The sequence below is a fragment of the Collinsella aerofaciens genome (genome assembly GCF_018785245.1).
Lineage (GTDB): Bacteria > Actinomycetota > Coriobacteriia > Coriobacteriales > Coriobacteriaceae > Collinsella > Collinsella aerofaciens_AD.
This window is the reverse complement of sequence record NZ_WQPL01000005.1, coordinates 1-57,671: the sequence shown is the minus strand read 5'-3', so window position 1 is coordinate 57,671 and position 57,671 is coordinate 1. Positions and strand designations below refer to the sequence as shown.

General features: G+C 59.8%; 45 protein-coding genes and 1 tRNA gene (1 of these 46 running past the window's edge). 9 read left to right on the top strand and 37 right to left on the bottom strand.

Translation table 11 applies throughout. From position 1 onward, the window contains the following. The 4 genes from GPK39_RS01180 to GPK39_RS01165 all read right to left on the bottom strand — a co-directional run. Positions 1-542, bottom strand: partial view of an MFS transporter gene (locus GPK39_RS01180; RefSeq protein WP_215673464.1) — the 5' portion only. Its footprint begins 739 nt before the window's first position; only the first 542 of its 1,281 coding nucleotides appear in the window; the start codon lies at positions 540-542; its stop codon lies beyond the left edge, outside the window. A 267-nt stretch (positions 543-809) separates the two neighbouring features. Next, on the bottom strand, positions 810-2,114 hold the full coding sequence (mobB, locus tag GPK39_RS09795) for a molybdopterin-guanine dinucleotide biosynthesis protein B (RefSeq protein ID WP_215673463.1): 1,305 nt from the start codon (positions 2,112-2,114) through the stop codon (positions 810-812). A gap of 4 nt (positions 2,115-2,118) precedes the next feature. Further along, positions 2,119-3,174 (bottom strand): GTP 3',8-cyclase MoaA, encoded by a 1,056-nt coding sequence (gene moaA, locus GPK39_RS01170; protein ID WP_338404367.1) that lies wholly within the window; start codon positions 3,172-3,174, stop codon positions 2,119-2,121. Between the two features lie 233 nt (positions 3,175-3,407). Then, positions 3,408-4,445: a hypothetical protein gene (locus GPK39_RS01165; RefSeq protein WP_215673462.1), complete on the bottom strand. Its 1,038-nt coding sequence runs from the start codon at positions 4,443-4,445 to the stop codon at positions 3,408-3,410. A 336-nt stretch (positions 4,446-4,781) separates the two neighbouring features. On the opposite strand from GPK39_RS01165, the gene GPK39_RS01160 reads away from it, so the two are divergent. Together GPK39_RS01160 and GPK39_RS01155 are read left to right on the top strand one after the other, a co-directional pair. After that, positions 4,782-6,128, top strand: coding sequence for an MATE family efflux transporter (locus GPK39_RS01160; protein WP_215673461.1), 1,347 nt, complete (start codon positions 4,782-4,784; stop codon positions 6,126-6,128). 54 nt (positions 6,129-6,182) lie between these two features. Then, positions 6,183-7,031, top strand: coding sequence for a MerR family transcriptional regulator (locus GPK39_RS01155; protein ID WP_215673460.1), 849 nt, complete (start codon positions 6,183-6,185; stop codon positions 7,029-7,031). A gap of 64 nt (positions 7,032-7,095) precedes the next feature. On the opposite strand, the gene ligA is transcribed toward GPK39_RS01155, so the two are convergent. The 6 genes from ligA to GPK39_RS01125 all read right to left on the bottom strand — a co-directional run bounded on the left by ligA (position 7,096) and on the right by GPK39_RS01125 (position 15,477). Next, positions 7,096-9,324 carry an NAD-dependent DNA ligase LigA gene (gene ligA / locus GPK39_RS01150; RefSeq protein ID WP_215673459.1) on the bottom strand — a complete coding sequence of 743 codons (2,229 nt, stop codon included), beginning with the start codon at positions 9,322-9,324 and terminating at the stop codon, positions 7,096-7,098. A gap of 448 nt (positions 9,325-9,772) precedes the next feature. Then, a complete protein-coding gene (locus GPK39_RS01145) occupies positions 9,773-11,245 on the bottom strand; it encodes a S1C family serine protease (RefSeq protein ID WP_215673458.1) in 1,473 nt (490 codons plus the stop codon). A gap of 206 nt (positions 11,246-11,451) precedes the next feature. Beyond that, positions 11,452-12,114: a response regulator transcription factor gene (locus GPK39_RS01140; RefSeq protein WP_118256204.1), complete on the bottom strand. Its 663-nt coding sequence runs from the start codon at positions 12,112-12,114 to the stop codon at positions 11,452-11,454. Positions 12,115-12,164: 50 nt separating this feature from the next. Further along, positions 12,165-13,502, bottom strand: a complete 1,338-nt coding sequence (locus GPK39_RS01135) for a glutamine synthetase family protein (RefSeq protein WP_215673457.1) — start codon at positions 13,500-13,502, stop codon at positions 12,165-12,167. A gap of 134 nt (positions 13,503-13,636) precedes the next feature. After that, positions 13,637-14,659 carry a LacI family DNA-binding transcriptional regulator gene (locus GPK39_RS01130; protein ID WP_215673456.1) on the bottom strand — a complete coding sequence of 341 codons (1,023 nt, stop codon included), beginning with the start codon at positions 14,657-14,659 and terminating at the stop codon, positions 13,637-13,639. Positions 14,660-14,784: 125 nt separating this feature from the next. Continuing rightward, positions 14,785-15,477, bottom strand: a complete 693-nt coding sequence (locus tag GPK39_RS01125; RefSeq protein ID WP_215673455.1) for a GntR family transcriptional regulator — start codon at positions 15,475-15,477, stop codon at positions 14,785-14,787. A 568-nt stretch (positions 15,478-16,045) separates the two neighbouring features. Here GPK39_RS01125 and GPK39_RS01120 point away from each other — a divergent pair. Then, positions 16,046-17,137 (top strand): ATP-binding protein, encoded by a 1,092-nt coding sequence (locus GPK39_RS01120; protein ID WP_215673454.1) that lies wholly within the window; start codon positions 16,046-16,048, stop codon positions 17,135-17,137. Between the two features lie 298 nt (positions 17,138-17,435). After that, the gene (locus GPK39_RS01115; RefSeq protein WP_215673453.1) at positions 17,436-17,636 is read left to right on the top strand and encodes an FCD domain-containing protein; all 201 of its coding nucleotides are present in this window, start codon (positions 17,436-17,438) and stop codon (positions 17,634-17,636) included. Between the two features lie 99 nt (positions 17,637-17,735). Here the strand turns inward: GPK39_RS01115 and GPK39_RS01110 are convergent, their stop codons facing one another. The 7 genes from GPK39_RS01110 to aspS form a co-directional block, all read right to left on the bottom strand. Then, positions 17,736-19,685, bottom strand: a complete 1,950-nt coding sequence (locus GPK39_RS01110) for an NAD(P)/FAD-dependent oxidoreductase (protein ID WP_215673452.1) — start codon at positions 19,683-19,685, stop codon at positions 17,736-17,738. A gap of 102 nt (positions 19,686-19,787) precedes the next feature. Next, positions 19,788-19,988 carry a hypothetical protein gene (locus GPK39_RS01105; protein ID WP_117634210.1) on the bottom strand — a complete coding sequence of 67 codons (201 nt, stop codon included), beginning with the start codon at positions 19,986-19,988 and terminating at the stop codon, positions 19,788-19,790. 180 nt (positions 19,989-20,168) lie between these two features. Next, positions 20,169-22,496: a ferrous iron transporter B gene (feoB, locus tag GPK39_RS01100; protein WP_215673451.1), complete on the bottom strand. Its 2,328-nt coding sequence runs from the start codon at positions 22,494-22,496 to the stop codon at positions 20,169-20,171. Positions 22,497-22,619: 123 nt separating this feature from the next. Further along, entirely contained in the window at positions 22,620-22,841 is a 222-nt protein-coding gene (locus GPK39_RS01095) for a FeoA family protein (protein ID WP_006234774.1), read from the bottom strand. Positions 22,842-22,880: 39 nt separating this feature from the next. Further along, positions 22,881-23,123 (bottom strand): FeoA family protein, encoded by a 243-nt coding sequence (locus GPK39_RS01090; protein ID WP_022094360.1) that lies wholly within the window; start codon positions 23,121-23,123, stop codon positions 22,881-22,883. 233 nt (positions 23,124-23,356) lie between these two features. Then, entirely contained in the window at positions 23,357-23,605 is a 249-nt protein-coding gene (locus GPK39_RS01085) for an HPr family phosphocarrier protein (protein WP_040358817.1), read from the bottom strand. Between the two features lie 305 nt (positions 23,606-23,910). Continuing rightward, complete coding sequence (aspS, locus tag GPK39_RS01080; RefSeq protein ID WP_215673450.1) at positions 23,911-25,698, bottom strand: aspartate--tRNA ligase; 1,788 nt, start codon at positions 25,696-25,698, stop codon at positions 23,911-23,913. A gap of 256 nt (positions 25,699-25,954) precedes the next feature. Here aspS and serB point away from each other — a divergent pair, with 256 nt between their 5' ends. The 4 genes from serB (at position 25,955) to GPK39_RS01060 (ending at position 28,953) form a co-directional block, all read left to right on the top strand. Further along, positions 25,955-26,590, top strand: a complete 636-nt coding sequence (serB, locus tag GPK39_RS01075; protein WP_215673449.1) for a phosphoserine phosphatase SerB — start codon at positions 25,955-25,957, stop codon at positions 26,588-26,590. Positions 26,591-26,706: 116 nt separating this feature from the next. Next, entirely contained in the window at positions 26,707-27,489 is a 783-nt protein-coding gene (gene larB / locus GPK39_RS01070; RefSeq protein WP_215673448.1) for a nickel pincer cofactor biosynthesis protein LarB, read from the top strand. Positions 27,490-27,499: 10 nt separating this feature from the next. Beyond that, positions 27,500-28,411, top strand: a complete 912-nt coding sequence (gene larC / locus GPK39_RS01065; RefSeq protein ID WP_215673447.1) for a nickel pincer cofactor biosynthesis protein LarC — start codon at positions 27,500-27,502, stop codon at positions 28,409-28,411. 2 nt (positions 28,412-28,413) lie between these two features. Next, on the top strand, positions 28,414-28,953 hold the full coding sequence (locus GPK39_RS01060; protein ID WP_215673446.1) for a TetR/AcrR family transcriptional regulator: 540 nt from the start codon (positions 28,414-28,416) through the stop codon (positions 28,951-28,953). A 267-nt stretch (positions 28,954-29,220) separates the two neighbouring features. On the opposite strand, the gene larD is transcribed toward GPK39_RS01060, so the two are convergent. The 19 genes from larD to GPK39_RS00965 all read right to left on the bottom strand — a co-directional run bounded on the left by larD (position 29,221) and on the right by GPK39_RS00965 (position 55,567). Next, complete coding sequence (gene larD / locus GPK39_RS01055) at positions 29,221-29,952, bottom strand: D/L-lactic acid transporter LarD (protein ID WP_215673445.1); 732 nt, start codon at positions 29,950-29,952, stop codon at positions 29,221-29,223. Between the two features lie 49 nt (positions 29,953-30,001). Next, positions 30,002-31,279: a nickel-dependent lactate racemase gene (larA, locus tag GPK39_RS01050; protein WP_215673444.1), complete on the bottom strand. Its 1,278-nt coding sequence runs from the start codon at positions 31,277-31,279 to the stop codon at positions 30,002-30,004. Positions 31,280-32,159: 880 nt separating this feature from the next. Further along, positions 32,160-34,973 (bottom strand): phosphoenolpyruvate carboxylase, encoded by a 2,814-nt coding sequence (locus GPK39_RS01045; RefSeq protein WP_423237412.1) that lies wholly within the window; start codon positions 34,971-34,973, stop codon positions 32,160-32,162. Between the two features lie 258 nt (positions 34,974-35,231). After that, positions 35,232-36,545 carry a histidine--tRNA ligase gene (gene hisS, locus GPK39_RS01040; protein ID WP_055285961.1) on the bottom strand — a complete coding sequence of 438 codons (1,314 nt, stop codon included), beginning with the start codon at positions 36,543-36,545 and terminating at the stop codon, positions 35,232-35,234. A gap of 354 nt (positions 36,546-36,899) precedes the next feature. Further along, positions 36,900-37,157: a hypothetical protein gene (locus GPK39_RS01035; protein ID WP_215673442.1), complete on the bottom strand. Its 258-nt coding sequence runs from the start codon at positions 37,155-37,157 to the stop codon at positions 36,900-36,902. Between the two features lie 40 nt (positions 37,158-37,197). Then, a complete protein-coding gene (locus GPK39_RS01030) occupies positions 37,198-38,493 on the bottom strand; it encodes a M20 family metallopeptidase (RefSeq protein ID WP_215673441.1) in 1,296 nt (431 codons plus the stop codon). A gap of 116 nt (positions 38,494-38,609) precedes the next feature. Next, positions 38,610-39,593, bottom strand: coding sequence for a DMT family transporter (locus GPK39_RS01025; protein WP_215673440.1), 984 nt, complete (start codon positions 39,591-39,593; stop codon positions 38,610-38,612). 339 nt (positions 39,594-39,932) lie between these two features. Then, a complete protein-coding gene (locus tag GPK39_RS01020) occupies positions 39,933-42,122 on the bottom strand; it encodes a YhgE/Pip domain-containing protein (protein ID WP_215673439.1) in 2,190 nt (729 codons plus the stop codon). After that, a complete protein-coding gene (locus GPK39_RS01015; RefSeq protein ID WP_215673438.1) occupies positions 42,123-44,939 on the bottom strand; it encodes a YhgE/Pip domain-containing protein in 2,817 nt (938 codons plus the stop codon). It lies immediately after the preceding gene. A 440-nt stretch (positions 44,940-45,379) separates the two neighbouring features. Continuing rightward, positions 45,380-47,404 (bottom strand): molecular chaperone HtpG, encoded by a 2,025-nt coding sequence (gene htpG, locus GPK39_RS01010; RefSeq protein ID WP_215673437.1) that lies wholly within the window; start codon positions 47,402-47,404, stop codon positions 45,380-45,382. Positions 47,405-47,606: 202 nt separating this feature from the next. Further along, on the bottom strand, positions 47,607-48,107 hold the full coding sequence (locus tag GPK39_RS01005) for a GNAT family N-acetyltransferase (protein WP_215673436.1): 501 nt from the start codon (positions 48,105-48,107) through the stop codon (positions 47,607-47,609). A 39-nt stretch (positions 48,108-48,146) separates the two neighbouring features. Then, positions 48,147-48,797 carry a tyrosine-protein phosphatase gene (locus tag GPK39_RS01000; RefSeq protein WP_022094060.1) on the bottom strand — a complete coding sequence of 217 codons (651 nt, stop codon included), beginning with the start codon at positions 48,795-48,797 and terminating at the stop codon, positions 48,147-48,149. A 17-nt stretch (positions 48,798-48,814) separates the two neighbouring features. Beyond that, positions 48,815-49,552 carry a CpsD/CapB family tyrosine-protein kinase gene (locus GPK39_RS00995; RefSeq protein WP_035136836.1) on the bottom strand — a complete coding sequence of 246 codons (738 nt, stop codon included), beginning with the start codon at positions 49,550-49,552 and terminating at the stop codon, positions 48,815-48,817. Positions 49,553-49,554: 2 nt separating this feature from the next. Continuing rightward, positions 49,555-50,211, bottom strand: coding sequence for a YveK family protein (locus tag GPK39_RS00990; protein ID WP_215673435.1), 657 nt, complete (start codon positions 50,209-50,211; stop codon positions 49,555-49,557). A 195-nt stretch (positions 50,212-50,406) separates the two neighbouring features. Next, complete coding sequence (locus GPK39_RS00985) at positions 50,407-51,831, bottom strand: sensor histidine kinase (RefSeq protein WP_022094057.1); 1,425 nt, start codon at positions 51,829-51,831, stop codon at positions 50,407-50,409. 3 nt (positions 51,832-51,834) lie between these two features. Continuing rightward, on the bottom strand, positions 51,835-52,563 hold the full coding sequence (locus GPK39_RS00980; protein WP_089572665.1) for a response regulator transcription factor: 729 nt from the start codon (positions 52,561-52,563) through the stop codon (positions 51,835-51,837). A gap of 64 nt (positions 52,564-52,627) precedes the next feature. Then, a complete protein-coding gene (gene pstB / locus GPK39_RS00975) occupies positions 52,628-53,503 on the bottom strand; it encodes a phosphate ABC transporter ATP-binding protein PstB (protein ID WP_192934402.1) in 876 nt (291 codons plus the stop codon). Positions 53,504-53,606: 103 nt separating this feature from the next. Beyond that, positions 53,607-54,845 carry a sensor histidine kinase gene (locus GPK39_RS00970; RefSeq protein ID WP_215673434.1) on the bottom strand — a complete coding sequence of 413 codons (1,239 nt, stop codon included), beginning with the start codon at positions 54,843-54,845 and terminating at the stop codon, positions 53,607-53,609. 26 nt (positions 54,846-54,871) lie between these two features. Continuing rightward, positions 54,872-55,567: a response regulator transcription factor gene (locus GPK39_RS00965; protein WP_006234805.1), complete on the bottom strand. Its 696-nt coding sequence runs from the start codon at positions 55,565-55,567 to the stop codon at positions 54,872-54,874. 197 nt (positions 55,568-55,764) lie between these two features. Between GPK39_RS00965 and GPK39_RS00960 the strand changes: the two genes are divergently transcribed. Further along, entirely contained in the window at positions 55,765-57,105 is a 1,341-nt protein-coding gene (locus GPK39_RS00960; protein ID WP_215673433.1) for a D-alanyl-D-alanine carboxypeptidase family protein, read from the top strand. A 322-nt stretch (positions 57,106-57,427) separates the two neighbouring features. Here GPK39_RS00960 and GPK39_RS00955 read toward each other — a convergent pair. Beyond that, positions 57,428-57,518: transfer RNA gene (locus tag GPK39_RS00955), tRNA-Ser, on the bottom strand. Positions 57,519-57,671: the final 153 nt, after the last annotated feature.

Below are 57,671 nucleotides of genomic sequence, written 5' to 3'. Positions count from 1 at the left end.
AGCATCATGAGCACAAACACCGCGCGCGACGACGCAGCAGCCGCGACAAAGCCGCCCAGCGTGGGGCCAACGATGATACTCACGTTTGAAAACATGGCGATGGCAGAGTTGATGTCTTTGAGCTCGACGGGGTCGTTGGTGAGGTAGGCCGGATAGGACGTGGCAATGGGCTGGGCGAACCCCATCACAAAGCCCAGGAGCACCGCGCCGAGCAGGACGATGCCGGTCGCGCTGCCAAAAACGAGGATCGCCGCGCTGGTTGCCAGCGTGCCCACGATGCTCAGCAAGAAATGCCGGCACGGACCCCAGGCGTCGAGCGCCGCACCGCCCGCAAAGGATCCCAAGATCACGAATACGTTCATAAACAGGACGGCCAGCGATGTCGCCACGACCGAAGCATCGTCTGCATAGGTGAGCGTTCCGATGACGCCGATGAAGTAGCTGGTCTGAAAACCGGTGTAGATGAGAAAGCGCATCGCCACCAGGCGCTTGGCCTGCACGGACAGCGATGATTGAGGCTTTGAGAAAAGAGGGGCGAGCATGGAGACTCCTTGTTTCATACGAATGCGGACGGCGGGCATTCGCCACCGTCTGTCAAATCAATCTATTCGCACGAAACATTAAGGACGCATCAAGAGCCCCTTCTCTCCGTTTTTCGCCCGTCATGAACTACTTGGTAGATTGTAAGGCATGTCCCACACATCTACTTAAACAAAAACCACCACAAAGGTGCCTGGCCCCTTTGTGGTGGAAGTGACGTTTGCCCAGATAAAACCTACCAAAATAAACCTGTCCCTATTTGGTAGGTTTTAGGCCAGATGGTCTTGGATGAGATCGCAGATGGCTCGGGCGTCGTTGATGTTGATGGCTCGGGTCGCGAAGCCGGCGTCGAAGGCCTGACGCGCCAGGGCTTCGTTGCAGGCAAGGGCCAGCGTGTGACCGTCGACCAGGTCGAGCGAGCTCTTGCCGCGCAGACGGTCGACACCGGAGCGCGCGACCACGATGTTGTCGAAGCCCTCGGTCTTGTAGCCCTCGATGATCACCACGTCGACATCGTTGTAGCGCGACAGTAGCTCGCGCGCGGGCATCTCGTCCTCCTCGCGCGTGTCGGCGTACTCTGCCCAGCGCGTGGCGCAGATGAGGCCCACGTGCTTGGATCCGGCTTGATGATGGCGCCAGGTGTCCTTAGCGGGCACATCGATATCAAAGCCGTGATGCCCATGATGCTTGAGCGAACCCACACGCAGGCCGCGGCGGGTGAGCTCGGCAATGACCTTCTCGACGAGCGTGGTCTTGCCCGAGTTTTGGTAGCCGATAAACGCGATCGCAGGGACAGCCGGGGCCGGAGCCGCAGGCGCGACGGCGACGGGCGCGCTTGCGAGCGTGGCACCGTCAGCGGCCACGGCCTCAACGGCAGCGGCCTGACGCTCTGCACGATCCCACACGCCCGAGCGGCCACCCTCCTTGTGCAGCAGGCGCACGTCGACGATCTCCATGCCGCGATCGACCGCCTTGCACATGTCATAAATCGTTAGGCACGCGGCACTCGCGCCGGTCAGGGCCTCCATCTCGATACCCGTCTTGCCCGTCACGCCGGCCGTAACCAGCACGTGAAAGCCAACCTGCCCGTCCGCGCGCGCCGGCGCCCAGCCCTCGGGCACGTCCTCGGTCGGCGTCCCCGCCGGAGCGATGGGCGCAATGTCGCACTTACTCTTGGTAATGAGCAACGGATGACACATGGGAATGATGTCGCTCGTGCGTTTGATGGCCATAATGCCCGCCACGCGCGCGCAGGCGAGCACATCGCCCTTTTTGGCGCGGTCCTGCAGCACCATGGCCTGCGTCTCGGGATGCATGAGGATGGTGCCCTCGGCGATGGCGATGCGATGGGTCTCGGCCTTGTCAGACACATCGACCATGCGCACCTCGCCCTTGGCGTCCACGTGCGTCAGCTCGTCGCGACAGGCGTCGCGGGCGGGCTCGGTGGCAGCGCTGGCAGTCGGCTGCGCGGACGCGTCGGCGTTGCCAGCATTCGCCGCAGCCGTGACTTTGTGGGCAGACATCGCGGCCCTGCGAGCGGCCTTGGTGGCATCGGCGTACCTGCTCTTGGCCATATGATCATCCTCCGATTTGGGACATAAATCGTTGCGTGCCCTCAATTATCGCGTGTTCCTGCGGTTTGTGGGCCACGGCATCGCGCCAAATCGAAAGTACCTGCATATCATCACCACGGCGCAGCGCCTCACGCACCGAATACTCTGCATCACTAAACAGGCACGGACGCACGTTGCCATCGGCCGTCAGGCGCAGACGGTTGCAATTCGCACAAAAATGGTTGGACATGGCGCTAATAAAGCCAACCGTTCCCGCCGCGCCCGGAAAGTGCCAATAGCGCGCGGGGCCCGCACCAGCAGGAGCGTCGTTGATGCCGAGCGGCTCGAGCTCGCCCATTCCCGCCGCGGCGGCCCCGGCATTGATGCGCGCCCGCAGCTCGTCGCTCGGCACGGTGTCGCTCGCGTCCCACAGCTCGGGATTGAGTGCGGGCGCATGCGGGTCCACGGCGCAATGCGAGCTCGTGCACTCGTCGCCGATGGGCATATATTCGATAAAGCGCAGGTGGATGGGGCGGTCGACGGTCAGCCGTGCGAGGGCCGTCACATCCTGGTTGAGCCGACGCACAACAACGCAGTTGACCTTTACGGGCTCAAAGCCCCAAGCCAGCGCCGCGTCGATGCCAGCCATGGTCTGTTCGAGCCGGCCCAGGCGCGTGATCTTTCCAAAGAGCGCGGGGTCGAGCGTGTCGAGCGAGATGTTAACGCGGTTAAGACCGGCATCTTTGAGCTGCGGTGCCAGCTTGGGCAGCAGGGCGCCATTGGTGGTAAGCGAGATGTCCTCGATCTGCGGGATCGCGCGGATGTCACGAATAAGCGGGATGATACGGCGGCTGACCAGCGGCTCGCCACCCGTCAGGCGTACGCGGCGAATGCCCTCCCCCGCCACCAGGCGCACAAAGCGGGCGATTTCCTCGGCACTGAGCAGCTCGTCGTGCGCGCGGGGCGCCACGCCATCGGCCGGCATGCAGTAAATGCAGCGGAAATTGCACTTGTCGGTAACGGCAATGCGCAGGTAGTTGATATCGCGGCCAAAGCCGTCATGTTGCATGTGCCCGTCCACGCAGCCCTCCCCTCACGCGGCGTTTTATTCTTCGGAAAACATAATACCCCACGAGAGAATCATGCCGACACCCGTACGACAGGACAGGTCACTTCGAACAAGACCGGCCTCCCGAGCCCATCCTCAGCGCAAACCATCACAACATTCGATGCATTTCCCGTTTTTGGCAAAAAACGTCGAATGTTGTGATGGTTTGTCTGCCCACGGCACCCCGTAGAAGGGCCGGAACGCCCCTAAAGGCCGCCGTCCCAGTGCCGAATCACAAATTCTCGCAGGTCGTTCTGACGTTTCTGGAACGCTTCGCTTCGGTCGCACTTAAGGCCCATAGCGAGCGCGATGGCGTTCATCGCCCGATGCAATTGCAACTGATGGGCAAACTGAGTCCCGGTGAGGACGATCATCCTAAAGCCCAGCGCGCTCAGCACGGTCATACGCTCCGCATCCGACGCGCTGCGCTGTTTATCAAGATGGTCCGAGCCGTTGTATTCAATCCCCGTACCGCTCGCAGGCGCATATACGTCGATCTCGAAATACCCGGCCTTTACGAGATACTTGAACTCGTTGGGAACATCGACCCGATGGTTGAGCTCGATCTTGGCGTATCCCAGCCCGCCCTGGGAACGTTTTGCTACGACCATGATTGCGGTGGCCGTCTCCATGGGCGACCGCGCGCCATCGTGCACGCGCTTGAGCACGGCGGCCGCGCGTATAGCCCCCTGACGAGATCGGTTCTCATTGCAATAGGCGATCAAGTCGGCAACGGTATACCTCTGCCCCATCTCGATATAATCGCCTGTCGACAGATGATTCAAATGGTATCGGGCACAGATTTCGTAGCCATATTCCAGCTGCTCGGGCTCGCTCATCCACGAACCCGCTTGGACAAAGCACATGGCCTCATCAACCACCAGAAGGCCCTCTGCCACCTCGATAAGATGGCCTGGAGGTACCGGCGCCCCAAACACGTGGCACCTAAATCCAGCCGGCGTCGAGCGCTCAAAATCGAAGTTGACGAGCGTGTCGATATGATCGAGCTCTTCTCGTGGAATACCGAGCGAAACCAGATAGTCGGTAACGATCCCAACTGCCGTTGAAGCCCTCAGCCCCTTGGCATCGAGTCCCAATTTGGGCAGGTTCGCGGTCGGTTCCGCCTCGTTAGCAAGCGAGTCCTCATCGTATAGGCTGCTTGCTCGCGAGAGCGGCTCGGACGGGCGCGCCACGTTGTGGTACAGCCAGGCAGTCTTATGGGACAGGACGATCGGCAGGTCCATGAGCCCTCCAATGGAGTCGGATAACCAACCTTATTCCCCTGCCCACGGGTCCGCACACCTTCGTGCGCAAGAAAGCGATTCCACCCGATCGAGTGGCAGAAAAACCATCACAACATTCGATGCTTTTCCCGTTTTTGGCAAAAAACGTCGAATGTTGTGATGGTTTGAGGCGAGGTGAGGGGCGCTAAGCCTACGCGGCGCATGCCCGTATTCAAATGGAAATGAATACAGGCTCACTTATTTCGCCCCACTGCCAACACAATCCTTGACTCTACAATCGTTGTAGGGTTTTCACTACACTGGTACGGAAACAAACCCAGCCAGAAAGCCCCGCCCATGGAACACGACCTCACACGCGGCAATGTCCTTAAGACCATCGCGGTCTTTGCCCTGCCCTATATGCTCTCGTACTTTTTGCAGATGCTCTACGGTATGGCCGACCTGTACATGATGGGGCAGTTTAGCGGCGCTGCCGGCATCACCGCCGTAGGCAATGGCGCGCAGACGCTCTATATCATTACCGTGACGCTCGTGGGCCTGGCCATGGGAACGACGGTCATCGTCGGCCACGCCGTGGGCTCGCGTCGGTTTGACCGCGCCGAGACCGCCATCGGTAACACCATCACGCTCTTTATGGGCGTCTCGGTGGTGCTGGCCGCTGTCCTGCTCGCGCTGTGCCCGCAAATCGTGGCACTCATTGGCACGCCGGCCGAGGCGGTCGAAGGCACCTCCGCCTACCTGCGTATCTGCTTTATGGGCATTCCCTTTATCGCCGCATATAACATTCTCTCGGCCATCTTTCGCGGGCTGGGCGATTCGCGCTCGCCCATGTACGTGATTGGCGTGGCATGCATCATCAACATCGCGCTCGACTTTCTGTTTATCGGCCACATGGGGCTCGGCCCCGTGGGTGCGGCACTCGGCACAGTAACCGCCCAGACGGCAAGCGTTGTCCTCGCGCTCGTGTGGCTCAAGAGCCGCCGCACGAACATCCACGTTAAGCGCAGCGACCTGCGCCCCCAGCCCGAGGTGCTCGGCAGCATTCTTAAGATCGGCGTGCCTGTGGCCGTGCAGGACGGCTGCATCCAGGTGGCGTTTATGTTTATCACCGTCATCGCCAACCATCGAGGGCTCGTCGACGCCGCCGCCGTGGGCCTGGTCGAGAAGATGATCAGCTTTTTGTTCATTGTGCCGAGTTCCATGGGCGCCACCGTCAGCGCGCTCACGGCGCAAAACGCCGGAGCAGGCAAGGGCGACCGTGCACGTCAGGCGCTCAAGGACGCCATGACGATCTCGGTGTTGTACGGCTGCCTGATCACGGTGCTGATGTGGCTGGTGGCGCCGGCGTTTATCGGCTTTTTTGCCAAGGACCCCGCGGTGGTCGCCGCCGGTACCGGCTATATGCACAGCTATATTTTCGATGCAATCTTTGCCGGCATCCACATTTGCTTTAGCGGCTTTTTCGCTGCGTACGGCAAGAGCTACATCGGCTTTGCGCACAACGTGCTGGCCGTGGCGCTCATTCGCGTGCCGGGCGCGTGGCTGCTGTCAAACGCCTATTCCGACACGCTGTTTCCCATGGGCATCGCTTCGCCGTGCGGATCGATTTTGTCGGCAGTCATCTGTGTTGTCGCGTTTACCGTGCTCAACCGGCGCGGGGCTTTTGACAAGTTGGCAGCGTAGCGGGGCGACGCGAGTCTGGCGCCCCTCCCCGACCCTATTGAAAGGAGCGGTCCTGTGACCGACTCGCCAACTGAACATACTGAGGGCCTGCTCCGCATTGGCGAAGTTGCGCGCTTGTTTAACCTGAGCGTGGGGACGCTACGTCATTACGAGCAGATGGGCTTGCTGGACCCGGCGCACATCGATCCGGCAAGTGGATATCGCTACTACGGATCGCGGCAGCTCTCCACCCTCAACACCATCAGCCACCTGCGTGTTCTCGACTTGCCGTTGGCGCAGATCCGTGAGTTTGTGACCACGCGCGATGTGGACCTTATGCAGCGGCAGCTGGCTCAGCAGCAGGAGCTCATCGAGCGCAAGCGCCGAGAGCTGGAGCGCGTGTCGCGCAAGATCGATAACCGGCTTGCCCTGCTGCACGATGCCCTGAACACCGAGCTCGACACCATTTGCACAATCGATGCGCCCGAGCTCCGCTGCGCCGTGTTGCGTGAACGCGTCAACCCCACCGACGCCTATGCATTGGAGTGGCAAATTCGTCAACTGCAGAAGGGCCAGCACGAGACCTTTGTCTTCCTGGGCAACTTGGGCGTCGGGATTGGCGCCGAGCGCCTGGCCGCCGGCGACTTTGATGGCTACGACGAGGTCTTTTTGCTGCTCGATGACACCGATGAGTACATGGGCGACGTCGAGACGCGACCCGCCGCGCGCTGCCTGACCATAAGCTTCCGCGGCACGCACGGGCAAGCAGGCCCGCGCTATGAGCAGCTACTCGGCTATATGCGCGAGCAAGGCCTGACACCCGCCGGTCCCTCACGCGAGATTGCCCTTATCGATGACATCATCAGCGACGACCCAGCGACCTACGTGACGCAGATCACGGTGCCGGTTGCCCCGTCCAAATAAGAACCGCCCGGAAGGCAGTTCAATCATGCTTTCCGGGCGGATCTTCAATTTGGTTATCGATGCGCTAAGCCTCCGGCACCTCACCGGTAGCCAAGATTTGCTCGAGTGCGTCCTCATCCAGCACGGGCACACCCAGCTGCTCAGCCTTGGTGAGCTTGGAGCCCGCTTTGGGGCCAGCGACCAGATAGCTCGTCTTCTTTGAAACACTGCCCGAGACCTTGGCACCAAGCACCTTGAGCGCCGCGCCCGCCTCGTCGCGGGTGCGGTTGACAAGCGTGCCGGTGAGCACGAAGGTCAAACCCGCGAGCGGCTGTGCGTCGGCGAGCTCGCCTGCCACGCCGGCATCGGCTGCGGCCTGCGCGTGTGCGGCACCCAGGTCGACCTCGAGCGACAGACCCGCCTGGCGCAGGCGCTCCAGGACGGCAAGGTTTTCGGGAACGGCCAGGAACTGCTTGACGCTCGCCGCAATCTTGGGACCGATGCCCTCGCACTCGGCGATGTCCTCTTCGCTCGCCAAGATGAGCTTATCAATCGACAGGAATCGCTCGGCGATAACCTCGCCCACGCTCTTGCCCACGTGGCGGATGCCCAGGGCAAACAGCACGCGACCGAGCGGCTGGCTCTTGGACTTGTTGAGCTCGGCGATGATTTTCTCAGCCGTCTTGAGGCCTACCGGAATGGGGTCGCCCTTCTTGACGCCCTTTTTGCTGTTGGAACTGGCATAGGTGCGCCCCGTGTCCAGGCCTGCGATGTCATCGACCGTGAGCTGGTAGAAGTCTGCGACATCGTGGATCAGGCCGGCGGCGATCATCTTGTCGACGATCTCGTCGCCCAGGCCGTCGACGTCCATGCAGCCGCGGCTCACCCAGTGCAGCAGACGTTCCTTGAGCTGTGCGGGACAGTCGATGGACACGCAGCGGTAGGCGACCTCGCCATCCTCGTGGACCACAGGGCTGCCGCACACGGGGCAGACCTCGGGCATGTACCAGTCGACCGAATCGGCCGGGCGCTTATCGAGCACCGGGCCCACAACCTCGGGAATCACGTCGCCCGCCTTGTGCACGATGATAGTGTCGCCCTCGCGCACGTTTTTGCGGCGGATCTCGTCGATGTTGTGCAGCGTGGCGCGCGCGATGGTGGAGCCGGCGACCGTCACCGGGTCGAACTCGGCGACCGGCGTGAGCACACCGGTGCGGCCCACCTGGATGCGAATTTCGCGCAGAATGGTCTGCTTTTCCTCGGGCGGGAACTTAAAGGCAATGGCCCAGCGCGGTGCGCGGGCGGTAAAGCCCAAGTCAAGCTGCTGTTGGAAGCTGTCGACCTTTACGACCACGCCGTCGATGTCGTAGTCCAGGTCGCCGCGATGTTCGAGCGCCTGGGCGCAGAACTCGTGGACCTCGGCCGGTGTGGCGCAACGAGCCACGTTGGGGTTGACGCTAAAGCCGGCGCTACGCAGCCAGTCGAGGAACTCGCGCTGGCTGTGGACGTGCAGCGGATCGGTATCGGCGATGGCATAGATAAAGGTGGCCAGGTCGCGGCGCGCCGTGACTTTGGGGTCTTTTTGGCGCAGGGATCCTGCAGCGGCGTTGCGCGGGTTGGCGAAGGGGTCGCGTCCCTCGGCATCGGCCTCCTCGTTCAGGCGCACAAAGCTGCCCTTGGGCATATAGACCTCGCCGCGTACTTCGATGGTACGCTCACGGTCGGCACCCATGTGGGCGAGCGCCGGCTCGGACAGGTGCATGGGCACATCCTTGATGGTGCGCACGTTGAGCGACACATCCTCACCCGTGGTGCCATCGCCGCGTGTGGCTGCGCGTACGAAGGTGCCGTTTTGGTAGGTAAGGGCCACGCCCAGGCCGTCGATCTTGAGCTCGCAGGTATAGGTGACGCTACCGGCGCCGAGCGCATCCTCGGTACGCTGGAGCCATGCGTCGAGCTCGTCCAGGTCCATGGCATCGTCCATGGAATACATGCGTGCCATGTGCGTGACCGGCGTAAACTGCTCGCTCACGTAGCCGCCCACGCGCTGGGTATAGCTGTCGGGCGTCACCAGGTCGGGGTAGGTCGCCTCGATTTCCTGCAGCTCAACGAGCATTTTGTCAAAGGCGGCGTCCGTGATCTCGGGCGCGTCGAGCATGTAGTAGCGATAGGCGTGGTAGTCGAGCTCGTGGCGCAGCTCGGCCGCGCGCGCTGCCGCCTGGGCACGGGCGTCGGTCGGTACGGCGGCATCCGCGCTCGCGGGCGTTTCGGTATCGATGTCCACGCCGTCACCAAACAGGCTCGATTGCTCCATAGCGGCACTCCTTCGCTCGATTTCAAACGGATACAAGAGTACCACCGGTCGCGATGGAGCCAAATCGCCCTTTCCAACCGCACCGAATCGGCAGCCGCCAGACTGGGGTGGACAGTTAGTTCAGATACGTATAAATCCTAGAGCTGGATCGGGCACAAACACCTCTGTTTCGACTAATTTTGGGTTCCTCGAGACCATGTAAACGTCCCACTCTCCCTTCCAAACACCCATCCGAGCCCCATCCCAATCAAAAATTGCTCAAAACGCATCCCAAGCTGCCCCAGATTTATACGTATCTGAACTAACTGTCCAGACCATTACGAACCAGGCCTCATGCCAGCCACAAGTGATCCGTTTTCCTCCGTCCCCAACGGATCAATAAGAAAAGAGGGGCTGTCCCGCGTTGATGGGACAGCCCCTCTGGTTTCGATATATGCGATACGGCTCGTTAGAAACCCTGACCGTAGCCTTGACCCTGGCCCTGGCCCTGGCCCTGCTGGCCCAACAGCTCCTCCAGATACTGGCGCAGCTGCTCATCGGTAATACCGCCGTTGCCGGTGTCGGTCGCGCTGTCGTCCTGCTGCTGGTTCTGCAGCTCCTCATCGGAGCCCAGCTCGACGGTGACCTTCTTCTCTTCCTTGCCGCGCACGAGCGTGATCTCGACCTTCTCGCCCACCTCGTGGCTGCGCAGTGCGATGATCAGGCCATCGGCGCTCGTGATCTCGTCATCGCCCAGCTTGGTGATGACGTCGCCCTCCTGAATGCCGGCCTTGGCAGCAGGACCGTCCTCGACGACGCTCGCCACATACGCGCCGCTATCGGTGCTCAGCTTGTTGGTGCGGGCGTTGAGCGCGTTGACGCTCGAAAGCGTAGCGCCCATGTACGGATGCACCGGCGTCTTGCCGTCGATAATCTGGTCGGCAATGTTCTTGGCGTAGTTAACCGGAATGGCAAAGCCCACGCCCGAGCTGGAGCCCGAATAGCTCTCGATGAGCGAGTTAATACCCACAAGCTCGCCATTGTCGTTGACGAGCGCGCCGCCGGAGTTGCCCGGGTTGATGGCGGCATCGGTCTGGATCATGTTGGCATAGATGGTGTTGCCACTGGTAGAGCTCATGGCCGTGGAGCGATACAGCGCCGACACAATGCCCGTGGAAACAGACTGCTCGTTGCCGAACGGCGAGCCGATCGCCATGACCCACTCACCCACGTTGAGCTTGGAGGAGTCACCGATCTCGATCGGCGTGAGCTTGGAGGCATCGGCATCCTTGAGCTTGATGACGGCCAGGTCGCTCGAGGCGTCGTTGCCCACGAACTCGGCCTCGTAGGTGGTGCCGTCGTCCATGGTCACCACGTACTGGTCATAGCCGTCGACCACGTGGTTGTTGGTAAGGATGTGGCCCTCGGTATCGAGCACCACGCCCGAGCCGACGCTGCCCGAGCTGTCCGACTCGTCGGCAGACTGCGAAAGCGAGCCATTCTGGCTGCCGCTCGAAGTGGCGGTAATGGAAACCACAGAGGGCAATGCCTTGGCAGAAACGGCCTCGGCCAGCGTGGTGTCCTCGGAGTCGATCGTAATCTTTTGCGTCGACGAGCCAGATGCGCTCGCCGTCACGGCATTCTTGCCGCCACCGATATCGAGCGTGCCGCTCATAATGAGCGCAATGACCAGCAAGGCTCCGCAGGCGCAGCCGGCAAGCGCTGTAATAAAGATCGGCAGCTTTTTGGTCTTGGTCTTGACCACCGTGTGCTTGTTCACGACCTGCGCACCGCCCAGCGGCTTGCCGGTCTGCGTGTCGTAGGCCTGCACGTAGGGAATGTTGCTGCCGGCAGGCGTCGACTCCACCTGCACACGCGGCTGCTGCTGGGTCTCGCCGGCGTTGCCAGCGTCCTGGGGACGCTGGGAATCGTTCTCGCTCATAGCTGCGATCCTTTCGTCTAATAACCAAAGGCCCGCCAAACATGTGGCGGGCCATCATTGTTCACGTTGAGTTGTACCCCAATATGCGGGCGAACGTGTATGAGAACGCAATCTTTTAGGAAGGCTTAAGTTCTGCTGCAGACCCAAAAGGACCCGGCCTGCGTCAAAACCACCACGAAGGTGCCTGTCCCCTTTGTGGTGGAAATCTAGTCCTTAAACAGATAGCCCACGCCGCGGACGGTGGTGATGTGTGCCGCGATCTGCGGGCCCACCTTGGAGCGAATGCGTCGAATGTGCACGTCGACGGTGCGCGTGCCGCCGCAGTACTCAAAGCCCCACACGCGGTGCAGCAGCACTTCGCGGCTGTAGGCGCGGTTGGGATGCGTCGCCAAAAAGCTCAGCAGCGAGTACTCCATCAGCGTCAGGTCGATGGGCTCGTTATCGAGCGTCACCTGGTAGGTTGCCAAGTTGATCTCGAGGTTATCGATATTGAGCACATCGTCGGCGGCGACGGTCTCCTCCTCGCCCATCAGGCGCTGCGCACGAGCCTTGAGCTCGTTGGGCGTCGCCGTGGGGCATACAAAGTCGGCATGCGCGTGGTTCGGCAGACGCAAGGTACCGAGCGCCTCGTCGTCGACGATCACCAGCATGGGAACGCCGCCGCGGTCGTCGAGCCATTTGGCAATCTGATCGATGCGGTCGCTGCGGATGCCATCGGAATCGAGAATCAGCAGGTCAAAGTCGTGCGCCGCAGTCGGCGAATCAGGGGTGGCCAGACTCACCTCGACACCCAGGGTGGTCGTCAAGCTGCGGGCAAACTCGTGGAAGCGCGTCGTGCGCGCCATGAACAGGGCACTCTTTTCGGACATATCGGCCTCCAAAGAAATGAGCTCAACCGTACTGGAACAAGCCAGCGCGATTAGGAGTTCGCCAGGTAGTGCTTAATCTCCCACTCGGTGATCGTAGACTCAAACTTATGCCACTCGGCGCGCTTCTTTTTGAGGAAGAAGCTGTGGATGTGCTCGCCGAGGGCATCCTTCATAAACTGCGAGTCCTCAAACACGTCGAGCGCCTCTTTGAGCGAGCGCGGCAGCGGCGTGTAGCCGGCCTCGACCATCTGACGGTCGGTGAGCTTGAGCGTCTCGGCCGTGGCCTCGGGCGGGAGCTCCAGCTTGCGCTCGATGCCGTCAAGACCAGCCGCCAGCGTGACGGCGTTGACCAGATACGGGTTGGCCATGGGGTCGGGACTGCGAAGCTCGATGCGCGTGGACAGTTGCTTGCCGGGCTTGTAGACCGGGATGCGGACCATGCTCGCGCGGTTGCGCAGGCCCCACGTGGCGTACTGCGGCACGGAGTCGCCGCCGGTAGTAATGCGCTTGTAGGAGTTGACCGTGGGGTTGGTGATGGCGCTGATCTCGCGCGCGTGCGCCAGGATACCGGCCATGTAGTGTTTGGCGATGTCGGAGAGATGGTATCTCTCGTCGTCCTCGCCCCAAAAGACGTTGTTGCCGTCGTGGTCGAATAGCGACTGGCACAGGAACATAGCACTGCCGTCCTCGCCTGCCAACGGCTTGGGCATAAAGGAGGCGTGGCAACCGCTCTCGTAGGCCTGCTGCTTAATGATGAGTTTGGCCGTGGTGATGGCGTCGGACATGCTCAGGGCCTCGGCGTGGCGCAGACTCATGCCGTGCTGCGAGCGGCCGGCGGCGTGGAAGGTGTACTCCACGGGCACGGACATCTTCTCGAGCGTGAGGACCGTGTTGCGGCGCAGGTCGCGAGCGGCATCGCTCACCGAAAGATCGAAGTAGCCCACGTTGTCGAGCGGCTCGGGGGTGTGCTCGTCGGGGAAGTAGTAGTACTCCAGCTCGGCGCCCACGTTAAGCAGATAGCCAGCCTTCTCGGCCTTGTGGAACATGCGGCGCAGGGCATCTCGCGGGTCGCCGGCAAATGGCTTGCGATCGGGAGTGCACACGTCGCAGAACACGCGGGCGACGCCGTTGTGGCTCGGGCGCCACGGCAGAATCTGGAAGGTCGAAGCATCGGGGAATGCGAGCATGTCGGCTTCCTCGGGCGTGGCAAAGCCCTCGATGGCGGAGCCGTCAAAGCCAATACCCTCCTCAAAAGCGACCTCGAGGTCCTCGGGGCTAATGGCAAAGTTCTTGAGGCGGCCGAGAATGTCGACAAACCACAGACGCACAAAGCGGATGTCACGCTGCTCTACGGAGCGGAGTACGTAATCGATGTTCTGCTGGTTCATGTCGCTCCCCTTTCTTTCGGGCGGGTTTCGACTGGTCTATATCGCAGATACTATCGCAGAAAAATGTTTCCGCAGGGTTAAAGCGTATCAAGCGCTCAAAAAACGTGCGCGAGCAGGCGGTTGCGAACGAGCGGCTAGCGCGAGGTTGAGGCGCGGTGTTCGATGTGGCCGGGGACCTCGATACGCTTGGGGGCGAGCTTTGCGGCCTCGCCCACCGTGGTGGTGACGACGTCGATGCGCTCGGACAGGCGCTCGACCACGCGCTCGGCAATGGTAAGGGTGTCTTGCGCGGCCGTGGTCACGCCGCCAAAGAGCACGTGATTCCAGGGATAGTCGTCAAACGTTGCGATCTTGAGACCCGCCGGCAGCGAGGGACCAAGCTGCGCCAGCGCCTCGGTCAGACGCAGGAAAACCAGGCCGTTGACGGCAATGAGGCCGAGCTTTTTGCCTGCATAGCCGCGGATGGTCTCGTCCAAGCGACCGACGCCCGTGGCGCCACCGTCGGCCAGGGTGACGACCTCGCCCGCAAGGCCGCGGCGCGAAAGCTCGTCGGCAAAGGCCTCGGCGCGCTCTCGACGCACGGGGCTATCGTCGCTTGCCTCGGTGAGCAGGCACAGACGCTCGCTGCCCGCAGCTGCCAAGGCGTCTACCAAGCCGGCGACCAGCTCACGGTTGTTAGATGTCACCAGGTCAACACCGCCGTCGGCAACGTCGCGGTCGAGCAGCACGACGGGCAGACGTCCCGCTGCCGCGGCGATCGCCTCGTCATTGCCTCCGCAGGTGTTGACGACCAGACCGTCCACGCCGGCATCGATAAGTCTGGTGAGCGACTCGGCCTCCTTGGCGGGATCGTTGCCGCTAATGGCCGTCATGAGCGAGCAGCCGCGCGCCGCGGCGCTGGCGGAAAGGCCCTCGAGCATGGCGCTCGAGAACGGGTTGGCGATGTCGGCCAGGATCACGCCGATGAGGTTGGTGCGCGAGCTGCGTAGATTGCGCGCGGCGGCACGTGGGCGATAGCCGGTGCGCTCGATAACCGCCGCGATGCGAGCACGGGTTTCCTCGGTCATTTGCCCGGGGCGGTTGTTGAGATAGCGCGAGACCGTGGCCGGGCTCACGCCCGCCTCGGCGGCAATGTCCTTGATTCTCATCTGCGCCATAACGCACCCCGTTTCCCAATTGTCGGCGGTCTGAGCCATTTTAGGCATTTTTTTAAAAATCTCGGTTGCAAAACGCTGTAGGTGAGCAGCGTCGTTTTTGCGTCTCGAGCAGATGCGATGATGGGCTAAATAGACGAGTCTTTAGACAGCTCAAAATAGTCGGGATGCAGGGCGATAACCGGGCCCTGCTCCTCGGGCATCAGGTGCAAGTGCGTCTCTGCCAGATAGCTCGCCGTATCGGTGTCGCCTTCCTTAATGGCCTCCAAAATCCGACGGTGCTGACGACGAATCGGCTCCCAATCCAAATCCTGCGACACCATACGCAACCAGTTGTATCGCTCAAAATGCGTGTTGATGCTCTTCATCCAATCCCACAACATGTGACGGCCAGCAATCTCAAAACACGTCTCATGGAACAGGTTGTCCAGGTCAAAGAAACGACGCGTTTCGCTATGGTCGAGCGACTCGGACTCGGTAAGAATCTGCTCAAGCCGCTGCTTTTGCTCGGGCGAGGAAGCCGAACAGCATTTAATAAGCACGCTTCTCTCGAGCTTCTCACGCAAGAAACAGGCGTTCTCGGCGCGCTCCATGCTGATTTTTGAGACATAGGTGCCGCTTTTGGGACGCGTTTCCACCAGTTCCTGCTCACGCAAGCGCACAAAAGACTCGCGAATGGGCGTGCGCCCGATTCCCGTCTCCTTTTCCAGACCAATCGCCGAAAGGCGTGTGCCGGGCCTAAGCTCGGCATAGATGATCTTGGAGCGCAATGCGTTGTATGCCTGATCTTGCAGGCTCTGATAATGCTGGTGTTGTTCCATAAAGCCCTCGGATGAAGCCCACGGTTTGTCGAATATCACCACGTAATACTATCGCATCCCCCGCCCCCTCATAAGTTGCGGTGGAATAGTTCCTGCTCAAAGCCTTCAGCAGCAAAAACAGGAACTATTCCACCGCAACTTCCAACAGTCTTTTTGGGACGGGGCTTTTTTGGCTACCCTGAGCCGCAAGTCGGCCCCTTGCCACAAAAGGGGCCCATCTACTACGTTAACGCGGAGAGCCCAGACCATGCTGAAAAGTGCAAAAACAAAACCGCTGGTAGAGAGCTTATCGATTTTCAAAATAGCCGGCTATGGTTGACCTCTGCGGCTTAAACGTAGTAGATAGGCCCTATTCGCGGCACAGCACTACTGCACCCCAAATTGGCACCCCGAGCCCTCGTGAGTTGCCAACAAGCTGTTCGTCCAGCGCTTTATCCGCGCGGCATTTGGAAAATAGCACCACCGCAAAACCCGCGAGTAGCGCTTACTTTGCTATATCTCACTATACTTTGCTATATCTTGCTATACTTTGCTATATCTTGCTATATCTTAAGCAAAGGTGGCTCACATGCAAACAAACCCTTTTAAGCCCACAGCAGGTAAAACACCTCCCACGATTATCGGCCGCGAAGATGTACTCGAAGAATTCAGTGAAGGCCTCGCCAACGGGCCTGGTGCCCCGGGGCGCCTAATGCGCATAGCTGGCGTCCGTGGAACGGGCAAGACGGTCCTCCTTGACGAGTGCTCACGTTTGGCGCAAAGCCGTGGCTGGACGGTCATAAAAGAGGTCGCAACCGAGGGACTTTGCCAGCGCATTCTCGAACAGCTGCAGCCCAAATTCCAGGCCAAACACGCCAGATTTGAGCCCACCGTAGCTGGCATATCCATCGGCAGCATAGATATTGAGCGAATCGGCCCATCGCTACGCGACGCCATGAGACAGACAATATCCAAGAATGGAAATGGCCTGCTCATCACTCTCGACGAGGTTCAAGACGCAGAGCTCGATGAGGTCCGAACGCTCTCCATTGCGATTCAGCAGGTTATCGGCGAAGACCTTGATATCGCCTTTGTTTTTGCTGGGCTGCCTTCGATGATTGAAAGCATCATCAACGGAAAGACACTTACGTTTTTGCGCCGTGCCCTCCCCTTTGATCTGAAGGCTGTGGCAGTAACCGAAGTGTCGTACTCCCTCGAGGAAACCATTGAAGCGTCTGGCATGGAGTTGCAGCCAGGTATTGCCGGCCAACTTGCCGAGGCAACGCAAGGCTATCCTTTCATGATCCAACTCGTTGGATACTACGCATGGCAGTTGGCAAGACGCGCACATACAGCGATTATTGGAGAAGAAGAAGCCGAGCGTGGCATTGCAACGGCACGCGAACGCTTCTGCGCCATGGTGATTGAGCCCGCGCTGCAGCGCATTCCGCCCACGTGCATCGCTTATCTGCTGAGCATGGCGTCTTTGGGGCAGACGAGCTCGACCAGCATGGTTGCCGATGCCCTAAACAAAACGCCTCAACAGGTGAGCTCCGTCCGCAGCCGCCTGTTAAGAGAATCGATTATCGAGGCTCCTTCGTACGGCAAGGTCTCATTTGCCATCCCCTACATGCGCGACTACCTCTACGAACACAAAGCCGAACTGGAAGTTGAACTGTAGAAACGGTAACTGCCCTGCAAGACGAAAACCGTTTTCATACGGATTTAAAGCAGACGTAAACGGTTTTCGTCTGTTTTACGTTCGGGAATAAGACGCAAATTGCACTTTCGTATGGTTTTACGCCAAACGCAACACGCTTTCGTCCGGCTATGCGTCCCCAATCCAGACGAAAAGGGCCCCGAGCTCGTGTGAGCTCGGGGCCCTTTGTGCCGCACATCTATGAGATGGAATCGATGCGCACGGGCGCTACTCCATGTAGCCACCCTGGGATGGCGGAAACCTCGTCGTTCCCCGCCTGATGGGCGTGCTCAAGGCATCCGTCCCCCTCTTTATCGACGTGACCGGCAAAAAGCTCGTCGAGGAAACTATCCGCACGCACCGCGATGTGGCCGACGCCATCGCCTCGCGCAATCCCACCGCCGCGCATGACGCGATGTATCTGCACCTGGTGTATAACCGCAACATGATTGCGGAGGGAGCAGAAGCAAAAGGCATTTAGGGCCCGACAATAATCTTTCTTTGGCAAAACGCAAGCGGCGGCCGCCCAACACACAGGGCAGCCGCCGCTTTTTGCAATCGATTGGCGCAAAGGGGTTGATTAGAGCTCGCAGGCGACCTTGTAGCCATCGCCGATGGCGTCGCGGATGTTGCCGCACTTGTTGGCATCGCCCAGCACGTGGGTGGCAACACCGGCGGCGGCAAGGTCGTCGGCCAGCTTGGTATTGGGACGATAGCCCATGGCAAGCACCAGCGTATCGGCACCGGTGATGGTGTGGACCTCGCCGTCCTTCTCGTAACTGATGGTGTCCTCGGTAATCTCGGTCACCTTGGCCTCGGTCAGCACGTGGACGCCCTTGGAGAGCATGCGCGTGATGAGCACCGCGCGACCGGCACCGCCCTCGTTGGCGGCGAGCGTCTTGGTCATCTCGATGACGGTGACATCGCGATTGGCCGGCGAGAGGTCATTGACCAACGGGGCCAGGTAATCGGCCGTCTCGCAGCCAACGGTGCCGCCGCCCACGATGACGATCTTCTTGCCCGGGAAAGCCTTGCCGCCCAGCAGGTCGTCGGCCGTCATAACCTGCTTAAAGCCCTGCATGAAGGCCGGAGCGATGGGCTCGGCGCCATAAGCCAGGACGACCTCGTAGCCCGCGTAGTCACGCTGAATGTCCTCGGCCGAAAGCTCGGTACCAAAGACGCACTTTACGCCCGCATCGGCCAGGCGACGGTACTGATACTTGATCACGCGGGTGAGCTCCTGCTTTGCCGGCGGAACGGCTGCGATGCGCATCTCGCCGCCCGGCTCGTCCTGCTTATCCACGAGCACCACGTTGTGGCCGCGCTTGGCGGCAATGAACGCCGCCTCCATGCCCGCGGGACCGGCGCCCACAACCAGTACGTTCTTGGCCTCGGCGGCAGGCTCGTAGCCGGCCTCGTCGCGCTCCACGTCCGGGTTGACGGTGCAGGAGATGCGCTTGCCAAACATAATGCCGTTCAGGCAGCGCAGGCAGCCAATGCAGGGGCGGATGTCGTCGGCGTTGCCGGCAGCGGCCTTGTTGCAGAACTCGGCATCGCACAGATTGGCGCGGCCCATCATGCAGATGTCGGCGGCGCCGTCCTCGATCAGCTCCTCGGCGATCCAGGCCTCGTTAATGCGGCCGACCGTGGCGACAGGAATGTTGACGTGCTTTTTGATCTCGCGCGAGCAGGCGGCGTGCGAGGCCTGCTGCGTGCCGGCGGCGGGAATCGCAGAGCCGCGCTTGATGGTGGTGCCGCCCGACACATGAATCATGTCGACGCCGGCCTTCTCCAGGCGACGCGAGACGTAGATCATGTCGTTGAGGGTCAGGCCGCCATCGGTGTACTCATCGCCCGAGATGCGAACGTCGATGATAAAGTCCTTGCCGCAGCGCTCGCGAATCTCGGCGATGACCTCGAGCAGAAAGCGCATACGAGCGTCGAGCGAGCCGCCGTACTCATCGGTACGCTTGTTATAGAGCGGGGTCAAAAAGCCGCCGAGCATGCCGTGGGCGTGCGCTGCGTGGACCTCGACGCCATCGACGCCAGCCTTCTGCATACGCACGGCAGCGTCGCCAAACTGATGCGTGAGCTCGTGAATCTCATCGACCGTGATAGGACGCGGTGCCTCGCGGGCATAGGACGGTCCCACGAAGGACGGAGCGATCAGGCGCGGCGTGCCCGGAATGTTAAAGGCCATGTAGGCCGGGTGGAAGAGCTGCGGCATGATCTTGCAGCCATACTCGTGGACGGCTGCGGCGAGCTTTTCCCAGCCGGGGATGAACGTGTCGTCGTAGCAGCACATGTCACCCGGCAGATAGGTATAGGTAGGCTCGACCGTCACGACCTCGGTGATGATCAGGCCAACGCCGCCCTTGGCACGGGCACGGTAATGATCGACCAAGTCGTCGGTCACATAGCCATGATCGGCCAGGTTCGTGGACACCGGCGGCATAAAGACGCGGTTCTTGACCTCGGTCGTACCGACCTTGATCGGGCTAAAGAGCATCGGATAGGCGGAGGACTCCATACAGGCTTCCTTTCGTTTGAGCCGCTCGGCGGCAGTTGCTAACGTACCTATCGTATCAGCAACTGCCGTATCCGTAGTCAAACATGCCCAAACGCCGGTCGACTAATGAATACCGCGGCCCAAGTCTTCGGCGATTTTGTCTACGCCCTTAAGCGCGGCGCACGTCTTTTTGTTGGAACAATGCCCCGTGCAAACGCCACCCTGAGCGCAGTCGGCGCAGGTACCCTTGCGGTAGATGCGCACGCATACCGCGACAAACGCAATACCGATAACAGCCAGTACAACAATATCGATAGGTGCCATAGCAAGCCTCCTCTAGTTAACCGCCACTTACTTTACCCCATTCTCCACCTACCAAAAAGGGACAGGTTTATTTTGGTCGGTTTTATCTGCGGAAACGCCACATCTCCCCCCCCCCACCAAAAAGCCCGAGTGTCGCTGGGACACCCGGGCTCATGGAAAGGGGTTAATCCTAATTTAGACTTAAGCGGAAACTGCGGCGGAAGCAGTGTTGGTCTCGTCCTCGTCGGTCCATGCATGCTTGGGCATGGGACGGAAAATCTGGAAGAGCATCGCAACCAGCAGCACAATGGCCACAACCGTCCAGATACCAAACTGCCCAAGGACAAGCAGGTTGTAGAACTGGTTGATGAACAGGCCGATCACCCAAGCGAAGGCGCACTCGTAGCCGATGGCAATCGCGGTCCACTTGCCAGAGTCCATCTGGTTGCGGATGGTGCCAATGGCGGCAAAGCACGGAGCGCACAGCAGGTTGAAGGCGCCGAAGGCAACGCAAGCGCCCATGGTGGGGAACATGCCGGCAAACGCGGTCCACAGGCTCGGGTCGGTCTCGCCCGCGTCGGCGACGGACAGCAGCGAGCCGGCGGTGGCGACGACGTTCTCCTTGGCGACGAGGCCAGAGACGGTCAGTGCAGTTGCCTGCCAGGTGCTAAAGCCGAGCGGGGCGAAGATCCAAGCGACCAGGTTGCCCAGCATGGCGAGCACGGAGTAGTCCATGAACTCCTCGGGGATGCCGTCCATCGCAGGCAGGAAGCCAAAGGAACCGTTGTAGCTACCAAAGTTGGACAGGAACCAAACCACGACAGTGGACGCGAAGATGACCGTGCCGGCCTTCTTGATAAAGGCCCAGCAGCGCTCCCACACGTGCAGCGCCCAAGAGCGGATCGCCGGGAAGTGGTAGGCGGGAAGCTCCATAACGAACGGCGTCGGGCGACCGGCGAAGAGCTTGGTCTTCTTGAGCATAAGGCCCGAGGCGATGACGGCAAAGACGCCCAGGAAGTAGAAGAGCGGGCTGATCCACGCCGCGGTGGTAGAAGAATCGCCGATGATGGAACCCATGAGCAGGGCGATGATCGGCAGCTTAGCGCCACAGGGGATGAACGTGGTAGTCATGACCGTCATGCGGCGGTCCTTCTCGTTCTCGATGGTCTTGGTAGCCATGACGCCGGGGACGCCGCAGCCCGAAGACACGAGCATGGGGATGAACGACTTACCGGACAGGCCAAAGCGGCGGAACACGCGGTCCATGATAAAGGCGACGCGGGCCATGTAGCCGCAATCCTCCAGGAAGGACAGCATCACAAAAAGCAGGAACATCTGCGGCACAAAGCCGAAGATGGCGCCCAGGCCGCCGACGATACCGTCACAGACGAGCGAATCGACCAGGCCACCGTCCTCGGTGCCACCCGCCACAAGCGCGTCGTGGACCATGGTGGTAATACCCGGAACATACGGGCCATACTGCGCCGGGTCGACCGAGTCAGCGTCGTCACCCGCGGCCTCGACAGCCTCATCGTAGGCGTCGCGGCCCTGGCCGAGCACATACCAACCGTCGGTACCAAAGAGCTGGTCGTTGGTGAAGTCGGTCACCGTGCCGCCCAAGGTAGAAACGGCGATGTAGTACACGCAGAACATGATGACGACAAAGATCGGCAAGCCCAGGATACGGTTGGTAACCACACGGTCGATCTTCTCGGAGGTGCTCATCTTGGCCGGGGCCTTGGTGAGGCACTCATCGATGATGTGCGCGATGACGCCATAGCGCTCACCGGTGATGATGGACTCGGCATCGTCGTCGCAGTCCTGCTCGCACTGGGCGACCAGCTCCTCCACGCGAGCGGCCTTCTCCTTGGTGAGGTTGATGAGCTTGCAGGCGTCTGCATCACGCTCGAACAGCTTGACGGCGTAATAGCGACGCTTGTTAGCGGGAACGCTCGCCGGCAGGTTGTTCTCGATGTGGTCCAGAACGTCCTCGATGGAGGAGTCGAACTTGTGCTCCGGCACCTCGCCCTTGGAAGCAGCGGACTTCTTGACCTGCTCGAACAGCTCCTTGATGCCCTTGTTCTTAAGGGCCGAGATCATCATGACCGGGCAGCCGAGCTTCTTGGAGAGCTTGTCCGTGTCGATCTTGTCGCCGTTCTTCTCGACCAAGTCGGCCATGTTGAGGGCAACGACCACGGGCAGGCCGGTCTCGATAACCTGAAGCGCCAGGTACAGGTTGCGCTCGAGGTTGGTGGCGTCGACCACCTGGACGACTACATCGGGCTCGCCGCTCATGAGATAATCGCGCGAGCATTGCTCCTCGGGGCTGTAGGGGGAAAGCGAGTAGATGCCGGGGAGGTCCGTGATGGTAACGTTCTTGTCGCTTAGGAGCTTGGCCTCCTTTTTCTCAACCGTGACGCCGGGCCAGTTGCCAACGTAGCCGTTGGCGCCGGTGATCAGGTTGAAAAGCGTGGTCTTGCCGCAGTTGGGGTTACCCGCCAGCGCGACATGGATCTGAGAATCCGCCATTCAATCCTTCTTCCTTGTGTGCCTGCGCTGCTTTCTCCGCGCAGGCTGGATAATGTGCTTCAAAGATGCTGCATTAAGTTAGAAAAACCTAACTTTATCTGCAGAAATATACGTCGCAAGCCCTTACTGGACCTCGACGACGGCCGCCTCCTCCTTGCGGATGGAAAGCTCGTAGCCGCGCACGTTGATCTCGACCGGATCACCGAGCGGCGCGACCTTCACGACCTTGAACGAAGTGCCCTTGATGAGCCCCAAGTCCATAAGGTGGCGGCGAAGCGCACCCTCACCGTGAAGCTTGACGATGGTAGAGCTCTCGCCCACCTTAACGTCACCCAACGTCTTCATCCTCTTATCCCCCTTTCGGTTTTTATGAAATGCTGCTGACTAACCGACGGTCATGATGTGCATGGCAACCTTGGAATCGATGCCAAAGCGTGCGCCCAGCACCGTGACGATGATATTGGCACCACTCGAGCTCACCACGTGGATTTCGTTGCCCTCGACAAAGCCGAGGTCCTTGAGGTGGTGTTTCATGTCCTCATTGCCCTTTACACGAGACACGCGCACGGTTTCGCCCGCCTTCACCATCGAAAGCGGCATGGCCGGCATCTGCGGTCCGCAAGACATGAGTGAGCTCCTAACGTCGGTTCGTCCTCAACATCGACGCGATAAAAGTTAACCACGTCTATGTTCGCTTTAGTAAACTAGCACGTGGTTAACTTTTTGGAAAGGGTCCCCATTCAGATTTCGAAAAAGTTTCCTATACGAAACAAAGGCACCGCAAAGACCGTCTCTTTGCAGTGCCTATTGATACCAATTTATGCAACAGAGGGGACTGCCCCTTTGTCACATTGTTGAGGTTAAAGCGAGAGGTTTCTGATCGACGTGACGCAGGAGGCCTCATCCACGCCCGAAACGCGGAACACGACGTCTTCGCCACATTCGCCGCAGAGTGCCATGAGCCCTATAACGTCGCGGCCATCGGTGTAGCGGTCACCAATCGAAACCGACACGTCACTACGGTGCTTGGCAATAATGTCATAGAGCAGCGCAACCGGGCGGGCATGTAATCCCAACGGATCTTTAATCGTCTTCGTAAACTCGACCATGTCCCCTCCCGCGGCATCGCACATTCGGCCGGCAAACCCAGCCACGTGGTAGTTATTGTAGCGTTAGATGCTTGTTGAAGCCCGCCAGAAGCTCGACCGGAAAGCGCGTCCCGTTATTTGGCTGGATTCTGGGTCGCAGTTTCCAAAAGGACCCTGTTTGGGAAACTGCGACCCGTTTTGGACGCAAATTCCGGGTCGTAGTTTCCGCGACGTCCGGTCACCCCATGCCCTCACAACCTCGACGCATAAAAAACGAGGGAAGGCACGCGTCCTTCCCTCGTTGCAGGCAATATGTAGCCGCTCGCCTACATCAGGCGCAGGCTGACGTCCTTGAGCTGGGCGCCGCTAACGGCACTCGGAGCGCCCGACATGAGGTCGGAGCCGCTGGCCGTCTTGGGGAACGCCATTACGTCGCGGATGGAGTCGGAACCGGTGAGCAGCATGCACACGCGGTCCAGGCCCAAAGCGAAACCGCCCATCGGGGGCGCACCAAACTTGAGGGCCTCCATGAGGAAGCCAAACTGCGACTCGGCACGCTCCTCGGTAAAGCCCTGGAGCTTGAGCATGGACATCTGCATCTCGGCGTTGTGGATACGCATACCGCCGCCGCCGGCCTCAAAGCCGTCCATGACAAAGTCGTAGGTGCAAGAACCGGCTGCCAACGGGTCGGCCTCGATCTTGGCGATGTCGGTCTCGGTCGGCAGAGTGAACGGCTGGTGCTCGGCAGCGTAAGCCTTGCGGTCCTCGTCCCAGTGGAACAGCGGGAAGTTGACGACCCACAGGAAGTCGTGGCCCTCGCGCTTGATCTCGAGTGCATTGGCCATGTGAGAACGCATGCCGCCCAGGATCTCGTCAGAGAGCAGGCGCGGGCCGGCGGCGAACATCACAAGGTCGCCGGGCTCGACATCCATGCGCTCGCGCAGAGCCGCCATCTCCTCGTCCGAGAAGAACTTGACGATGGGGCTGTTGATGGAGCCGTCCTCGCGGAAAGCGATCCAGGCCAGACCCTTGGCGCCAAACGTGGAGGCCACGCCGGCGAGCTTATCGATCTTGGCACGTGCCCAGGCACCGGCGCCCTTGGCGTTGATGGCCTTGACGACAGAGCCCTCCTCGTTTGCGGCAGTCGCAAAGACCTTGAACTTGGAGTTGGCGAAGATGTCGGTCAGGTCGACCAGGTGCATGCCATAGCGGGTATCGGGCTTGTCGGAGCCATAGGTGTCCATGGCCTCCCAGTAGTCCATGCGACGCAGCGGCGTGGGCATCTCGACACCCATGCGGCCGAAGGCATCGGCCAGGACCTCTTCGAGCGCGCTCATGACATCGTTCTGGTCCACGAAGGACATCTCGATATCGACCTGGGTGAACTCGGGCTGACGGTCGGCACGCAGGTCCTCGTCGCGGAAGCACTTGGCAACCTGGTAGTAGCGCTCAACGCCACCAACCATGAGCAGCTGCTTCAGAAGCTGCGGGGACTGCGGCAGGGCGTAGAAGTTGCCCGGCTGGATGCGGCTGGGAACGATGAAGTCGCGGGCGCCCTCGGGCGTGGACTTAAACAGGGAGGGCGTCTCGACCTCCATGAACTCACGGTTGTGCAGCGCCTCGCGAATGGCAAAGGTGAAGTCGGAGCGCAGCTTGAGGTTGGCCATCATCTCGGGACGGCGGAGATCCAGATAGCGGTAGCGCAGGCGGGTGTCCTCGCTGGTCTCGATGCCGTCCTCGATCTGGAACGGCGGGGTGACGGACGTGTTGAGAACCTCGGCGTGGTCGGTCAGGACCTCGATCTCGCCGGTCGCGAGCTTGGTGTTGGTGGTCTCCTCGCCACGGGCGCGCACGACGCCGTGAATCTTGATGGGCCACTCGGGACGCATGGTCTCGGCGATCTTAAAGGCATCGCCGTCGGAGTGCTCGGGGTCGAAGGTGAGCTGCGTGATGCCCTCGCGGTCGCGAAGGTCGCAGAAAATAAGGCCGCCGTGGTCGCGGCGACGGCTCACCCAACCGGTGAGGGTGACCTCTTCACCCACGTTCTCGAAGCGAAGCTCGCCGCAGGTACGGGTGTGCATGGAATGCTCATCGATGGGACGGGTCTGGCTCATACCAGTGATCCTCCTTTATGGATCTGTGCCGCCCCGTGTCGTTCCGGGCAGCGTCGTACAGATTTGCCCAGCCTGCGTAAACCGCGCAGCCGGACATGGCGTTCTATCTTATCGCACCCGCGTCGATGTACCGCGGAAAAGTAGCTCTTGCCCAAAGACTTGACGGAGACGAAACAATTGACGCACCGTGACCGTCGCCCAGGCGTGCGGCGTGCGACAATGTGCCCCAATACAACTGCACTCAGAAAGGCCCCTCATGACCGCACGCCTCATCGTTATGGATATCGACTCCACGCTCATCAACCAGGAGGTTATCGACCTGTTGGGCGAGGAGGCCGGCGTGGGCGAGCAGGTAGCGCAGATCACCGAGCGCGCCATGCGCGGCGAACTGGACTTTAAGCAGGCGCTCGAGGAGCGCGTGGGGCTGCTTGCCGGCTTGGACGAGAGCGTGTTCGAGCGCACCTTTGAGCGCGTGACGTTTACCTCCGGCGCGCTGGAGCTTGTGCGCTCGGCGCACAGCAAGGGCTGGAAGGTCGGCGTGGTAAGCGGCGGCTTTCACGAGGTCGCCGATAAGATCGTGGCCGCCGCGGGCATCGACTTTTGCCTCGCTAACCGCCTGGAGGTCGTGGACGGCAAACTCACCGGTAAGCTGGCGGCAGACATCGTGACCAAGGAGTCCAAGCTCATCCAGCTGCTGGATTGGGCAGTTGAGTGCGGTGTCGATATGGCCCATACCGTCGCGATCGGCGACGGCGCCAACGACATCCCCATGATTCAGGCCGCGGGCACGGGCATCGCGTTTTGCGCCAAGCCCAAGACGCGCGAAGCCGCCCCGTTTGCCATCGACGAGCGCAACCTGATGCTCGCCATGGACATCATCCTGCGTGACTAGTCAGTTTGCTTCACAACTTCATCTAATCTGACATATCAGATTTCCGAACAATTATGCTCTAATGTTCGGAAACAACCCTTCGCGTGCTAAACTTTTCTGCGTCGAAGGGAACTTATATGGACAAACGAGATCTTGAGCAATTGCTAAGTGACGTGGCAGACGGAAGCATTACGCCGGCCGATGCCCTCACGCGCATCCAGACGGCGCCGACCGCCGACCTGGGCTTTGCACAGCTCGATCTTTCGCGCGGAGTGCGCCAGGGAGCCGGCGAGGTTGTCTACGGTGCCGGTAAAACCGCCGAGCAAATTGCCGCCATTATCGAAGCGCTGCGCGATGCCGGCCAGGAGCGCATCCTGGTCACGCGCCTGGATGCCGAAAAGGCAGCCCGCACCTCGGAGTTCCTCGGCAACGGCATCGACCTGGGATATGTCCCGGACGCGCAGCTCGCCCTCGTGGGCGGCAAGCCCTCCCCTACCGGCAACGGACGCATCGTCGTCGCCTGCGCCGGCACGAGCGACCTGCCCGTCGCCGAGGAAGCCGCGTTGACGGCCGAGTTCTATGGCAACGAGGTCGACCGCCTCTACGACGTAGGCGTCGCCGGCCTGCACCGCCTACTCGCGCATGCCGAGGAACTTGCCCAGGCACAGGTGGTCATCGCCATCGCCGGCATGGAGGGCGCGTTGGCGAGCGTTATCGGCGGTCTGGTGAGCTGTCCGGTCATCGCCGTTCCCACCAGCGTGGGCTACGGCGCAAGTTTTGGTGGCGTAGCCGCACTGCTCGCCATGCTCAATTCCTGTGCCAGCGGCGTATCGGTCGTCAATATCGACAACGGCTTTGGCGCCGCTTACCAGGCAAGTCTTATCAATCATCTGAGCGCCGGCACACCCCGCGCCCGCTAAGGAGCATTCCATGTCCAATCATCAGCACACGCTTATCATCGACGGCACCTCGGGCATCAGCGGCGATATGACCGTCGCGGCCCTGCTCGACCTAGGCGCCAGCGAGGAGCACCTGCGCGAACAGCTCGCCACACTGCCGGTCGACGGCTTTACGATCGCCGTCACGCGCGTAAACAAGCATGGCATCGACGCCTGCGATTTCGACGTTCAGCTGGCAGAAGAGCTCGAGAACCACGACCACGACATGGCATGGCTCTACGGCAACGAAGCAGCTGCCGAGCACACGCACGAGCACGAGCACCACCATCATGACCATGACGAGCATGAGCACTGCCATGAGCATGATCATGAGACCCACGGCCATGGCCACGAGGGTCACCATCACGTCCACCACCATCACCACCGTTCTTTGGCGGACGTCACCGCTATCATCGACGGCTCGCAGCTAAGCGATGGCGCCAAGCGTCGTGCGCTCGCCATCTTTACCGCGCTCGCCGCCGCCGAGGCAAAGGCCCACGGCAAAACGCCCGAGACCGTCATGTTCCACGAGGTAGGCGCCGTCGATTCCATCGTCGACGTCTGCTCTGTCGCCATCTGCCTCGATGACCTAGGTATTGAGGACATCGTGGTCGAGTCGCTCTCCGAAGGCCACGGAACCATTCGCTGCGCCCACGGCCTTATGCCCATTCCCGTCCCCGCTGTCGTCAACCTGTGCCAGGCGGGCAATATCGCCCTCACGCCCGCACCGGTCGCTGGCGAGCTCGTGACGCCCACGGGCGCCGCCATCGTCACCGCGCTGCGCACGTCCGAGCACCTGCCGGCACGCTACCACATCGAGGCCGTCGGCTACGGCGCCGGCAAGCGCCCCTACGAGGGTTGCTCCGGCACGCTCCGTTGTCTACTCGTTGACGTGGATGCATAGCCATGGATGCCCGCAAAGAAAAAAGCCGCGCTGCCATCGTTGCAGCGTTCTCCGAGCTGCTACGCGAAGAGGATTACGGCAAGATTACCGTCGGCGATATCATCGCTCGTGCCCATGTTGGTCGGGCCACGTTCTACGGCCTCTTCAAGAGCAAAGACGACCTACTGTCCGAGCTCGTGAACGACATCTGCACCCACGCCCTCGACGACGATGGTACGCCGCTCGACGACCCACTCGTGCAAGTCGAGCATATCCTCAACAACCTCTGGGAACGCCGTCAGGGCGTTCGAGCCCTCGTAGCCGGAGCCGGCTCGCGCGTCTTCGCCGACTGCTTACGCAAAACCATAATGTCCCGAGCAGCCGAAACCGTCCCTACCGACCCAAACGGCCCCGCCGGCACCATGGACCGCAGCTTCTTACTACACCACATAGCCTCAAGCTTCGTAGGAATGGTCCAATGGTGGGCCTGGCACAACTTCCAAGCAGATAAGGCCGAAGTAGCCAAAGACTACCTCTCAGCCATTAAGCCTCTCTTCGGCTAAGTAACCATCCCTTCCCAAGGTGCCAACAGCAGTCCAACGCCCCTACCAGCAACAAGCCCCTCCCATCCAAATTCAGATATATATGTTGGTTGCTTGTTCGAACGCAACAAAGACCCCGCAGCCGTCCGCATGGGGTAACTTCCCAGCGCACTCCGCAGGACGAAAGAACCCCCGCCGCACGAAGTGCGCAGCGGGGGTTCTTTCATGTCCGAGGACGCGCTGGGAAGTTACCCCATGCGGACGGCGGACAACCTATGTAGCCTCAGACTAGAACATGCCCAAGAAACCGTGCACGAACAGCGCAGCCAGAGCGGCACCGACAAACGGAGCGATGCCAGGAACGAGCAGGCCGTACTTCCAGTTGTTGTCGGCCTTGTTCTTGATCGGCAGCACCTGATAGGCCATACGAGGACCAAGGTCACGAGCCTGGTTCATGGCGAAGCCGGTGATGCCGCCCATGCCCATGCCAACGGCCCAAACGATCAGGCCGACGCAGATAGCGAGCATCAGAACGTTCTCACCAGCGCGGCTAGCGGCAGCAAGGATGGCGCTGATGAACACAAAGGTGCAGATAGCCTCGCAGAAGAAGTTACGGGCATAGTTCGTGCCCTCGGTAGTAGGGTTGGTCGAGAAGATGTTGCGCTGGGCAATAGGATCGACGACGCCCTCGGAAGCCTTGAACTCATCGGCATACATAAGCCAAGCGATTACGGCGCCCACAAAGCCGCCGAGCATATCGGCAATCATGAAGGGAATGCAGCTGCCCCACGGCACCAGACCGACGATGCACTGGGCAAGCACCATGGCGGGGTTCATGCACACGGCGCCGCCAAAGACAAACAGGCAGACCGAGATGCCAAAAGACCAAGTGGTGATGGCAAACATGTGGCCGGAGCCCTGATACTTGGTGCCCTTGAGCACGGTATCGCAGTGCACGCCCACGCCAAAGATGATCATGAGGGCCGTTGCGCCGAATTCGCAGAGGAGTTTGGTAAGCATAAAACCTTATCTTTCTTGTCGGTTATAAACGATTCGTTTAGGCCGCGTACTAGTGCTGAGCGACGACAACGCCAAGGCCATCGGGAATGACGGCCACCTTGGCATCGGCACCCTTCATCTCAAAGGCGAGCTTGAGCGCCTCATCGAGGGTGTTGACCGGCGTCATGTGCATATCCTTGATCATCTGGTGATCGCACAGGTCGGTAACCATGATCACAGGGTGATGCGCCAGGATGCGGGCGAAAATCTGGCTCGTCCACTGGTCGGGCAGGGTCTCGTCCTTGGGACGATCGATGCAGGCACGCTCAAACTCTGCCGGATCGTTGTCGGCGATGTTGTGATAGAAGCCCTCGCCACCGTGACCGTCAGCGCAACCGGCAACGTCGATGATCACACCGCCCTCGGGAAGCGTGGCCTCGGCAGAGCACATGCCCTTCACGGCCTGGTAGATGTTCTGATCGAGCGGGTAACCGCCGTTGGTGGTGATGGCAATCTCGCACTCGACGGGCTCAACGCCGGCAAGGCTCTTCACGAACTCGCAGCCAGCCTCGTGCGCCTTATGGATATCGCCGGCAAAAGAACCGATGACCTCGTGCTTGCCGTTGAGCACCACGTTAAGCACAAAGGCAAGGTGAGCCATCTCGGCGGCGGCAAACATGTCCTCGCTCACGTGGTTGTGGCACAGGTTGCCGGCACGCGAGTGGGAATCATTCACAAACTGACCGTTGTGGTTGTACATGATGGTCTTGTAGCTGGCGACGCCAGGCAGGACGGACTTGCGGCTACCAGAGAAACCGGCAAAGAAATGCGGCTCAATGAAGCCCTCGGCAAGCAGCAGATCGCAATCGGCGGCAATCTTGTTGATGATGCACTCGCCACCAGAAGGCAGGGTGCCGATCTTTTTCATCATGCTGTCGTCAGTCGCGACATGCATAACGATTTCCTCGTTGGCAACAATCTCCTCGCCATACTTGTTGACGAGTTCCTCGTGCGTCGACGGACGGTGCATACCCGTAGCAACCAAAATACGCACTCGAGCCTCGGGCGCAGCGGAATGGATGTGATGCAGCAGAATAGGCATCGTCACACGCGAGGGAACGGGGCGCGTATGATCGGAGCTAATAATGACGATATCCTTCTTGCCAGCACAAAGCTCCTCGAGCGACGGCGAGCCATAAGGGTTGGCAAGCGACTCCTCTACCAGCTCTTCCTGCGATTTCGTGGTCTTAAACTCGTTTTGATGACCTTCCATCACACCCGCGAAGTTCTTATCCTCGAGCTCCAGATGCAACGTCTTGTGGTCAAACGGCAGTTCACATTCAAACAATGACGAGCGCCCTCTTCCTTTTCAACTGACACACTAGATAAACCGTTGGAAGGATACGCCGCTCACCGAAAAACACCACCGTCCACCGACTCATTAACACAACGTTCATATTTGACCCACAACAAAACAACCGCGTTCCCAAACGGGACCGCGGCCGCAAGTCAAAGACACTATAGACAGGATGACTTACGCAGCGCCGAGGCAAACATCTGCCCCGAGACGTACGCACGTAAGCCATTTTGCATAAATGCGTTAATTAATTGCATAAAACGGTGCAAGGATTTCTAGCCGTAACAGGGTAGTACCCTCCGGAGCGTGCATTTTTGCGAGTATTCAGCATCGCGAGATAAGATTTCAGTGTCGAAAGTCTTTCAAAAGGTAGATAGTTCTCATGACTCGCCTCATCTAGATAGCATGCGGCGAGAAACCAGCCATATATGAACATCGCCAAAGCTCAATCGTCGTGCAAAAGCATCAACAGGAACCGCAAACGTCACCTATGGTCCTATACATCAATTTTTGGCTGCTGAAAACTCCGTTTTTTGCACGTCGCCCCAAGCACCACCCTCAGCCAACGGCCAATCCGCCGAAAACTGGACATCGTAGGGGCCGCCGTATGTTTTCTTTCCGGCACACTCCGCAGGACGCAAGAAGCCCTCGCCGTACTCCACGATATGCGCGAAGCGCGCCTTATTCCCTTCAGCTTTAATCCCAAAAGACCGAGGACGAAGGGACCCGATGGGTTACCCTCTGAATGCATTCCGCAGCACGAAGCCCCCTTATCCGCAGCTCCGAAGGAGCAGGATAAGGGGGCTTCAAGTGCGAGGACGCATTCAGAGGGAAACCCGTCGGGTCCCGGTGAGAGCCACAGGGCTATCGATTACCCCGTGTTCTGCAGTCCTGCCGAGACGCCGGTCACAGTCGAAAGAATCAGGCTCATGTACTCGGCCTTCTTCTCCTCGGCCATCTCGTCCTGGTTCATACGCACCTCACGAAGGGCGCGAACCTGGGCGATGGACAGGGCGTCAACGTAGGGGTTACGCACGCGGACGGCGCAGCCGAGCACGCGGCGGCGCTGCAGCGGCCACTCGTCACCGACGATGGCAAGGACCCACTTACGGGTGAGCTGCATCTCGGTAAAGACCTTCTCGGACAGATCCTGGCGATCGCCCAGGTGCAGATACATCTTGGCGATGCGCTGGTCGGTCTTGGCGATCGACATCTCGATGTTGTCGATAAAGGTGCGGAAGAACGGCCACTCCTGGTAGGCAGCCTTGAGCTGGTCAAGATCGCCCAGCTGCTCGCAGGCGGTGCCCAGGCCGTACCAAGCGGCCAGGTTAATGCGCGCCTGACTCCAGCTGAAGATCCACGGAATGGTACGCAGGTCGTCGAGCGACTTGGCGCCCAGGCCGCGCTTGGCGGGACGCGAGCCGATCGGCAGCAGACCGACCTCGGTCAGCGGCGTCACGGTCGAGAACCACGGTGTAAAGTCCTCGGTGTTCAGCAGGTCCAGATAGCGCTCGTGACTTGCGGTGTTGAGCTTCTCGGCCATATCCCAGAACTTCTGCGTGGTCTCGGTGTTGGTCTTCTCGACACTCGGGGCCGACTGCAAAAGCGTTGCGGCGGCAACGGACTCAACATGACGCTGAGCCAGCGTGCGGTTGCCGTAACGGGCAAAGATGACCTCGCCCTGCTCGGTGAGCTTAAAGAAGCAGTTGACCGAACCCTTGGGCTGCGCCAGCACGGCCTTGTTGGCCGGACCGCCGCCACGGCCCACGGCACCGCCGCGACCGTGCATGAGCACCAGGTCGATATCGTTCTTCTCGGCCCACTTGGCAATGCGCTCCTGCGCGGAGTGCAGCGCGAGCATGGCCGTGGTAGGACCGGCATCCTTGGAGGAGTCGGAATAGCCCAGCATGACCTCCATGCGGCGGTTGGTCTGGGCAAGGCGCTTTTGCACCACAGGCAGCGTAAGCATCTGGTCGAGCACGTCGACGCAGCCCTCGAGGTCCTCGAGCTGCTCGAACAGCGGGATCACGTCGAGCTCGGGGACATCCTCCTCATGTGCAAAGGACAGGTGGGCAAGCTCAAAGACGTCGGCCACATGCTGGGCGCTCTTGGTGAACGAGATGATGTAGCGGTGCGCCATCTTCTTGCCGTAGCGCTTTTGGATGGAGCCGATAGCGCGGAAGGTATCGATGACCTCGCGCGTCATGGGCTGCAGGTCGCCGTGGATACCGTTCTCGTGGATATCCTTGAGGGCGCGGGCGTGCACCACGGAGTGCTGACGGAACTCCATCTCGACCATATGGAAGCCGAAGGACTCGACCTGCCAGATAATGGTCTGGACCGGGCCGTAGGCAGCACGGACGGCACCGCAGGCGGCCAGGGAGCGCTGAACGACACGCAGGTCATCCAGGAACTCGTCGGCGCTGTGGTACATGGTGTCGGTGATACGACGGACGGTGGCGTTCAGGCGCTCGGCCATGACGAGCATGACGGCGCGATGCGGCTCGTGCTCGGAGATCAGCTCGGCGCGGGCCGTGTAACGAGGGCTCATCTCGACCTGATGGTTCCACAGGTTAATGAGCTCGGCCGACGGCTTGCTGTAGGTAGCCTCGAGCGTGAGGTTGCGGCCGATGTGGCGGCACTTGTCCTCGAGCTTGAGCACCATGTGCGTAAAGTACTTGGCGGCGACCTCACGGCTCACCTTGGCGGTGACGTTGGGGTTACCGTCGCGGTCGGAACCGATCCAGCTGCCGGGATGGAAGAACGCCGGGCACAGCGGCGGCACAGTACCGGCCTTGTCGCCCAGCACCCAGTCGTCAAAACGACGGTAGATGACGGGGATAACGTCGAACAGCGTGTTATCGAAGATGTCGATGATGGTATCGGCTTCCTCGACCGGCGTGGGCTTCTTGAGCGCGATGGGACTCGTACGCACCAGGGCGTCGATCTCCTGCAGCATATGGCGCTCGTTCTCCACCAGGTCGGAGCCGCCCAGACGCGGACGCTCCTCCAGCAGGTTGGAGATACGGCGGATCTTGCCCTCGACGGCCTTACGACGGGCCTCGGTGGGATGTGCGGTAAAGACAGGGTGGAACTCAAGCTTGCCGAGCAGCTCGTTGGCACCCTCGACACCCATCTCGTTTACCAACTGGTGATAGGCGACGGTGAGTTCGTTAGCGGGATCGACCTCGGTATCGGTCGATGCGCCGGCCTCGCGCTCGCGCAGCTGCTCCACACGGTAGTTCTCCTCCGACAGGTTTGCCAGATGGAAAAAGCTCGTAAAGGCGCGGACAATGACCTGCTGCTTATCGAGCGGCAGGCTGTCGATCAAATCGACGACCTCACGAAATGCCACGGCAGTGGGCTCGTCGGCGGTGGGCACGCCCTGCTCGTCGACGGCTTCGTCGGCAGCGCAGGTACCGGGGTTGCCGGCATTGACCACAATCTCGGCTGTCAAAATCTTGTCGAACAGGTCCGCGATCTCGGGATCATACTCGCTAAGCACACGGCGCTCCAGGCGCAAGAACAGCGCCAGATTGTCGCGCAGCTCCTCGGGGATCTCGATCTCGGCGAGACGCTCCCTGGACTCGGCATTCGAGCCGATTCGGTTAACGAGGCGGTTGACCACGGCAGCGACGCGCGCCGCGGCTTCGGGTACAGACTGGTTGCTTAGGTTCTCAGCCACGTTTCCTCCCATTCCTCCTTCTATGCACGTAACATGCGGTATTCATTATAGGCGCTTGAGAAATACTTTCGACACTGATTGCGCTTTACCACACAAAAGTATTTTCTGCATTGCAAAGGTTTTTGCCCTAAATGGTCGTATTTCTCGGTGGGCGGCATACGTAAACGGGGGCATTCCGCATAAAAGCGAAACACCCCCGTAACAATCGCCCGCAATGAGCTGAACTTTTTAGTGAGTCCACAGCTCAAAAATCATGCGCTACAGGCGCTCGCGAACCGCCTCGACGACGTTGGCCAGATCGACGAGAACCTCGTCATGGCTCTGCATGTCGCGCACCTTGACCTTGCCGGCGGCAAGCTCGTCGCCGCCCAGGACCAGGATGAGCTTGGCGCCTACCTTATCGGCCTGCTTAAACTGGGCCTTGAGCGAACGGCCCTGATAGTCGGCCTCGGTCACAATCCCTGCGGCGCGAAGCTGCTGCGTAATGGTAAAGACGTTCTGACGCAGCTCCTTGCCGGCATTGGCGACGTAGACGCACGGGACCTCCTCGGCACCCAGGTCGCTGCCAAAGGCCTGCAGGGCCAGCAGGGCGCGCTCAAAACCGACGGCGAAGCCGACGCCTGCCGTGGGCTTGCCGCCCTCGAGCTCGACGAGGCCATCGTAGCGGCCGCCGCCGCCGATGGAGCCGACGCCGGCGCCAGGGGCCTCGACCTCAAAGACAGTGCGGGTGTAGTAGTCCAGGCCGCGCACCAAGGTGGGATCCTCGACATACTCGATACCGGCGGCGTCCAGATAGCGCTTGACTTGCTCGTAGTGCTCGCGGCACTCATCGCACAGGTTGTCACCCATCAGCGGAGCCTCGGCCATGATCTCGCGGCAGTGGTCGTTCTTGCAGTCAAAGGCACGCAGCGGGTTGAGCTCGGCGCGCTCGCGGCACTCATCGCACATCTCGTCTGCGTGATCGAGGATAAACTGCTTGACTTGCTCGCGGTAAGCCGGACGGCACTGAGCGTCGCCCATCGAGTTAATGAGCAGACGAAGCTTGGAAAGATCGAAGCCCAGGCGCTTGTAAAACTCCATGAGCATGATGATGCACTCGGCGTCTGCCGCCGGATCGGGAGCGCCGAGCCACTCGATGCCCACCTGGTGGAACTGGCGCAGGCGGCCCTTCTGGGGACGCTCGCCGCGGAACATGGCCTCGGCGTAGTACGCCTTAAACGGCGTGGAGCCCTGGGGCACCAGATTGTTCTCGACGACAGCGCGCACCACGCCGGCCGTGCCCTCGGGGCGAAGCGCCAGGCGCTGCTTGGGCTTGAGTTTGGTGTCGGTGCCCTCGGTAAAGACGCGCTCCAGGTTGGCACCGCTGAACACGCGGAACATTTCCTTGCGCACGACGTCGGTCGACTGGCCGATACCGTGGACAAACACGTCCACCTGCTCGATCGCGGGCGTCTCGATGGGTTTAAAACCAAACGGCTCGAACACGCCGGCCGCAATCTGCTGCATCTTTTGCCAGGCGCGCATCTCGGCGCCGATAAGGTCGCGGGTTCCCTCCGCCTTCTGTGCCTGCATGGGCAAACACCTTTCTTTTGTATCGCGTCATAGGTAACGGTCATTATACGGCACAAACACAAACCGCGGCGGTGCGTCAGGCCGAACGAGGGTATGGGGACTCGTTCGGCCTGACGCACCGCCGCTGTTTGCGATCCGCTTTCCTCCGTCCCCTTCGGATCACGTGATCTGTTGGGGACGGAGGAAAACGGATCATTTCGTAGGCCCGTGGCCGCCTTGGAAACCGAATGATGGCACGAGCATCCATTCGGCTTCCAAGGCGGCCACGGACAGAACGGGGCGAACAGAAAAGCACGTAGACCTGCCATAGCTCACCGACAAAGCTCATGCCGGCAAGAACGGCAGAGGTGGCGATTACAGTGAGGGGAACCCAAAAACGCGGCCGCTTACTTTATCGGCAACATGGCCAATGACAAGTGAGCCGATTACGCTCACCACGGTGGAGATGGCATTGGAGATGTTGTACTGCGTAAGCGTAATCCCGAGGTCGCTGACGATGAGCGGCTGAAACAGGCTCATGCAGTTAACGAAAATCGTGTAACACGTGGCCATGATCACAAAGCCGGAGGCCACCACGAGCCAGCCGGGGAAGAACTTACGTTGCTGGGACATACTGTTCCTTTTTTAAACAAACGAGTAGCAAGATTGGGTGCTACCGGTGGTCGGCGATGTAGCCCAAAGCGACGGCGGCATAAGCCGCGGCGCCAAGGGGAAGCTCGGCATCGCTAAAACGTGCCTTGGGATGATGCTGAGCAAAATGCTCGTCCGTATCAGTCACGGCAGCGCCCACGGTAAAGTACGCACTCGGAATCTCGCTCGAAATCAACGCGAAGTCCTCGCTCGCCATGGCGTGGAACAGCGGCAGGAAGGCGGCCTTGGGCAGCACCGCGCCCACGTAGCCAAGCGACGCCTGGGTCATGTCGTCATCGAGTACGAGCGGGGGAACATCCGAGAGCGTCTCGATAGTCGCCGGCGTGCGATAGGTCGTGGCAACACCTTTGACGACCTCGGCGATGCGGGTCTTGAGGTGCTCCATGAGCTCAACATCGAAGCCGCGCAGCGTTCCCTCGAGCACGCAGGTGTCGGGGATGACGTTGGCCGCCAAGCCGCCAGCAAACTTACCAACGGTAAGTGCGACTTCCTTGGCCGCCGGCACCTCGCGGGAGATGAGCTCCTGAAGTGCCAGATGCACATGGACGCCGGCCGTGATGGGGTCGATGCAGATTTCGGGGCTCGAGCCATGGCCGCCCTTGCCCTGCAGCGTGATGCGGAAACCGTACACGCCCGAGAGCGCCGGGCTGCCATAGAGCACCAGGCCAAGCGGCGACTGGCTATTGACATGCATGGCAAAGGCGACCTGGGGACGCGGGTCCTGCAGCAGACCGTCGGCGATGGCGGCGCGGGCGCCCTCAAAGGTTTCCTCGCCCGGCTGGAACAGCAACTTAACCGTGGCGTTAGCGTCGACAAGCTCGGACTCGCGGGCCTTGAGCAGGCGCGCCGCACCAAGCAGTGCCGTCGCGTGCATATCGTGTCCGCATGCATGCATGCAGCCGTTGGTGGATGCAAAGGACTCGCCGGATTCCTCGGCAACGGACAGGGCGTCCATGTCGCCACGGAGCATGATGACCGTACCGGCCTGCTCATTCGTGCAGACGCCATTACCCTGGGCCGCGGCGGCACCGGCGCCGACAAGGCCCACAACGCAGGAACCATCGACGAGCGTGGCAAATGGGATGTCCATCTCGGTCAGGCGCGCTTGGATATACGCAGAGGTCTGTGGGAGGCTATTACCCAGCTCGGGCATCTGGTGTAGATCGTGTCGCCACGCAGCGAGCTCGTCTGCAAAAGCCTGAGCTTCTGCAACAAGACCGTCACCGATAGCGGTCTGCGCCGCTGCGGTGGCCTTGGGCGCTGATTGCGGTTGAAGATCGGACAAAGCTGGTGCCATAGATGCCCTCCAGTATCGTTTTTGCAGCAAGCACTTTGATAGCATAAAGTGCAAGGTACTACTTTAAGGGCGAGGCATAAAAAATGCCGCCCCGGGAGGGCGGCGCAACAAGTTGTTTACAATTGCGGGCGCGGCTTTCGACGCAAAAAATCGAAGTGAGTCTCGCTCAAGATAATCGACAGGAAGATGAGCGCGAAGCCGGCGAGCAGGCGCGAGGTGAGCGCCTCCCCCATCAGCAGCACCGAGAACAGCACGCCCGAAGGCGACTCCATCGAAAGGAGCAGCGAGCCCGTCGAGGCCGGGACATGCGCCAGGCCGACGTTTTGGATGAGCAGAGCCGCGCATGTGCAGCCCACCGAGAGAAACGCCATCGCACTGATAAAGCTCGGCGTCCACACGGACAGAGGCGCTTGGGTCTCGAATAGCAGCGACGTTGCCAGGCTCAGCACGCCGTTGCCCACAAACATCCAAAACGTGATGACGTTGATGTCCATTTTGCGACCGTACTTGGCAGTCACCGCCATCTGGATGGCGAAAAAGGCCGCACCCGCCAGCGTAATGACGTCACCAATGTTGAATTCAACGCTATCGAGTGCGACGAGGCCAATGCCCGCTAGGCACAGCAGCGCGGCACCCAAGTTGTAGCGCGTGAGCTTTTCGCCGCTCAGGAAATAGCTCGCGAACGGCACAAGGATGCAATACGTGCCCGTCAAAAAAGCATTCTTGCCCGCCGTAGTATGTGCCAGACCGACCGTCTGCAACGCATAGGCCGCCCACATGAGCACGCCCATACTCAGGCCAATGATCAGGTTGCGAGCGTTGAGGTGCGCGATGATGCGCTTGTGGAAGACGGCAAACATGACCAACGCTGCGGGCAGAAAGCGTACATAGAGCAGCGCGAACACCGGAATGGTGCCGAGTGCGTCCTTCATAGTGGTAAAGGAGTAGCCCCAGATGACCGCCACCGAAAGGAGCAGAACCTTCCAGAACAGCGGCGAGCGAGCGCCGGCACCACGGGAGGTGCCGCCCGCACCCAGGTCCTCGCGAGCAACGGGGCTATCGGGCATCATTTCGATATTGTCAGTGACATGCTGGGGCATAGGGCATCCTCACACTCAATCAGGGCGTGGTGTCCGCACGCGTATGGCTGCGTGCCGCCTCATGGTCAAATAAAATCAGGGCGCACCGGACCCCCGGCACGCCCCGCTACTGTAGCAACAACCGGCGTTGCATCGCAATCCAGCCCACTAAAGCGTTTTGTTCCGCCGTTCTACCGAACGGCGGACCGACCGACGCTGCGCGAGCCGCATTCACGCCAATCTGACGTTCAATTTCAAGGGCGCGACCAGAAGGTCAGCGCCCTTTCATTTCACGTCACCTTGGCGCAAATGCGACTCGCTCGCTGGCATTAGTGCTACATCAGCGTTAACGTTGCCGCACTAAATTAGCTTAGTTGATTCCAGCTTTTCGATGATCCAGTCGTTGGCTTTGATGACCGGACGGCGGAAGACGACGCCCAGGGCCAGCGACGGAATCAGATAGCTCGCCAGAATGCCCAGCTCAACCCAGTACTCCATATGGTAGGCGCCAGCCATGGCGGCATGCATGGCGTTAATGCCATGGGTAAACGGCAGGAACGGATAGATCGCCTGGAACACAGGGCCGGTCATCTCGATGGGGAACGTACCGCCCGAACCGCCGACCTGCATGACCAGCAGCACAACGGCCAAAGCCTTGCCGATATCGCCAAACGACACCGTAAGCGTGTAGACGATATTGGAGAACACGAGACTCGCGACCCAGCCCGCCAGCACAAACTGCAGCGGGTCGTCGCACTGGATGCCAAAGAACAGGATGTCGCCCGCGCACACGAGCGTTGCCTGCAGCAGGGCCAGACCGCCAAAGAACAGGTAACGGCCCAGGTAGATCTCGTGCAAGCGCACGGGGATCAGCTCATTGATGAGTTCGTCGTCAACCGAGACCTTCATCATGGCCGCCAGCACGATCGAGCCGACCCAGAGCGACAGAATCGTGTAGAACGGTGCCATGGCCGAACCGTAGTTGCGGATCGGATAGACCGGCTTGCGATCGAGCGCGACGGGGCCGGAAAGCGACACGGCCAGACCCTCGGGATCATTGCCGATCATCGTCTTGATCGTAGCGAGGTCATCCGACATCAAGGCGCCGTCGAGCTCGTCCTTAAACGCGCTGATCTTGTCCGACGCCTCGCCCAGCTGATCAGAAGCCTTGTTGACCAGCTTTGCAGCCTTGGAGAGGCCCTTTGCCAGCGAACCGGATGCGTCGGTCAGGCCGCCTACGGCGCTATCCAGGTCGCCCGAGATGCCATCAAGCGAGTCCAAAATGCCCGAAACCGTCTTCTTGAGCTCCTTGGCCTTAACCGAGAACGTGGAATCGTAATCGGATTTGGCACCCGCGATGCCGGCCTTGGCATCGGCGATGGCCTGATCGACCTCGGCACGCGAGTTGTTGACCTCGGCCATGCTATCGGAGAGAGACTTCGCGGTGGCCGCCAGATCCTTGGCATTGTTGCGGTACTCAACGGCGATTCTGCCCAGCGACGTCGCGGCGGACTTGAGGCCGTCCTTCAAATTCTCATCGCTCACCTGGTCGGCAAGGCTGCGGAGCTGATCGGCCACTGTATCGATATCCTTGGCGCGCGCATTGAGGGCCGCAGCGGCATCGTTGAGTTGGGACACCGTAAGGTAGACATGCTGGTTTGCGGTGTCGAACGCCTTCGCGAACTCGGCAGACACATTGTCGAACGAGCCCGCACTTCCATCGATTGCGGCATCGATGGCATCGTTTGCCGCCTTAAGCGCTTCTTTGGAATCATCGATGCCGCTTTTGGCATGTTCCATGAGCTGCTTTGTCGACTCATCGACCGTACCCGTCTGCTGGAGCATACCGCTCGCCGACGTCAGCGAATCGGACGTGGAGCTCAAAATGCCCGCAAGCGACGTTGCGCTGGCCTGAACGTCCTGCAGGTCCTGGACCGAATCGCCGAGCGTCGAGGACAGGTTGGCGATAAAGTTGCTGACCTGGTCGGTGCTCATGTAATCGAGCAGGCTGGACACCGTCTTAAGACCGATGCTCGTAATGGTCTCGGTAAAAGTTTCGTTAACCTGGCTCTGAACGGCACTCGAACCCTTCTCGGTCACGATCTGCGCGATGGCGTTGGCCTTCTGGTTCTCGTAAAACTCGATATCGGCGTGTTTCACGTCGGTCGAGAAAAGCGTCATCATGTCAGCGCTAAACGTTTTGGGGATAACGACGGCAGCATAGTACGCGCCCGACTTAACGCCCTCGATAGCCTTTTCGCGATTGTTGAGCACAACCCAATCGAAGCTCTCGTTGCCGCGTAGGGTGGCGGTCACGTTTTCGCCCACGTTAACCTCGACGGGGATCAAATCGCTCTCGTAGCCCTCATCGGTGTTGACCACGGCGATCTTAAGATTGCCGGTGTTGCCGTACGGATCCCAGCTGCCGGCGATGTTAAACCACGCGTACAGACACGGTACGATAATGAGGCCCATCACGACAACCAAGCCGATCACGGAGCGAGACACGTTTTGGACATCGCGCTTAAACAGATGCAGGATGTTCTTCATTTATGCCTCACCTCCTTTGGAGTGCTTGCCAAGCGCGGTGGTATCTCCATCATTTGTGGCTGTGCTGTCGCTGCCCTGAGATTTATGGTGCGAGCCGATATGCGGCAAGCGGCCCGTGGACTGATCGCCGCCCTTGGCACCACGCTCGCTGGCGTTGAGGCCAAACATGTGGCGGGCGGCAGGAATGGCGGCCGTGTGTTCGCGCATCTCGCGACGCAGGTCCTCATCCGAAAGCGCCGAGATGCGCATCTGGGTATTGAGGCTCGCGCGGATATATTCGATATTGATAAGCCAGCCGCAGATGGCAATAACCGAGATGATCCAAATGACAAGCAGGATGATCTTGCCGTTATTGTCGATATCGAGAACCGTCGACAGGACAAAGAGCAGGACCTGAACGCCCACCACGGCGGCAAAACCGCCCTTGATGTAGTACGGGTAGCGATGTTCAAAGGCGACCGCATGATCGAGCAGTTCGCGACGGTACGAATCGGAATCGAGCATGACACGCATGGCCGTGCGCAGCGAGTAGCGCTGGCGCGGCAGGTCGTTGGACTCGCAAATCATCATACCGGTCGTGGAAAGCTGTTTATCAAAGAGCAGGTTAAGGTTGAGCAGCAGCGGACGCAGCTGCAGACCGATAAAGAGCGCCACGATCAAGAACACGCCCAGAATGCACAGGTTAAACAGGTAGTTGAACGAATACATGCCGCCGACCGTCTCGCGCAGCAGATTGATGCCGTAGGTAAAGGGCAGCAGCGGGTGCAGCCACTGGAAGAAGCCTGGCATCATCTCGATGGGGTACATGCCCGACGAACCCGGGATCTGCACGATAACCAGAATGACGCCGATAGCCTTGCCGATATGCTTAAACGTGGTGGACAGCGCATAGATGATATTGACGTAGGTGAACGAGATGGCGATGCCGCCCAGCACGAACAGCAGCGGGCTGACGCACTGCACGCCGATCACCAGATCGCCTACCGTAACGATGATGGCCTGCAACGCGCCCAGGATCACCAGGAGCAACCAGCGGCCAAAGTAGCCCTGACGCGCGGTAAAGCTGCCGATGCCTTCGCGGTCGACCTCGAGCTTGTAGATAGCGATAAGCACGTAGCCGCCCACCCACAGCGCCAGATTGGTATAGAACGGGGCAATGCCCGAACCAAAGCTCTTGACCGGGTAAATTGACTTTGAGGTCAGCTCGACCGGAGATGCCATGAAGTCTGCAACATCATCGACGTCGACGCCCATCAGGCCGGCCAGCTCGCCCATGGACTCGGAGGTCTGTAGCGCCGCGATGTCGTTGGCGGCGGTTGCGAGCTTGTCCTGGACCTTGGCAAGCGAGGCATCGGTCTGGGACAGCGTGGTCTTGGCCTGACCGAGCGTGGCGTTGAGTTGCGAAAGTGTACCGCGCGCACTTGCAATAGTAGGCGTGAGGCCAGACACGATTCCCGTCAGATCACCCGAGACGGCGGCAAACGAATCAAGTGCGCTCGAGACCTTCGGCAGCGCGTTTTGACCCAAGTCCGTCTGAGCCTGGCCAAGGTTGGTCGCACCGGTCTGAATTGCATTATTGATAGCGTCGCTGGCACCCGAGACAGCCGCAGCGTCATTCGCCATGGCGCTCGACTGCGCAGACAGACCGTCCTTGATGCTCTGAAGCTTTTCATTCTGCTCGCGGAGCAAATCGATGATCGATACAATGCGCGCGTCAATTTCCTTGGAACCTGTCGACGTGTCATTGACGAGAATTTCCAAGTGCCCGATAACGGCCTTATTGTGGTCGATCGTCGCTTGGAGAGACTCAAGCGAGTTGTCGATACGGGTAGTCGTAGATGTGACCGTGCCCGTCAGCTTGCCGATGGCAGCGTTCGCAGAGGCCGACGTCTTGGTAAGCGCAAGGCTGCCTTCCGAGAGCGCCTTGGAGAGCGAGGTGATGGAGTTGCCCGCCGTGGTGCGAGCTTCGCCCAGCAGGTCGTTACCCTGAGAGATCGTCTGCGTCAGTGACGGCGCCTGACCCTGCAGGCCGGCAAGTGCCGCATCGGCCGAGGCGATAGCGCCACTCGTCTTATCGATGGCGGCATTCATATCGCCAATCGAATCGCGCACCTCGCCCAAGGTGTCGGACGCCTCGGACACCGAACTTGCCAGCGAGTCCTGAGTCTGGGTTGCCTTGTCCTTTAAATCGACACCGGCATCCTTGGCGATACCGGCAACAGTCTTGCCTACCGTAGAGACAAATTCCGAGTTGATCTGCTCCTCGATGGTGTTTGCACCGGTATCGGTAACCTTGGGCGCAATAGCGCTCTTCTTCTCATTGACGTAGTACGTAAGCTTGGGCTGATGGTAGTTGCCGTCGAGCATCGAAACCAGGTTATCCGAGAAGTTCTTGGGGACTACGATGGCCGCATAGTACTCACCGCTCTCGACGCCCTCTTTGGCATCGGCCGCAGAATCGACGAAGGTCCAGCCCAGCTGATCGTTCTCCTTGAGCTGATCGACGACCTGATCGCCCGCGTTGAGCTCGCCCACCAGGTCGTTTTGGGTGCCCCGATCGTTGTTGGCGATGGCAATCTTGATGCCCTGGGTGTTTCCGTACGGATCCCAGTTGGCCACGATGTTGTACCAGGCATACAGCGAGGGAATAACGCACACGCCAAGGGTAACCACCAAGGCGACGGGGTTCACAAGCAGTCGCTTAATGTCGCGCTTGAATATCGCAAAGGAGACCTTTGCGTTGGATAGTTTGCTGCCGAGGCTCACGCTATGACCATCCATCCTGTCGTTGAATCGAATCGTACTATCGACAACCATTGTAGTAGGCGCTTTAACGTCTCAAAGCACAATGGTGTTGAGTTTTGCGGGTAGCAATATACTACGAAGATGAGTTAACGTACAGATGTACAGTATCCTAAATTTCAGCAGGTCACAAAACCACAACCCGCACAAATTAGCAATTCAAATAGTCATCGGGGACGTTCTTAAATGACTAGTCAAACAAGAACGTCCCCAATGACTACTTAGGACCACGGCAACGTCGATGTTTTGGCAATGCCAGCGAGCGGGCGCCAGAGCGAACAAATTGGCATGAAAAGAGGACGGCATAGACCTTCTGGTCATGCCGTCCTCTTTGAATGACAAGTTGTCGCTCTGGCGCCCGCGCAGCGTCGACTGGTCCGCCGTTCGTTAGAACGGCGGAACTGAGGGCAGCGTCGAGCCGTTACGCGGTTTGGTAAAACCGCGTAACTACCTAACTACATCAAGTTGCAAACAGCCGCCGCGAAGGCAACGGGGTCCTCGGGCAAAATGCCCTCGACCAGCAGAGCCTGGTCATAGAGCAGACCGGAGTACTGCTTGATCTTGTCGGCGTCGCCTGCCTTCTGGGCAGCGACAAGCTTGTCAAAGACCGGGTGCTTGGCGTTGAGCTCGAGCACGCGTTGGCTCTTGGGCATGCCGTCGGGCGCGCCCTCGGGTCCTTTCTGGAGCACCTTCTCCATCTCGAGCGAAAGTGGGCCCTCGGTGGTGATGCAAGCGGGGGCATCGGTCAGGCGCGCGGAGACGGCAACTTTCTCGACCTTGTCACCGAGCGCCTCCTTCATTGCGCTAAAGAGATCCTCGTTCTCCTTGGTGGCGTCCTCGGCCTCCTTCTTCTCGTCCTCGGTCGCCAGATCAAGATCGCCAGTCGCAACGTTCTTGAGCTCCAGATGACGATCCTCGACCTCGGGCTCGGCACCGTCGGCCACGGCCTTTTCGGCAGCCTCGCGGGCAGCATCGTCCTCGTAGATCTTGGGCATATCGGCGGCAACGTACTCACGCATAGCCTGGAACGTGAACTCATCCACATCCTGCGTCAGCAGCAGCACGTCATAGCCGCGGTCGAGCACGCCCTTTACCACGGGCATCTTGGCCAAGCGCTCACGCGAATCGCCGGCGGCGTAGTAGATGGCCTTCTGATCCTCGGGCATGCCCTTGGCATACTCGGCCAGGGTAATCATCTTCTGTTCCTTGGCAGACCAGAACAGCAGCAGGTCGGCAAGCTCATCGGCCTTCATGCCATAGCTCGAGTAGATGCCGTACTTAAGGCCGCGGCCAAAGTTCTCAAAGAACTTCTCGTAGGCCTCGCGGTCGTTGTCGCGCATATCCTCAAGGTCGGCGGTAATCTTCTTTTCCACACGCTTGGCGATGGCCTTGAGCTGACGGTTCTGCTGCAACGTCTCACGCGAGATGTTGAGCGACACGTCAGCAGAATCCACGACGCCGCGAACAAAGTTGTAGTAGTCGGGCAGCAGGTCGTCGCACTTCTCCATAATCAGCACGTTGGAGCTGTAGAGCGCCAGGCCCTTCTCGTAGTCCTTGCTGTACAGATCGAACGGCGCGCGGTCCGGCACAAACAGCAGGGCGTCATACTCGAGCGTGCCCTCGGCATGGAAGCTGATGGTGCGCGCAGGATCGTCAAAGTCGTGGAACGTGGACTTGTAGAACTCGTCGTAGTCCTTCTGCTCGACATCGGAGCTGCGCTTTTTCCAGATCGGTGTCATTGAGTTGACGGTCTCGAGCTCCTGGTAGTCCTCGTACTCGGGCTTGTAATCGTCGCCGGCGTCCTCGGGCTTGGGTTTCTGGCGGCTCTTGGACACCATCATCTGAATCGGGTAGCGCACATAGTTGCTGTACTGCTGAATCAGGCTCTTGAGGCCCCACTCGGTCAGGAAGCGATCGTAGGTCTCGGCCTCGCCGTCGGCATCGAGCTTCTCGTTCTCGCGCAGCGTCAGGATGACATCGGTACCGTGCTCGGCGCGCTCGCCGTTCTCGATGGTGTAGCCCTCAAGACCGTCGGATTCCCACACATGGGCGACATCCTCGCCATAGGCGCGGCTGACGACCTTCACATGGCTGGCGACCATAAAGGCCGAGTAGAAGCCCACGCCAAACTGGCCGATGATGTCGACATCCGAACCCTGCTGCTCGGCGTTCTCGGTCTTAAACTCCTCGGAGCCGGAATGAGCGATGGTGCCCAGATTGCGCTCGAGCTCCTCGGCGGTCATGCCAATGCCGTTATCCGAAATCGTGATGGTGCGGGCGTCCTTATCAAAGGAGACGCGAATGGCCAGGTCGCCCTGGTCGATCTTAACGCTCGGGTCCTGCAGGCTCTTAAAGTTGAGCTTGTCGACGGCGTCGCTCGCGTTAGAGATAAGCTCGCGCAGGAAGATTTCCTTATTGGTGTAGATGGAGTTGATCATGAGGTCGAGCAGTTTTTTGCTCTCGGTCTTAAATTGACGCATGTGCAGTCCTTTCGCGCTACCCCCGCCCGCAAAAACGGCCCGGTCGCCCGAGCCGCATCGCAGACCTGCTATGTTCAGACTTAGATTTTATAACCCATTAGCGCGCATATATACATACGGAATCGAAAAACTGTATGTCAGAGCGCTCTGATGCGCCAATTGCCAAGGAGTGTCCCCAACTGCCGGCGGAAAAGGAACGCCCCTATCTGTCGCCCAGCAGTTTAGCCATCCAGACATGAGGCTGGCCCTCGTCTTCGTAATCTACCGGGGCAATTTGCGTGTAGCCCGCCTTTGCATAGAGCGGCAGCACGTATTCCTGCGCATGCAGCTTAATAAGCTTAGCGCCGGCATTGCGTGCACACGCAGCACTGGCCTCGACGATCGCACTCGCCAGTCCGCGACGACGCATAGCCGGCAGCACGGCGACGCGCCCCATAATGTAGGTCTCCCCCGCCGCAACGCCTTCGTCCATGTCGCAGGCCGGCAACACCTGGGCCTCTGCGTCAGCCACGCGCTCAAGCTCTTCGGGAAACACGCGCGAGCAACCGGCAAGCTCGCCGTCTACATAGAGCGTCACATGAATGCAGTTCGGGTCCTCGTCGATAGCGTCGAACTCATTCTCGTAGCCCTGCTCGTCCATAAAAACGACGCGGCGCACCAACGCCGCGTCATCAAAGCATCCCGTCTTAAGTTGGATATCCATGGCTGCCCTTTCATTCAATGCGAACGTTAGGGACAGATATTAGCGAAAATGAGCTCCGCGCACGCTAAACTTCGCGCGAGCCTTCGCCAGGCAGTCGTAATGACCCACGTTATGGGCATCGCTCGCGATGAAGCTGTACAGGTTCTGATCGAACAGGCGCTGTGCCGGCTTTTTTTCGCGACCAAAGCGACCGCCGGCAATAAAGTCCGCCGAAGCCTGCAGCTTGCAGCCCATATCGACCAGGCGCTCCGCCACGCTTACATCCTTTTGAACCGCACGATAGCGCTCAGGATGAGCGATGATCACCTGGTAGCCACGGCACTGCAAATCGTAAATCGTGTTCTCGTACTCTCTAAACGCATACGCATCGGCATGCGTCGAAAGCTCGAGCAGAAACTCGTTGGTTCCATCGAAATGCAAGTGCTCCGCGGCATCGATACCAAGTTCAACGAGCTTTCGATGGTTGACCTCGAAGCCCATCTGGAGCGGAAAACCGTCAGCGTTATCACGCAGCAGCTCAAAGGCATCCCACATCTTGTCGTAATCAAAATAGGGATCACGGCAGTGAGGAGTGCAAACGATTCTGGTTACACCGGCCCGCTTGGCAGCCTCGAGCATCGCCAAGCTCTCATCGAGATCGGCGGCGCCGTCGTCTACACCCGGCAAGATATGGCAATGAATGTCACGCATAGGTCAGCCTTAATCAACTAAACGTTTGCTCGGTTGGTGAAGATGCCCTTTTTGGAAGTCCCCTGATCGTCGGAGCCCTTCTTCACCTTCTTACCGTCCTTGGTGTAGTAGGAGTAGTAGTACTCGCTGGTCTCGGTCTCGCAGTAGTTCATAACGGTACCGATGAGCTTGACCTTCTCGGACTTCTTAAGCTGACCGATGGCGTTGAGCGCCTCCTCGCGCTTGGTGAAATCCTCACGCACGACAAAAAGCGCACCGTCGGTCAGACTTGCGATCTCGGCAGCATCGATGAAGGTGCCGACCGGGGGAGCATCAAAGATGACGTACTGGAACTTGGCGGACAGTGCCTTTACCAGCTTGGCAAAGCGGTGAGAGACGATGATGTCGGCAGGATTGGGAATATGCGGCTCGGCATCGAGGAAGTAGAAGTTCTTCTGACCCGTCTCGACAATCGCCTGGTCAATAGAAACCTGCTCGGAAAGGACTGCATAGAGTCCGCCGCGGGAGCGGACGCCGAGCATATCGGCAAGGGACCTGCGACGCATATCAGCCTCGACCAGCAGGACGCTCTTGCCGCTGGTGGCGATAGCCTGGGCAAGGTTGATGGAAACCGTAGACTTGCCCTCGTTGGGAATCGAGGACGTAACGGTGATGGTGCGAATGGGGTCGTCCACGCTCGCAAAGCGGATGTTGGCCAGAAGGGTCTTGGCGGCATTCTGTACAACGAGCTTATCGGTGTTCTTTGCCTTAGCCATGCCTATTTACCACCTTTCATAGCCGGAATTCGGCCAACAACGGGAATGCCCAGGAGCTCTTCCGCCTCTTCGGCACCGCGGATGCGGGTATTGAGCATGTCTGCCAAAACGACATAGGCGACTGCGATAAAGATACCGGCGAGGAACGCGACGGCAATATACAGCGTGCGCTTGGGGCCGCTGGGGGCTTCGGGGGTCTTAGCCTCGTCGATAACGTTGATGCTCTGGGCAGCGCCGACGTTCTGAGCGACCGTACTCACCGAGCTAGCTATGGCCTTTGCGACCTCAGCCGTCTCCTTGGCATCGGTGCCGGTAACCGAAAGCGTAATGACACGCGTGGTGGTCTCGGAGGAAACAGACACCTTGTAGTCATCCAGATCGGTGAGGCCCAGTTCCTTGGCGGCGCCGCTCTTAACGCTATCGCTATCCAGCAGCGTGGCGATATCGTTGGAAAGCATCTGGCTCGCCGAGAGATCGTTGTAGCTCATCTGGCCGCTATCGTCGGTCTTGGCGAGAATGTACATGCTCGTCGTCGCGGTATAGGTGTTGTCCATCGCGGCGAAGGACACGATGCCCATGGCGATCGCGCAGACCACCGGAAGGGTGATGACCAGCTGAAGGTGCTTTTTGAGCAGCTGGAACAGTTCGAGAAGGGTCATGCAGCTTGCCTTTCATTTCCCCAGTTCGTATTGACAAAACTGACCGTATGTTATCGCATCTTTTTGCCGAGACCAAACTCTATACATAAGAAACAGGCTCTCCTGTAAAAATGTCGGAAGCAATCGTAAAATTGCACAACAACGCCGCACCCGAAAGTCAAATGCGGCGTCTACATCAATACCTATGTTGTATCGCTATGCGAATGGCTCGTCCTGCTGTATGGGAAACGTCACCGTAATGGTGGTTCCCACGCCCAACTCGCTCGACAGATCGAGCGTGGCGTGATGATACAGGGCCGCATGCTTGACAATGGCAAGCCCCAGACCGGTTCCGCCGCGCGCCTTGGACCTACTCTTGTCCACGCGATAGAACCGCTCAAATACCTTGCCCTGTTCTTCAGGCGCGATACCGATTCCCGTGTCGGCGACCGCAAGGAACGGATGGCCTTCGTCGTTGGTGCCGCACTGCAGCGTAACCGTACCGCCGGGTCGATTGTAGCGGATGGCGTTGCTTGCCAGATTATAGATGAGCTCGTCAATCAAGCGCGACACGCCCTCGATGACCACAGGCTTGGTCTCATGACTTATCGTCACATTCGCCTGACGGGCGACCTGTTCAAGACGCTGCTCAACCGCGTAGATGGCACGCGAGAGCTCAATAGGCTCCGTGGACCCAATGGGCACCGCCTCGCCCTCAGTTGCACGCTCGGCCTCGTCCAAGTTAGACAGCGTAAGGATATCGTTGACAAGCGCTGCCAAGCGGCCCGCCTCACGATAGATGCGACCGCCAAAGTTGCGCAGGTCGCCCTCGCCCTCGACCATGCCGTTTGCGATGAGCTCGGCATAGCCCGAAATCGCCGTAAGCGGCGTCTTGAGCTCATGGGTGATATTCGCCGTGAACTCGCGGCGCATACGGTCGTTGTCCGCCAGCACCGCCATTTGGCGCTTGAGCTCCTGGCGCTGCGACTCAATACGCTCAAGCATGGGGACCATCTCGGCATAGGCGTGCTCATAGCTACGGCGTGGGTGGTCCAAATCCACCTCTTGCAAAGGCGCGATGATGGCACGGGACTCGCGGCGCGCCATAAAAAACGAGAGTACCGCACCCGCTGCTGCGATAAGCAGCATCGGCGCCACCATCGACAGCAAAATCGCCGCAACGCCAGGCTGGGCCTGCGCCAAGCGGACAACCTGGCCGTTATCAAGGGCGACGGCGCGATACAGCATAATCTCGTCGAGCGTAGAGCTTGCGCGCTCCGCGGAACCCGAACCACTCTCAAAGGCCTCGATGACCTCGGGGCGATCGCCATGGTTGGGCAGTGTGGAAGGCGACGCCTCGTTGTCGTAGGCAACCGATCCATCCTTGTTAATCAGCGTGATGCGCAAGTCCTCTCGATCGAGGCTACGCAAGAACGGGATGGGCTCCTGCTGCTCGTCGAGGGCGGCAGCAATGAGCTCGGTTTCTTGCGCCAAGTTGGCACTCGTGGCATCCGCCAAGGTGTTTTGCACAAAGAACGCACCCAGCACCGTAAACGCCACGATAACCGCCATGGCGCAGACAAAGATCGTCACAAAAACGCGGTGCGACAGCGTATGTTTTCCCTGGGGGGCGAAGACCACGGGTTACTCCTCCGATGCGGTGGCCGCGGTGTCGTCACCTTCGGCACCATCACCGGCAGAAGGCTCGGCCAAGCGGTAGCCCACGCCGCGCACGGTCTCGATGGCGCTGGCATGCTCGCCCAGTTTTTGGCGAAGCGTCTGCACGTGCACGTCAACGGTGCGCGAACCGCCGTCGAAGTCCCAGCCCCACACGCTCTGCAGCAACGACTCGCGGGTAAAAACCACGCCGGGCTTGCGCATGAGGTACTCGAGCAGGTCGAACTCGCGCAGGGTGAGCTTAAGCGGCTCGCCGGCAACGGTCACCTCGCGATGGCTGGGCGAGAGCACAATGTCGCCCACGCTGAGCACATCGCTCGCCTGTTTGACCATACCGCCGCGACGCAGCAGTGCGCGACAGCGGCTGGCGAGCTCCATGAGCGAGAAGGGTTTAGTCAGGTAATCGTCGGCACCGCCATCGAGCGCCATCACCTTGTCGAGCTCGGTGTCCTTGGCAGTAAGCATCATGATGGGCACCGTCGCCGTCAGGCGGTCGGCGCGCAGGCGACGCATAATCGCCAAACCATCGGTATCGGGCAGCATGATGTCGAGCAGGACGGCATCGGGTACCCGTCGCGCCACGGCAGCCTTAAACTCACCGTCGCACGAAAAGCCCTCGGCCTCGATTCCCTGCTTGCGCAGTGCATAGACCGTCAAATCCCTGATGTTGTCATCGTCCTCGACGTAATAGATCATGTTGAACCCCTTTGCGGCCGGCATGACCGCATCTTAACCCTAAAGGTACCTTTACTAGATGGTATCAGCCAAAACGTCCCGTCAAATAATCCGCCGTGCGCGGATCGGTCGGATTCTTGAAGAGTTGCGCGGTGGGCGCGTGCTCCACCAGCTCACCCAGCAAAAAGAATGCGACCGAATCGGAGATACGCGCCGCCTGCTGCATATTGTGCGTAACGACCACGAGCGTGCAGGTCTCTTTGAGCTCGCAGGCCAGCTGCTCCACCACCAGCGTCGACACAGGGTCGAGTGCCGAGGTCGGCTCGTCCATCAGCAGAATGTCGGGCTGCACGGCAAGTGCGCGGGCGATGCACAGACGCTGCTGCTGGCCGCCCGAAAGACCCAGACCCGACTCTTTGAGCTTGTCCTTGACCTCATCCCATAGCGCAGCGCGACGAAGGGAGTCCTCGACCAGCTCATCCAGCGCAGCGCGATCGCGCACACCCATACCGCGCGGACCATACGCGACGTTGTCGTAGATGCTCATGGGAAACGGGTTGGGGCGCTGGAACACCATGCCCACGCGCTGGCGAAGGCGGCAGATGTCGTAGTCGCCCAGGATATCTTGACCATCGAGCGCAATCTTGCCCTCGATGCGGCAGTCCTTGATGCCGTCGTTCATGCGGTTAAAGCAGCGCAGCAACGTGGACTTTCCGCAGCCCGAAGGCCCGATGAACGAGGTAATCTGCTTGTCGCGGATCTTGATATTCACGTCCTTGAGCGCATGGTGGTCGCCATAGAACAGGTCGAGGCCCTCGACATCGATTCGCGTCGGCGAGGCGGCAAGATCCTCTGCCGTGGGGCGAGTCGCATCCCCAACCTCGCGCTCGTGCGCGGCCTCGGCCTGCGCTTTCATGAGTTCTTCAAGCTCCGTGGGCTCCACAGCCGCAGCAGCCGTCATACCGCATACCTCCACATCGATATCAATTCAGCAGTATCGATAGTAGGAATCGCGGCTCATATGCACGTGAGCGCATTGTCAAGTGTTTGTAAGGGCACACTGGCTATGCGGCGGGCAGCTCGATGGTGAATATCGTGTGTTCGGGCGTCGATTCACACGCAACGGTACCGCCGTGCGCGCATACGATCTCCTTGGCGATGGCAATCCCCAGTCCAGCGCCGCCGCGATTGGTCGCACGCGCCGCATCCAGGCGATAGAACTTCTCAAAGATCACCTTGAGCTTTGCCGCAGGGATGGGATCGCCCTGATTGATAAAGCGCACGCGCACGCCACCGCCGTCCCGGCGTCTGGCCTCGATCGTGATGGTCGAGCCCTCATAGCTATAGGCAATAGCGTTTTTCATGATGTTGTTGAACACGCGAGCCATTTTGTCGCCATCCACGAGCACCGTCAGGTCCTCTCGAATATCAACTTGGACTTCCTTATGCTGCTCGTTGAGGATGGGATAGAACTCGTCAGCCACCTGAGCCAGCAGCAACCCCAGATCAACATAGCCGCGCGTGAGCACGATATCGTGGAAGTCAAAGCGCGTGATATCGAAGAACTCTTCGATGAGCGTATCGAGCCGGTGCGCCTTGTCGAGCGCCACGCCCGTAAAGTGCGCACGTTGCTCAACCGGCAGCTCGGGAGCCTCTTGCAGCAGCGAAAGATAGCCCACCACACTGGCAAGCGGGGTGCGTAGGTCATGTGCCAAGTACGTGACCAAATCGTCCTTGCGATGCGACTCGTCACGCAGAGCTTGCTGCACCTTGCGCTCACGGTCACGCACGCGGTTAAGGGCGCCCTCGACCTCCAAGAAGTCGCCGTCGATGTTATCCCAGGTGTCGGGGTGATCGATCAGGCGATCTTGAATACGAGCGGCCAGCACACAATCGGCATGCTGCTCGCCCTGTTCGTAGCCCTGGTAGTACAGGGCGCGGCCGCACAAGAACAGCACGCACGCGGCAAGCGCCAGCACAAAGCCAAGCATGTTGAATACAAAGCCGGCATCGAACAGCACCGGCCCTTCGATGCCGCCGAGCGCCATGGCGCCAATCGCCAACGTCATGGCCCACGCGGCGCCGCCAATCACCACGCAGCGGCACACGATCTCAAATCGATCGATCAGCAAAAAGCCGACAAGCAGCACCGCCAAGATTCCGACGATGTTGTCGATGCCAATCAGCAGCAGGCTCAGCAAAAAGAGCAGCACCGTTGCAAGCGCGCGGTTGTCGACGACCGACCTCACGTATTCAAAGAGCCGATCGGGCACCTCGAACGCTTGCCTATCGTCTTTTGTCATATCAAGATCCTCACAAGCGAAAAGCGTTATTCGATGATGTAGCCGACGCCCCAGACGTTTTTGATAAAGCGTGGCTTTTGTGCGTCGTCGCCGATCTTTTCGCGCAAGTGGCGAATATGCACCATCACCGTATTGTTGGAGCCGGGCATAAAGTCCTCGTTCCACACCGCGCGGAACAGGTCCTCCACGGCCACCACGCTGCCGCGATGCTCGACCAGATACAGCAAGATTGAATACTCGGTGGGCGTGAGGCGAACCGGTGAACCGTCCACTGTCACGGAACGGGCATCGCGGTTGATCTCCAAGCCGTCGAGCTGAATGGTCGGCGACTCGGCCGCCTGTGCACGGCTACCGTAGCTGGTGTAGCGGCGAAGCTGAGCGTGCACGCGCGCGATGAGCTCCAGCGGACGGAACGGCTTAACCACGTAATCGTCCGCGCCAAGCGAAAGGCCCCCGATCTTGTCTTGCTGGGCATCGCGCGCCGTCAGCATGATCACGGGATAGGTATGGCTGGAACGGATCGTACGCAGCAGCTCAAACCCATCGATATCGGGCAGCATGACATCAAGCAGCGCCAGATCGAACTCCTGCTCCAAAATCGCCTTGGCAGCATCGGCCCCGCTATAGGCAATCTGGACATCAAAGCCCTCTTTTGTAAGGTAGATGCCAACCAAGTCGGCGATGGCCTTCTCGTCATCAACTACCAAAATGCGCTCGTTCATGCGTGCTCCTCTCGCGCTCCATTATGCCTGAGGCGACGCACGCCACACACAACAAGCGTGGGTGATTAAGTCGGCCTTAAGCACCCTTGTGCCCGTTCGGGTGCGGATGTGGGCCAAGCGCGCACGCGATGATCGCCGACGCCGGCAAACGATATACTCTAGTTTCAGAAGAGACCATCCCGTCGAAAGCGAAATCTGTGAAGTCCCTCACCTCTTTTGCAAAGCGCTCAGCCCAGCTTGCCGCCGGCTTTGTCTGCGCTATCGCCCTTGCCGCTGGCGCGCCCACCGTCGCCGGCGCCCAAGTGCTCACGACCGACAATGTTTGCGGCAAAACCGCCGATGCGCGCGGCATCACGGCCGAAAACCTGCCCGATATCGATGCGACCAATGCCCTCGTCATGGGCAAAGACGGCACCGTCTACTATGGGCGCGGCGCCGATGAGCAGGTCAAGATTGCCTCGATCACCAAGGTCATGACCGCAATCCTAACCGTCGAGAATTGCAAGATGGACGAGAAGGTCACGGTAAGCAACACCGCGGCCACCGTGGGTAATTCGACCGCCGGCTTGCTCGAAGGCGACGAGCTTACCGTGGAGCAGGCACTGCGCGGCCTGATGATTCCCTCGGGCAACGACGCCGCCATCGTGCTCGCCGAATATGTGGGCAAGAAGATCGACCCTAAGACCAAAGACGCCGAGGCCACATTTGTGAAGGCCATGAATGAGCGCGCTAAGAAGCTCGGCTGCACCGGTACGCTTTTTGAAAACCCGCATGGTCTGGACTTTGATGAGTGGGCTGGCGATATGCACTCAACCGCACACGACGTAGCGCTGATGATGCAGGAGGCCATGAAAAACGACACGATCCGCGAGGTCGTAGCGAGCGAGGATTCCTGGATCGAAGTCACGGGCGCCGACGGCACCGACCATTCGCATTCCATGGACACGCATAACTATTTGCTGGGCCAAGATGGCAACATCGGTGGCAAGACCGGCACCACCGACGACGCGGGCTATTGTTTTACGGGTGCCTACAACCGCGATGGCGACGAGATCTACACCGTTATTTTGAACTCCACCACCACCGACCAGCGCTTTACCGATACCGCCACCCTTGCCAACTGGTACTACGACCACAAGGTGACGGTCGCAATCGCCAACACGCAGGAAAAGACCGCCAACGGCAACCCGCTTATGGCGCGCATTAGTCAAACCGACTGGACGGATAAGACGATCGACGCCACGCTCGCCGATCCCACGGCGCAAGCGACCGTGTTTTCCCTTGCCGGCGAGGTGACCGAAAAGGTTAGCTACGACGATCTTTCGGGCACGGTGCATGTGGGCGACAAGGTGGGCAGCGTTACGCTCAAGCAGGACGGCACCAAGATCGCCGTCATGGACCTGGTTGCCGACGAGGAAGGCGCAGGGCCGAATCCCATTGAATGGCTGCTCGTGAAGCTCGATCGCTTGGGCCGCCGCATCGACAACCGCCCACTTGCGGCAGAGAGCGAGACCGTCGCCAAGGCGCCCAAGGCGTAGGGCCGGAGCGATATCACATCGAACCAAATGAGGCGTCCAACGGGGCGCCTCATTTTTGAAGGTTCGAATCCCCAGCTAACGTGGTTCAACTAAAAAAGGGCCCCCAATGGGACCCTTCTTTAAAGTTAAACTGGCGGAGAGCTGGGGATGTCCGGGCATGCTACGCATGCCCTCCGGCTTCAAAGCCTGGCGGCTTTTCGCCCACGGGCTACAAACGCTTTCGCGTTTGCTTAACGCCCGTGCCCTCTCGGGTTCGAATCCCCAGCCTCCTTTCTCCGCACAAAAAAAGGACCCCCAATGGGACCCTTCTTTAAAGTTAAACTGGCGGAGAGCTGGGGATTCGAACCCCAGATGCCCTTTTGGGGCATACTCGCTTAGCAGGCGAGCACCTTCGGCCTCTCGGTCAGCTCTCCGTAACAGCCGTTCTATAGTAACCAAACAGCCGAAGTTGGGCAAGGGGAATTTTGAGGCGTTTCCTCTTTTACCCCTTGATTATCAACTTCATCCGAACACCTCCCACATTCATCCGCACATGTGCGGATGAATGTGGGAACCCGATACCCTGA

Bases quoted from the DNA above. Each gene is read 5' to 3' on its own strand.
- mobB (WP_215673463.1), bottom strand. From the start codon at position 2,114: ATGGCCAAGAGCAGGTACGCCGATGCCACCAAGGCCGCTCGCAGGGCC.
- GPK39_RS01090 (WP_022094360.1), bottom strand. From the start codon at position 23,123: ATGTCTTGCGGACCGCAGATGCCGGCCATGCCGCTTTCGATGGTGAAG.
- ligA (WP_215673459.1), bottom strand. From the start codon at position 9,324: ATGGAGCAATCGAGCCTGTTTGGTGACGGCGTGGACATCGATACCGAA.
- GPK39_RS01015 (WP_215673438.1), bottom strand. From the start codon at position 44,939: ATGGTTGTCGATAGTACGATTCGATTCAACGACAGGATGGATGGTCAT.
- GPK39_RS01130 (WP_215673456.1), bottom strand. From the start codon at position 14,659: ATGGCGCAGATGAGAATCAAGGACATTGCCGCCGAGGCGGGCGTGAGC.
- GPK39_RS01060 (WP_215673446.1), top strand. From the start codon at position 28,414: ATGGATGCCCGCAAAGAAAAAAGCCGCGCTGCCATCGTTGCAGCGTTC.
- GPK39_RS00990 (WP_215673435.1), bottom strand. From the start codon at position 50,211: ATGACCCTTCTCGAACTGTTCCAGCTGCTCAAAAAGCACCTTCAGCTG.
- GPK39_RS01105 (WP_117634210.1), bottom strand. From the start codon at position 19,988: ATGGCACCTATCGATATTGTTGTACTGGCTGTTATCGGTATTGCGTTT.
- GPK39_RS01025 (WP_215673440.1), bottom strand. From the start codon at position 39,593: ATGCCCCAGCATGTCACTGACAATATCGAAATGATGCCCGATAGCCCC.
- GPK39_RS01160 (WP_215673461.1), top strand. From the start codon at position 4,782: ATGGAACACGACCTCACACGCGGCAATGTCCTTAAGACCATCGCGGTC.
- GPK39_RS01030 (WP_215673441.1), bottom strand. From the start codon at position 38,493: ATGGCACCAGCTTTGTCCGATCTTCAACCGCAATCAGCGCCCAAGGCC.
- GPK39_RS01095 (WP_006234774.1), bottom strand. From the start codon at position 22,841: ATGAAGACGTTGGGTGACGTTAAGGTGGGCGAGAGCTCTACCATCGTC.
- GPK39_RS01110 (WP_215673452.1), bottom strand. From the start codon at position 19,685: ATGGAGTCCTCCGCCTATCCGATGCTCTTTAGCCCGATCAAGGTCGGT.
- GPK39_RS01005 (WP_215673436.1), bottom strand. From the start codon at position 48,107: ATGGATATCCAACTTAAGACGGGATGCTTTGATGACGCGGCGTTGGTG.
- GPK39_RS00995 (WP_035136836.1), bottom strand. From the start codon at position 49,552: ATGGCTAAGGCAAAGAACACCGATAAGCTCGTTGTACAGAATGCCGCC.
- GPK39_RS01000 (WP_022094060.1), bottom strand. From the start codon at position 48,797: ATGCGTGACATTCATTGCCATATCTTGCCGGGTGTAGACGACGGCGCC.
- larC (WP_215673447.1), top strand. From the start codon at position 27,500: ATGTCCAATCATCAGCACACGCTTATCATCGACGGCACCTCGGGCATC.
- GPK39_RS01140 (WP_118256204.1), bottom strand. From the start codon at position 12,114: ATGTCCGAAAAGAGTGCCCTGTTCATGGCGCGCACGACGCGCTTCCAC.
- GPK39_RS01085 (WP_040358817.1), bottom strand. From the start codon at position 23,605: ATGGTCGAGTTTACGAAGACGATTAAAGATCCGTTGGGATTACATGCC.
- GPK39_RS01020 (WP_215673439.1), bottom strand. From the start codon at position 42,122: ATGAAGAACATCCTGCATCTGTTTAAGCGCGATGTCCAAAACGTGTCT.
- GPK39_RS00980 (WP_089572665.1), bottom strand. From the start codon at position 52,563: ATGATCTATTACGTCGAGGACGATGACAACATCAGGGATTTGACGGTC.
- GPK39_RS01035 (WP_215673442.1), bottom strand. From the start codon at position 37,157: ATGTCCCAGCAACGTAAGTTCTTCCCCGGCTGGCTCGTGGTGGCCTCC.
- GPK39_RS01125 (WP_215673455.1), bottom strand. From the start codon at position 15,477: ATGGAACAACACCAGCATTATCAGAGCCTGCAAGATCAGGCATACAAC.
- hisS (WP_055285961.1), bottom strand. From the start codon at position 36,545: ATGCAGGCACAGAAGGCGGAGGGAACCCGCGACCTTATCGGCGCCGAG.
- GPK39_RS01135 (WP_215673457.1), bottom strand. From the start codon at position 13,502: ATGAACCAGCAGAACATCGATTACGTACTCCGCTCCGTAGAGCAGCGT.
- GPK39_RS00970 (WP_215673434.1), bottom strand. From the start codon at position 54,845: ATGACAAAAGACGATAGGCAAGCGTTCGAGGTGCCCGATCGGCTCTTT.
- htpG (WP_215673437.1), bottom strand. From the start codon at position 47,404: ATGCGTCAATTTAAGACCGAGAGCAAAAAACTGCTCGACCTCATGATC.
- larD (WP_215673445.1), bottom strand. From the start codon at position 29,952: ATGCTTACCAAACTCCTCTGCGAATTCGGCGCAACGGCCCTCATGATC.
- GPK39_RS01115 (WP_215673453.1), top strand. From the start codon at position 17,436: ATGGGCGTGCTCAAGGCATCCGTCCCCCTCTTTATCGACGTGACCGGC.
- aspS (WP_215673450.1), bottom strand. From the start codon at position 25,698: ATGAGCCAGACCCGTCCCATCGATGAGCATTCCATGCACACCCGTACC.
- GPK39_RS01165 (WP_215673462.1), bottom strand. From the start codon at position 4,445: ATGGACCTGCCGATCGTCCTGTCCCATAAGACTGCCTGGCTGTACCAC.
- pstB (WP_192934402.1), bottom strand. From the start codon at position 53,503: ATGACGGCTGCTGCGGCTGTGGAGCCCACGGAGCTTGAAGAACTCATG.
- GPK39_RS01145 (WP_215673458.1), bottom strand. From the start codon at position 11,245: ATGAGCGAGAACGATTCCCAGCGTCCCCAGGACGCTGGCAACGCCGGC.
- GPK39_RS00965 (WP_006234805.1), bottom strand. From the start codon at position 55,567: ATGAACGAGCGCATTTTGGTAGTTGATGACGAGAAGGCCATCGCCGAC.
- larB (WP_215673448.1), top strand. From the start codon at position 26,707: ATGGACAAACGAGATCTTGAGCAATTGCTAAGTGACGTGGCAGACGGA.
- serB (WP_215673449.1), top strand. From the start codon at position 25,955: ATGACCGCACGCCTCATCGTTATGGATATCGACTCCACGCTCATCAAC.
- feoB (WP_215673451.1), bottom strand. From the start codon at position 22,496: ATGGCGGATTCTCAGATCCATGTCGCGCTGGCGGGTAACCCCAACTGC.
- GPK39_RS01120 (WP_215673454.1), top strand. From the start codon at position 16,046: ATGCAAACAAACCCTTTTAAGCCCACAGCAGGTAAAACACCTCCCACG.